Source organism: Massilia sp. S19_KUP03_FR1, assembly GCF_036688685.1.
Taxonomy (GTDB): domain Bacteria; phylum Pseudomonadota; class Gammaproteobacteria; order Burkholderiales; family Burkholderiaceae_D; genus JALYUM01.
In genome coordinates, this window is sequence record NZ_JAQQPS010000006.1 from 1 (window position 1) to 57,671 (window position 57,671).

46 protein-coding genes, 1 other RNA gene and 1 pseudogene (1 of these 48 running past the window's edge) are annotated in these 57,671 nt (G+C 63.4%); 27 read left to right on the plus strand and 21 right to left on the minus strand.

Annotated elements, in window-relative coordinates; all coding sequences use genetic code 11:
• Window positions 1–1,640, minus strand: a pseudogene (locus V6M87_RS07965) (di-heme oxidoredictase family protein); the annotation flags it as partial.
• A 189-nt stretch (window positions 1,641–1,829) separates the two neighbouring features.
• Between V6M87_RS07965 and folD the strand changes: the two are divergent.
• The 6 genes from folD to V6M87_RS07995 all read left to right on the plus strand — a co-directional run bounded on the left by folD (window position 1,830) and on the right by V6M87_RS07995 (window position 7,529).
• Complete coding sequence (folD, locus tag V6M87_RS07970) at window positions 1,830–2,675, plus strand: bifunctional methylenetetrahydrofolate dehydrogenase/methenyltetrahydrofolate cyclohydrolase FolD (protein ID WP_332876077.1); 846 nt, start codon at window positions 1,830–1,832, stop codon at window positions 2,673–2,675.
• Between the two features lie 11 nt (window positions 2,676–2,686).
• Window positions 2,687–4,759, plus strand: a complete 2,073-nt coding sequence (locus V6M87_RS07975; RefSeq protein ID WP_332876078.1) for a M3 family metallopeptidase — start codon at window positions 2,687–2,689, stop codon at window positions 4,757–4,759.
• Window positions 4,760–4,762: 3 nt separating this feature from the next.
• Window positions 4,763–5,374, plus strand: a complete 612-nt coding sequence (locus V6M87_RS07980; protein WP_332876079.1) for a glutaredoxin family protein — start codon at window positions 4,763–4,765, stop codon at window positions 5,372–5,374.
• 7 nt (window positions 5,375–5,381) lie between these two features.
• Entirely contained in the window at window positions 5,382–5,807 is a 426-nt protein-coding gene (locus V6M87_RS07985) for a DNA polymerase III subunit chi (protein ID WP_332876080.1), read from the plus strand.
• Window positions 5,804–6,232 (plus strand): hypothetical protein, encoded by a 429-nt coding sequence (locus V6M87_RS07990; RefSeq protein ID WP_332876081.1) that lies wholly within the window; start codon window positions 5,804–5,806, stop codon window positions 6,230–6,232. Before V6M87_RS07985 ends, V6M87_RS07990 begins: the two co-directional genes overlap by 4 nt.
• Window positions 6,233–6,392: 160 nt before the next feature.
• On the plus strand, window positions 6,393–7,529 hold the full coding sequence (locus tag V6M87_RS07995) for a branched-chain amino acid ABC transporter substrate-binding protein (RefSeq protein WP_332876082.1): 1,137 nt from the start codon (window positions 6,393–6,395) through the stop codon (window positions 7,527–7,529).
• Window positions 7,530–7,613: 84 nt separating this feature from the next.
• On the opposite strand, the gene V6M87_RS08000 is transcribed toward V6M87_RS07995, so the two are convergent.
• Window positions 7,614–7,922 (minus strand): c-type cytochrome, encoded by a 309-nt coding sequence (locus tag V6M87_RS08000; protein WP_332876083.1) that lies wholly within the window; start codon window positions 7,920–7,922, stop codon window positions 7,614–7,616.
• Between the two features lie 182 nt (window positions 7,923–8,104).
• On the opposite strand from V6M87_RS08000, the gene V6M87_RS08005 reads away from it, so the two are divergent.
• The 3 genes from V6M87_RS08005 to lgt all read left to right on the plus strand — a co-directional run bounded on the left by V6M87_RS08005 (window position 8,105) and on the right by lgt (window position 10,141).
• The gene (locus tag V6M87_RS08005) at window positions 8,105–8,329 is read left to right on the plus strand and encodes a TIGR04438 family Trp-rich protein (protein WP_332876084.1); all 225 of its coding nucleotides are present in this window, start codon (window positions 8,105–8,107) and stop codon (window positions 8,327–8,329) included.
• A gap of 98 nt (window positions 8,330–8,427) precedes the next feature.
• On the plus strand, window positions 8,428–9,321 hold the full coding sequence (locus V6M87_RS08010; protein ID WP_332876085.1) for a LysR family transcriptional regulator: 894 nt from the start codon (window positions 8,428–8,430) through the stop codon (window positions 9,319–9,321).
• A 1-nt stretch (window position 9,322) separates the two neighbouring features.
• On the plus strand, window positions 9,323–10,141 hold the full coding sequence (lgt, locus tag V6M87_RS08015; RefSeq protein WP_332876086.1) for a prolipoprotein diacylglyceryl transferase: 819 nt from the start codon (window positions 9,323–9,325) through the stop codon (window positions 10,139–10,141).
• Here lgt and V6M87_RS08020 read toward each other — a convergent pair.
• Window positions 10,055–10,999, minus strand: coding sequence for a LysR substrate-binding domain-containing protein (locus V6M87_RS08020; protein WP_442920564.1), 945 nt, complete (start codon window positions 10,997–10,999; stop codon window positions 10,055–10,057). The genes lgt and V6M87_RS08020 overlap by 87 nt on opposite strands.
• 97 nt (window positions 11,000–11,096) lie before the next feature.
• Here V6M87_RS08020 and V6M87_RS08025 point away from each other — a divergent pair, with 97 nt between their 5' ends.
• The gene (locus tag V6M87_RS08025) at window positions 11,097–12,191 is read left to right on the plus strand and encodes a tartrate dehydrogenase (protein ID WP_332876088.1); all 1,095 of its coding nucleotides are present in this window, start codon (window positions 11,097–11,099) and stop codon (window positions 12,189–12,191) included.
• Between the two features lie 130 nt (window positions 12,192–12,321).
• Here the strand turns inward: V6M87_RS08025 and V6M87_RS08030 are convergent, their stop codons facing one another.
• Window positions 12,322–13,209 (minus strand): SDR family oxidoreductase, encoded by an 888-nt coding sequence (locus tag V6M87_RS08030; protein ID WP_332876089.1) that lies wholly within the window; start codon window positions 13,207–13,209, stop codon window positions 12,322–12,324.
• 91 nt (window positions 13,210–13,300) lie between these two features.
• Here V6M87_RS08030 and V6M87_RS08035 point away from each other — a divergent pair, with 91 nt between their 5' ends.
• Window positions 13,301–14,113, plus strand: coding sequence for a helix-turn-helix transcriptional regulator (locus tag V6M87_RS08035; protein ID WP_332876090.1), 813 nt, complete (start codon window positions 13,301–13,303; stop codon window positions 14,111–14,113).
• Between the two features lie 3 nt (window positions 14,114–14,116).
• Here V6M87_RS08035 and V6M87_RS08040 read toward each other — a convergent pair whose 3' ends face one another.
• Together V6M87_RS08040 and V6M87_RS08045 are read right to left on the minus strand one after the other, a co-directional pair.
• Window positions 14,117–15,676, minus strand: coding sequence for a methyl-accepting chemotaxis protein (locus V6M87_RS08040; protein ID WP_332876091.1), 1,560 nt, complete (start codon window positions 15,674–15,676; stop codon window positions 14,117–14,119).
• Between the two features lie 98 nt (window positions 15,677–15,774).
• On the minus strand, window positions 15,775–17,487 hold the full coding sequence (locus tag V6M87_RS08045) for a methyl-accepting chemotaxis protein (protein WP_332876092.1): 1,713 nt from the start codon (window positions 17,485–17,487) through the stop codon (window positions 15,775–15,777).
• A gap of 257 nt (window positions 17,488–17,744) precedes the next feature.
• On the opposite strand from V6M87_RS08045, the gene V6M87_RS08050 reads away from it, so the two are divergent.
• Window positions 17,745–18,206 carry an EVE domain-containing protein gene (locus tag V6M87_RS08050; protein ID WP_332876093.1) on the plus strand — a complete coding sequence of 154 codons (462 nt, stop codon included), beginning with the start codon at window positions 17,745–17,747 and terminating at the stop codon, window positions 18,204–18,206.
• A 55-nt stretch (window positions 18,207–18,261) separates the two neighbouring features.
• Here V6M87_RS08050 and ssrS read toward each other — a convergent pair.
• From ssrS to V6M87_RS08065, 3 genes are all read right to left on the minus strand, one after another.
• A non-coding RNA gene (gene ssrS / locus V6M87_RS08055) (6S RNA) lies at window positions 18,262–18,442 on the minus strand.
• A gap of 45 nt (window positions 18,443–18,487) precedes the next feature.
• Window positions 18,488–18,796, minus strand: coding sequence for a cell division protein ZapA (locus tag V6M87_RS08060; RefSeq protein WP_332876094.1), 309 nt, complete (start codon window positions 18,794–18,796; stop codon window positions 18,488–18,490).
• Window positions 18,793–19,041 carry a hypothetical protein gene (locus tag V6M87_RS08065; protein ID WP_332876095.1) on the minus strand — a complete coding sequence of 83 codons (249 nt, stop codon included), beginning with the start codon at window positions 19,039–19,041 and terminating at the stop codon, window positions 18,793–18,795. The genes V6M87_RS08060 and V6M87_RS08065 overlap by 4 nt, the downstream gene beginning before the upstream one ends.
• Before the next feature lie 265 nt (window positions 19,042–19,306).
• On the opposite strand from V6M87_RS08065, the gene groES reads away from it, so the two are divergent.
• The 4 genes from groES to V6M87_RS08085 all read left to right on the plus strand — a co-directional run bounded on the left by groES (window position 19,307) and on the right by V6M87_RS08085 (window position 22,753).
• Window positions 19,307–19,597 carry a co-chaperone GroES gene (gene groES / locus V6M87_RS08070; RefSeq protein WP_332876096.1) on the plus strand — a complete coding sequence of 97 codons (291 nt, stop codon included), beginning with the start codon at window positions 19,307–19,309 and terminating at the stop codon, window positions 19,595–19,597.
• 40 nt (window positions 19,598–19,637) lie between these two features.
• Window positions 19,638–21,287: a chaperonin GroEL gene (gene groL / locus V6M87_RS08075; RefSeq protein ID WP_332876097.1), complete on the plus strand. Its 1,650-nt coding sequence runs from the start codon at window positions 19,638–19,640 to the stop codon at window positions 21,285–21,287.
• A 240-nt stretch (window positions 21,288–21,527) separates the two neighbouring features.
• A complete protein-coding gene (locus tag V6M87_RS08080) occupies window positions 21,528–22,217 on the plus strand; it encodes a PEP-CTERM sorting domain-containing protein (protein WP_332876098.1) in 690 nt (229 codons plus the stop codon).
• A 116-nt stretch (window positions 22,218–22,333) separates the two neighbouring features.
• Complete coding sequence (locus V6M87_RS08085; RefSeq protein WP_332876099.1) at window positions 22,334–22,753, plus strand: hypothetical protein; 420 nt, start codon at window positions 22,334–22,336, stop codon at window positions 22,751–22,753.
• 64 nt (window positions 22,754–22,817) lie between these two features.
• Here the strand turns inward: V6M87_RS08085 and V6M87_RS08090 are convergent, their stop codons facing one another.
• Window positions 22,818–24,446, minus strand: coding sequence for an alpha-amylase family glycosyl hydrolase (locus V6M87_RS08090; protein WP_332876100.1), 1,629 nt, complete (start codon window positions 24,444–24,446; stop codon window positions 22,818–22,820).
• Window positions 24,447–24,709: 263 nt separating this feature from the next.
• Here V6M87_RS08090 and V6M87_RS08095 point away from each other — a divergent pair, with 263 nt between their 5' ends.
• The 7 genes from V6M87_RS08095 (at window position 24,710) to V6M87_RS08125 (ending at window position 34,865) form a co-directional block, all read left to right on the plus strand.
• Window positions 24,710–25,705, plus strand: coding sequence for an ABC transporter substrate-binding protein (locus tag V6M87_RS08095; RefSeq protein ID WP_332876101.1), 996 nt, complete (start codon window positions 24,710–24,712; stop codon window positions 25,703–25,705).
• A gap of 11 nt (window positions 25,706–25,716) precedes the next feature.
• Window positions 25,717–26,538, plus strand: a complete 822-nt coding sequence (locus V6M87_RS08100; RefSeq protein ID WP_332876102.1) for an ABC transporter permease — start codon at window positions 25,717–25,719, stop codon at window positions 26,536–26,538.
• 1 nt (window position 26,539) lies between these two features.
• Entirely contained in the window at window positions 26,540–27,337 is a 798-nt protein-coding gene (locus V6M87_RS08105) for an ABC transporter ATP-binding protein (RefSeq protein ID WP_332876103.1), read from the plus strand.
• Window positions 27,338–27,471: 134 nt separating this feature from the next.
• Window positions 27,472–29,226 (plus strand): sensor histidine kinase, encoded by a 1,755-nt coding sequence (locus V6M87_RS08110; protein ID WP_332876104.1) that lies wholly within the window; start codon window positions 27,472–27,474, stop codon window positions 29,224–29,226.
• 2 nt (window positions 29,227–29,228) lie between these two features.
• A complete protein-coding gene (locus tag V6M87_RS08115; RefSeq protein WP_442920565.1) occupies window positions 29,229–30,545 on the plus strand; it encodes a sigma-54-dependent transcriptional regulator in 1,317 nt (438 codons plus the stop codon).
• 31 nt (window positions 30,546–30,576) lie between these two features.
• On the plus strand, window positions 30,577–32,148 hold the full coding sequence (locus V6M87_RS08120; RefSeq protein WP_332876106.1) for a POT-type proton-dependent oligopeptide transporter: 1,572 nt from the start codon (window positions 30,577–30,579) through the stop codon (window positions 32,146–32,148).
• Window positions 32,149–32,225: 77 nt separating this feature from the next.
• Window positions 32,226–34,865: an alpha-1,6-glucosidase domain-containing protein gene (locus V6M87_RS08125; protein WP_332876107.1), complete on the plus strand. Its 2,640-nt coding sequence runs from the start codon at window positions 32,226–32,228 to the stop codon at window positions 34,863–34,865.
• A 189-nt stretch (window positions 34,866–35,054) separates the two neighbouring features.
• Here the strand turns inward: V6M87_RS08125 and V6M87_RS08130 are convergent, their stop codons facing one another.
• Window positions 35,055–37,196, minus strand: a complete 2,142-nt coding sequence (locus V6M87_RS08130; RefSeq protein WP_332876108.1) for a TonB-dependent receptor plug domain-containing protein — start codon at window positions 37,194–37,196, stop codon at window positions 35,055–35,057.
• 168 nt (window positions 37,197–37,364) lie between these two features.
• Between V6M87_RS08130 and V6M87_RS08135 the strand changes: the two genes are divergently transcribed.
• Complete coding sequence (locus tag V6M87_RS08135) at window positions 37,365–38,516, plus strand: sensor histidine kinase (RefSeq protein ID WP_332876109.1); 1,152 nt, start codon at window positions 37,365–37,367, stop codon at window positions 38,514–38,516.
• Window positions 38,516–39,304, plus strand: a complete 789-nt coding sequence (locus V6M87_RS08140; RefSeq protein WP_332876110.1) for a LytR/AlgR family response regulator transcription factor — start codon at window positions 38,516–38,518, stop codon at window positions 39,302–39,304. The genes V6M87_RS08135 and V6M87_RS08140 overlap by 1 nt, the downstream gene beginning before the upstream one ends.
• Window positions 39,305–39,351: 47 nt before the next feature.
• Here V6M87_RS08140 and V6M87_RS08145 read toward each other — a convergent pair whose 3' ends face one another.
• Together V6M87_RS08145 and V6M87_RS08150 are read right to left on the minus strand one after the other, a co-directional pair.
• Window positions 39,352–39,729 (minus strand): thiol-disulfide oxidoreductase DCC family protein, encoded by a 378-nt coding sequence (locus V6M87_RS08145; protein WP_332876111.1) that lies wholly within the window; start codon window positions 39,727–39,729, stop codon window positions 39,352–39,354.
• Between the two features lie 189 nt (window positions 39,730–39,918).
• Window positions 39,919–41,217: a TonB family protein gene (locus V6M87_RS08150; RefSeq protein ID WP_332876112.1), complete on the minus strand. Its 1,299-nt coding sequence runs from the start codon at window positions 41,215–41,217 to the stop codon at window positions 39,919–39,921.
• A gap of 81 nt (window positions 41,218–41,298) precedes the next feature.
• Here V6M87_RS08150 and V6M87_RS08155 point away from each other — a divergent pair, with 81 nt between their 5' ends.
• Window positions 41,299–41,703 carry a hypothetical protein gene (locus tag V6M87_RS08155; RefSeq protein ID WP_332876113.1) on the plus strand — a complete coding sequence of 135 codons (405 nt, stop codon included), beginning with the start codon at window positions 41,299–41,301 and terminating at the stop codon, window positions 41,701–41,703.
• Here the strand turns inward: V6M87_RS08155 and V6M87_RS08160 are convergent.
• The 5 genes from V6M87_RS08160 to V6M87_RS08180 all read right to left on the minus strand — a co-directional run bounded on the left by V6M87_RS08160 (window position 41,681) and on the right by V6M87_RS08180 (window position 50,922).
• Window positions 41,681–43,531 carry a glucokinase gene (locus V6M87_RS08160; protein WP_332876114.1) on the minus strand — a complete coding sequence of 617 codons (1,851 nt, stop codon included), beginning with the start codon at window positions 43,529–43,531 and terminating at the stop codon, window positions 41,681–41,683. The two genes, V6M87_RS08155 and V6M87_RS08160, sit on opposite strands and share 23 nt — an antisense overlap.
• A gap of 164 nt (window positions 43,532–43,695) precedes the next feature.
• A complete protein-coding gene (locus V6M87_RS08165) occupies window positions 43,696–45,342 on the minus strand; it encodes an alpha-amylase family glycosyl hydrolase (protein WP_332876115.1) in 1,647 nt (548 codons plus the stop codon).
• Window positions 45,343–45,360: 18 nt separating this feature from the next.
• A complete protein-coding gene (locus V6M87_RS08170; protein WP_332876116.1) occupies window positions 45,361–46,992 on the minus strand; it encodes an alpha-D-glucose phosphate-specific phosphoglucomutase in 1,632 nt (543 codons plus the stop codon).
• A 68-nt stretch (window positions 46,993–47,060) separates the two neighbouring features.
• Window positions 47,061–48,398: an MFS transporter gene (locus V6M87_RS08175; protein WP_332876117.1), complete on the minus strand. Its 1,338-nt coding sequence runs from the start codon at window positions 48,396–48,398 to the stop codon at window positions 47,061–47,063.
• A 37-nt stretch (window positions 48,399–48,435) separates the two neighbouring features.
• A complete protein-coding gene (locus V6M87_RS08180) occupies window positions 48,436–50,922 on the minus strand; it encodes a glycoside hydrolase family 31 protein (protein ID WP_332876118.1) in 2,487 nt (828 codons plus the stop codon).
• A 150-nt stretch (window positions 50,923–51,072) separates the two neighbouring features.
• Here V6M87_RS08180 and V6M87_RS08185 point away from each other — a divergent pair, with 150 nt between their 5' ends.
• Complete coding sequence (locus V6M87_RS08185) at window positions 51,073–52,347, plus strand: MFS transporter (protein WP_332876119.1); 1,275 nt, start codon at window positions 51,073–51,075, stop codon at window positions 52,345–52,347.
• Window positions 52,348–52,510: 163 nt separating this feature from the next.
• Here the strand turns inward: V6M87_RS08185 and V6M87_RS08190 are convergent, their stop codons facing one another.
• From V6M87_RS08190 to V6M87_RS08200, 3 genes are all read right to left on the minus strand, one after another.
• A complete protein-coding gene (locus V6M87_RS08190; protein ID WP_332876120.1) occupies window positions 52,511–54,349 on the minus strand; it encodes a DEAD/DEAH box helicase in 1,839 nt (612 codons plus the stop codon).
• 154 nt (window positions 54,350–54,503) lie between these two features.
• Window positions 54,504–56,021: a tryptophan halogenase family protein gene (locus tag V6M87_RS08195; protein WP_332876121.1), complete on the minus strand. Its 1,518-nt coding sequence runs from the start codon at window positions 56,019–56,021 to the stop codon at window positions 54,504–54,506.
• A 77-nt stretch (window positions 56,022–56,098) separates the two neighbouring features.
• On the minus strand, window positions 56,099–57,671 hold the 3' portion of the coding sequence (locus V6M87_RS08200; protein ID WP_332876122.1) for a TonB-dependent receptor. Its footprint extends 1,289 nt past the window's final position; only the last 1,573 of its 2,862 coding nucleotides appear in the window; its start codon lies beyond the right edge, outside the window — the gene reads right to left on this strand; it ends in the stop codon at window positions 56,099–56,101.

Here is a 57,671-nt window from a genome sequence, read left to right on the forward strand (position 1 = left end):
CCCCCCCCCCCCCCCCCCCCCCCCCCCCCCCCCCCCCCCCCCCCCCCCCCCCCCCCCCCCCCCCCCGCCAGCGTGCTTTCCGGCACCGCTTCGAGCAAGCCCATGCCCGCCATGTGCGGCGCCGCGCGCACCGACATGCGCGCCGGCAGGTCCAGCGTTTTGCCGGCCACGTCGGTCAGGACGTATTGCGGCTTTTGCAGCGTGTAGGCGCTGTTGTCGGCATACTTGCCGGTGGTCTCGAGATAGCTGCCGATTTTCAGGATGCCCTGGCGGCCGTCATACGTCTTGCCCGCCTCGACGATCAGGCCCTGCGCCAGGTGGCCGCCGAAGCGGCCGTCGATCACCAGCTTGCCGGCGGTGTCGCTGTCGCCAGTGAGTACCACCATGGTGTTCAAAGGCTGGCCCAGCACCGGCGAACTCTTGCCGTTGTTGACGTGGCAGGCGATACAGGCGGCCTGCTGGAACTTCGGACCGGCCTTGCCGGCCTGGGTGCTGAACAGGGTCGGGTTGCCGGCCTCGGTGTGCGAGCCGGTCAGGAACGAGGTGTGGAACAGGCGCCGACCTTCCAGGAAGGACTGGATGTTGATGCCTGCGATATTCGTGCCCGCTTGCAGGAAATTATTTTCCGGCATGAAGGACGCATCTTCCTGCAGCGTCATCAGGGCGCCGCCGCTCATCGCTTCAGCCGGCAACACGCGGGCGTCCCACGGGATCAGGGTACTGTCGCAGCACGGGCCGCGATACCACGGCTTGGCGCCGCCCTGGCCGACCTGGTAGACCAGCGCTTCGGCGTAGTAATTGAAACGGCCCAGCGCGTCGCCCTGGTTGCCGGCCAGGAAGATGCCCAGTTCGAATTCGAGCAGGTCGCCGGTGCGCAGGGTTCTGCGCAGCGCAGCGGACACGGTGATTTGCTTGACCAGCACGAATTCGCCGTCTTTCGGCGGCACGTTCAGGTCGGTGTCGTAGTTGGCGCCCGGGTCACCCGGCAAGGTATCGTAATTGGCGATCGGGGTTTTCAGTTCCTGGCCGGACAGCAGTGCACCGACCGGCAAGCGCTTCATGCCGCCATTGTCGCCATACAGCGCCACCGCCGACGGTCCCAGCGGGTCGCCGTCGCGCCGGCCGATGTAGCTGTGGCGGAAATTGGTGCCGTACCACCACCACTGCGGCCGCACCACCACTGTCAGGATGCGGGCGTTGGCGTCCGTCGGCGAAACGTTCTCGTAGATCGTCAACTGGTGCGATCGGCGTTCGAAATAGTGCGAGGCGAAGGTGAGGTAATTGTCGCCCTCGCCTTTGACGTTGGGCTGCTCGCGCGCATGGCGGTCGCGCGTGCGCCCGCCCAGCTGGGTCACCAGCGTGCCGTCGGCCAGCGTGTACTGGGTCACCGGTTGCTGGTTCGGCCACGACAAATCGGTGTAGGCCGCCACCGTCGGGGCGGTGACGGGGGTGTCGCCCGCAACAGGGGTGGTAACCGGGGTGGTAACAGGCGTGGTGCCGGTCGCGGGCGTGGTGCCGGCAGCGGACTTGTCGCCGCCCCCGCCACCGCAAGCGGCCAGCAGGGTGGCGATGGCCAGTGTGGTCGCGACCAGCCGCGTACAGCGCAGCGGAGGAGTCGGCGTCAAATTAAACATGGGCATGGCACTTTTGGTAAGGGTCGATGTATTTAAATAACTTATTACAAACTTAACTTTACCCATAGTAACATTTGCATCCATATAGAAATGTTTCCAATGGTAACTGTTGCTTTGGCGCAGCAGGCTACGAAACCCCGCGCGCGCTGCACCGGCTTTATAATCGCGTTTTCATTCTTGACAGCGACAACCACCATGCCAGCCCAACTCATCGACGGAATTGCCCTCTCCCAAAAACTGCGCGTCGAAATCGCCCAACGGGCAGCCGCGCTGAGCGCAAGCGGCCGCCAGCCGGGTCTGGCCGTGATCCTGGTCGGCGAAGACCCGGCCAGCCAGGTGTATGTGCGCAACAAGGTCAAGGCTTGCGCCGACGTGGGTTTCCACTCGGTGCTGGAAAAGTACGAGGCCGAGCTGAGCGAAGCGGCCCTGCTCGAGCGCATCGCCGCACTGAACGTCGACCCGGCCATCCATGGCATCCTGGTGCAGATGCCGCTGCCGCGTCACATCAACCCGCACAAGGTCATCGAAGCCATTTCCACCGCCAAGGATGTGGATGGCTACTCGGTGCTGTCGGCCGGCGAACTGATGACGGGCCTGGAAGGCTTCCGTCCCTGCACGCCGTACGGCTGCATGAAGCTGATCGAAAGTACCGGCGTCGACCTGCGCGGCAAGCATGCCGTGGTCATCGGCCGCAGCAACACCGTCGGCAAACCAATGGGCCTGCTGCTCTTGCAAGCGAATGCCACCGTCACCATCTGTCATAGTGCGACCGCGGACCTGGCGTATCACACGCGCCAGGCCGATGTCGTCGTCGTCGCCGTCGGCCGCCGCAACACGCTCACCGCCGACATGGTGAAACCGGGTGCCATCGTCATCGACGTGGGCATGAACCGCGACGACAACGGCAAGCTGTGCGGCGATGTCGACACTGCCGGCGTACGCGAAGTCGCCTCGTTCATCACGCCCGTTCCAGGCGGCGTGGGTCCGATGACGATTACGATGCTGTTAATGAATACCGTGGAAGCCGCCGAGCGCACCTAAAAGGATATGACATGACTACGACCAACCCCCTGCTCGATTTTTCCAGCCTGACGCGCTTCGATGAAGTGCGTCCGGAACACGTTACCCCCGCCATCGATGAACTGATCGCCCATGCCGCCGCCGTGGTCAAGCAACTCGAAGCGCCAGCCGACAGCGTCACCTGGGACAATTTCGTGGTCCCGCTGGAAGAAGCCAGCGAGCGCCTCGGCCGCGCCTGGGGCGTGGTCAATCACCTCAACAGCGTGATGGACACGCCCGAACTGCGCGCCGTCTACAACGAAACCCAGCCGAAAATCACCGAGTTCTGGACCGCCCTCGGCCAGAACGAAGCGCTGTTCGACAAGTACAAGGCCATCCGCGCGGCGAGCGACTTCGCCAACCTGACGCCAGCCCGCAAAAAAATCGTCGAAGACGCCCTGCGCGACTTCCGCCTGGGCGGCGCCGAGCTGCCTGAAGCGAAAAAAGAACGCTTTGCCGACATCCAGGAACAGCACGCCGCCGTCTCCACGCGCTTTTCCGAAAACGTGCTCGACGCCACCAACGACTACAAGCTGATCGTGGCCACCGTCGAAGAACTGGCCGGCGTGCCGGAAGACGCCGTCGCCGCCGCGAAAGCCGCCGCCGAAATCGTTGGTGCGGAGGGCTACCTGTTCACGCTGCACTTCCCGTCCTACTTCCCGCTGCTGCAATTCGCCAACAACCGCACCCTGCGCGAGACGATCTACCGCGCCAGCGCCACCAAGGCGTCGGAAATGGGCGTCGTGTTCAGCGAACTGGAAAAGTGGGACAACACCAACAACATCGCCACGCTGTTGAAACTGCGCGACGAAGAAGCCAAGCTGCTCGACTACCGCAACTTCGCCGAAGTGTCGCTGGTGTCGAAAATGGCGCAAAGCCCGGAACACGTGATCGAGTTCCTGGAAGACCTGGCACGCCGCGCGCGACCGTATGCGGAGAAAGACCTTGAAGAACTGCGCGCCTTTGCCGCCACGCTCGGCATCGACGACATGCAGGCCTGGGATCAGACCTACGTCTCCGAAAAACTGCGCGAGCAGCGCTACGCTTTCTCAGCCCAGGAAGTAAAGGAATACTTTCCGGAGCCGAAAGTCGTCGGCGGCCTGTTCAAGCTGGTACAAAAGCTGTTTGGCGTCACCATCAAGCCGGACGACGCGCCAGTCTGGCACCCGGACGTGCGCTTCTTCCGCATCGAGCGCGATGGTCAATTGGTGGGCCAGTTCTACCTCGACCTGTACGCGCGCGCCGGCAAGGGCCAGGGCGCGTGGATGGACGATGCGCGCGGTCGCCGCCTGGTCACGGGCGGCATCATCCAGACCCCAATCGCTTACCTCACCTGCAATTTCACGCCACCGGCAACCGTTGACGGCAAGTTGCAGCCTTCGCTGTTCACGCACGATGAAGTCACCACGCTGTTCCACGAATTCGGCCACGGCCTGCACCACATGCTGACCGAAGTGGAAGAGCTGTCGGTCTCCGGCATTTCCGGCGTCGAGTGGGATGCGGTCGAATTGCCATCCCAGTTCATGGAAAACTTCTGCTGGGAGTGGGACGTGCTGCAGGATCTCACCGGTCACGTAAAAACCGGCGAACCTTTGCCACGCGCTTTGTACGACAAGATGCTGGCCGCGAAAAACTTCCAGTCCGGGATGCAGACGCTGCGCCAGGTGGAGTTTTCGCTGGTCGACATGCACCTGCACTACGACTTCAACCCGGACAGCGCACAAACCGTGCAGCAGCTCATCGACGACGTGCGCAAGCAGTTCTCGGTGATGATGCCGCCCGCATTCAACCGCTTCCAGCATTCGTTCGGCCATATCTTCGCCGGCGGTTACGCGGCCGGTTACTACAGCTACAAATGGGCCGAGGTGCTGTCGGCCGATGCCTATGCCGCGTTCGAAGAAGCGGTGGCCGCCGGGGGCGACGCGCTCGATGCAACCGGCAAGCGCTTCCAGCAAGAGATCCTGGCCATGGGCGGCGCCCGCCCCGCGCTGGAATCCTTTAAAGCGTTCCGTGGCCGCGAGCCGTCGATCGACGCCCTGCTGCGCCACAGCGGCATGCAGGCGTAAGCCATGACGGCCCGCGCAGCGGTACTTGTAGCGATCAGCCTGGCCCTCGCCAGTGGCGCGCTTTGCGCCCAGCAGATGTACAAATGGAAGGATAACCAGGGCGTCGTGCACTACAGCGACACCCCGCCGCCGGCGCAGGAAAAGAAGGTCGAGGTGAAGGATTTTTCCGCGCCCGCGATGACGCCTGCCGTGCCGCTGCCGTACGCACTGGCGCAGGCAGTGAAAAACAACCCGGTCACGCTGTACACCACGGGCAATTGCGTGCCCTGCGACCAGGCGCGCAAAGCCCTGTTCGACCGCGGCGTGCCGTTCTCGGAAAAAACCGTGGCCAACGACGCCGACCGGGCCAGCCTGGCTGCGGCGGGCGGCAAGGACACCGTCCCTTTCATCACGATCGGGCGCACGACGCTGGCTGGCTACGGTGTGGGCGAATTGCAGGCGGCGCTGACGGAGGCGACCTATCCGCTGACCAAACGGCTGCCGGCCGGCTACCAGAATCCGCCGGTGCAGCACGCCGCGCCGGCCGTGGTGGCCGCGCCGAAACCGGCCGCCCCGGTCGAGACGCCGACCGTGCCGGCCGCGCCGCCACCGTCGCCCACCGGCATCCGCTTCTGAGGCGGGCATGACGCGCATCGATTTCCACACCAACATCCCGGACAAGGTCAGCTACGCCTGCCGGCTGGCGCGTAAAGCGTATGCGGCCAACGCGAAACTGGTGCTGCTGGCCGAGGATGCGGACCAGGCTGCGGCGCTCAACGCCGCGCTGTGGACCCTGTCCGACACCGATTTTTTACCGCATGTCATGGCCGGCGATGCGCTGGCGGACCAGACGCCCATCATCATCACCGCCAGCGACACCGACCCGGTGCCGCACCACGACATGCTGATCAACCTGACGCGCCGCACCCCGGCCTCGTTTGCCGATTACGCGCGCGTGTTCGAGATCATCTCGACCGACGAAGAAGACGCTGCCGAAGGCCGCAAGCGCTACGTCGCCTATAAAAAGCTGGCCCACCCGCTGACCCACTTCGTCGCAGGCAAATCATGAGCCAACCGTTCGACCAGAGTATTCCGGTGCTGACCGAAGTGTTTTCGGATAGGGACCGCAAACCGCCAGCGCCGGTACCAGTGCCAGCGCCTGTGCTGGAGGAAGAGCTGATCCAGGACGAAGCGCCACCCGACGCCGATGCCATCGGCGCGCAACTGGCCACCCTTGCCACCGACAGCTGGACCGAATCGGAGTGGCGCCTGCTCGAGCAGCGCGTGGCTGGCCGCGTCCTGCAGCAACTCGACGCGCGCATCGACGCCACGCTCGACAACCAGTTGCGCGACAGCCTGGCCGACGTGCTGCAGTTCGCCATGGCCAGCCTCACGGTGGAACTGCGCGCCGGCCTGCAGCGGGCCATCCAGGACACGGTCACGCAAGCGGTCGCGTACGAGCTTGCGCAGCTGAAAAATCCGCACCGAAACTAAGCATTTCTCCCAGCAAAACGCACTGCCTGCAACCGGCCGCCGTCGATTCACGCGCGCGCGTGCACCACGCACGCGCAGGGACGTTTATTGCTTTGCGAACTAGCCAAATTGTTGTACCTTTTGGCTACGCAAAACCTGTCTCAACTATTGGAGGATGTCCATGCAGTTCACCACGAAGCTCATTCCGTTTGCCATCGCCGCCGCACTTGCCGGCAGCGCCTGCGCCCAGGACATCGTCAAGATCGGCCACGTCGGTCCGATTTCGGGCCCGAGCGCCCACCTCGGCAAGGACAATGAAAACGGCGCGCGCATGGCCATCGAAGAACTCAATGCCAAGGGCTTCATGATCAACGGCAAAAAGGTCACCTTGCAGCTGCTGACCGAAGACGACGCCGCCGATCCGAAGCAAGGCACGGCGGTCGCGCAAAAACTGGTCGACGCCAAGGTCAACGGCGTGATCGGCCACCTGAACTCGGGCACCACGGTGCCGGCCTCGCGCATCTATAACAATGCCGGCATCCCGGAAATTTCGCCGTCGACCACCACGCCGCAGTACACCAACCAGGGCTTCCCGGGCGCGTTCCGCGTGGTGGCCAGCGACAAGAAGCTGGGCAGCACGCTGGCCCTGTACGCCGCCAACACGCTCAAGGCAAAAACCATCGCCGTGATCGACGACCGCTCGGCCTACGGCCAGGGCGTGGCCGATGAATTCGTCAAGGGCGCCAAGCTGCCGGGCGTCAAAATCGTCGGCAAGGAATTCACCACGCCGGCCGCCACCGACTTCACCGCCATCCTCACCTCCATCAAGGCCAAGAAACCCGATCTGATCTTCTTCGGCGGCATGGATTCGGTGGGCGGCCCGATGCTCAAGCAAATGAAGGCGCTCGGCATCGATGCCAAATTCATGGGCGGCGACGGCGTGTGTACCGAAGCGCTGGGGCGCCTGGCGGGCGACGGCCTGGGCGAAGGCAAAGTGACCTGCGCCGAAGCAGGCGGCGTGAAAGGCGACCAGGAAAAAGCCATGGCCGACTTCTCGGCGCGCTTCAAGAAAAAATACGGCGTCGACGTGCAGCTGTATGCGCCGTACGTGTACGACGCGGTGATGACCATGGCCACCGCCATGCAAAACGCCAAGTCGGCCGATCCCAAGGTCTATCTGCCGGCACTCAAAGCCATCAAGTACCAGGGCGTAACCGGGCTGATTCAGTTCGATGCCAAGGGCGACATCAAGGATGGTGCGCTGACCCTGTTCACGTACCAGGCCGGCAAGAAGGTCAAGCTGGACGTGGTGCGCTAATCACACACGCCCATTAAAAAAACCCGCCGGCTTACGCTGGCGGGTTTTTTTTATTGGCAGCTCAGGAAATGAAGCTGCCACCATTCATTTCTGCGCCAGCACCCACTTCACCAGCGACTGCGCCTCGGCTTGCGACACCTGCGGATTGGCCGGCATCGGCACCGGGCCCCAGACGCCGGAGCCGCCCTTCATGACCTTGGCCACCAGCTTGGCTTCGGCATCTTTTTGTCCCGCATATTTGGCGGCGACATCTTTGTAGGCAGGACCGACCAGCTTGCTGCCAACGGCGTGGCAAGCCATGCAATTTTTCGATTTGGCCAAGTCGGCCTGGGCAAATGCACTCGAGGACGCGCCGGCTACGAGCGCGAACAACACCATCATGGACCGTTTCATTGACTTCTCCGTATCGTTTACTTGCGCTATTTTAACGTGTCTTTGACAAGCTTCATGCCTTCGACACAACTGGTAACGGCTTTCTGTTGGCTCAGGTTGACGCAATGCGATAAAACACTCAATTTTGCTGCACGGCACTACTTTTTATTTGTAAGATGGGACCCTTATTGAGGAGTCGTCCCATGCCGTTGATCCTGTTAATTGCCGCCTTGATCGGCCTGCGCTATTTCGAAGTGTGGAAATTTGCCGAATTGTCATGGTGGTGGATCGTGGCGCTGATGGTGGTCGCATTCATCTGGTTCGAATTCGTCGAGAAAATATTCGGGCTCGACAAGCGCAAGGCGCACAACGTCGATGAGCAACGCCGCAAGGACCGGATCGCCAAGACCTTCGAAAAGCGCAAATAAACCCCGCCGTACCCATCCCTGCCAATCAGCGTTATCATCCCTTCCGGTGAGTCGTTCGACATATCGAGCCGACCACTTTGAATGGATTTGCATATCGCATGAACCTGGAACTGCGCCAGCTCCGTTATTTTGTCACGGTCGCCGAAGAACTGCATTTCGGCCACGCCGCCACGCGCCTGCACATGACCCAGCCGCCCCTGTCGCAAGCGATCCAGGCGCTCGAAGCGCTGCTCGGCGCCGCACTGTTCCTGCGCAACCGGCGCGGGGTCGCGCTGACGCCCGCCGGCGCGGCCCTGCTACCGGAAGCGCGCCGCATGCTGGCCGAGGCGGCCGGCTTCGCCGAACTGGTCCAGCGCGCCGCCTCTGGCGCCAGCGGCCGCCTGGTGCTGTCATTCGTCACCTCGGCCGACTACAGCGTGCTGCCACCCTTCCTGCGCGCCTGGCGCGCCGCCTTTCCTGCCGTGGAAATCGTCCTGCAGGAAGCGACCTCCGACGTGCAGCTGGACGACCTGCTGCACGCGCGCATCGACTGCGGCCTGCTGATTCCGCCCTTGCCGGAGAAAGCGCGCGCTGAACTGGATTACATGAAGGTGCTCGACGAGCCCCTGATCCTGGCCGCGCCGGCCGGACTGGCAGCGCTTGCCGGCAGCGGTCCGGTGCGCCTGCAGGACCTGCCCGCCCTGCCCCTGATTATTTTTCCGCGCAAAATCTCGCCGGCCCTGCACGACGCCATCCTGTCCTGCTTCGCCGCCGCCGGCGTCACGCCCGTCATCGGCCAGGAAGCGATCCAGATGCAAACCATCGTCGGCCTGGTCTCGGCGGGCATGGGGCTGGCACTGGTGCCGCAGTCGGTATCGAACCTGATGCGTCCCGGCGTAGAATACCGCTCGCTGGCCGCCCCGACGCCCCTGGTGGAGACCGGCCTGGCCTGGCGCCGCGACAATCCCTCGCCCGTCCTGCACGGCTTTTTGGAATTACTCAGGAATCATTAATATGCCGCTGATGCACCCCCACCCCGACCCGGTCGCGTTCTCGCTCGGCCCCCTCGCGGTTCACTGGTACGGCCTGATGTACCTGCTCGCCTTTGGCCTGTTCCTGCTGCTTGGCCGCGTGCGCATCAGGCAGCCGCACATTGCCGCGATGGCGTGGAAAAAGGAAGACCTCGATGACATGCTCTTTTACGGCATGCTCGGCGTGATCGTCGGCGGACGCCTGGGCGAAGTGCTGTTCTATGAGCCGGCCAAATACTTTGCCGACCCGATTGCCATCTTCAAGATCTGGCAAGGCGGCATGTCCTTCCACGGCGGTTTTATCGGCGTCATGATCGGCATGCTGGTCTGGTCGCGCAAGGCCGGGCGGCGCCTGGGCGACGTGTACGACTTCATCGCGCCGCTGGTGCCGCTCGGCTATGCGTGCGGCCGCATCGGCAATTTCATCAACGCCGAACTGCCGGGCCGCCTGGCCGACCCCAGCCTGCCGTGGGCGATGATCTGGCCGAATGTCGCTGGCCCGCGCCACCCGTCGCCGCTGTACCAGGCGCTGGTCGACGGCGTGCTGGTGTTCCTGATCATGTGGCCGTATGCCGCGCGCCAGCGCCCGCGCTGGGCCGTGGGCGCCATGTTCACACTGCTGTACGGCTGCGCGCGTTTCTGTACCGAGTACTTCCGCGTGCCGGACTGGCAAATCACCGTGCTCGGCATGCCCATCACCTCCGGGCAGGTGCTGTCATTGCCGATGATGCTTGTTGGAGCCGGGGTGCTGGTGTGGGCTTACCGGCGCGACCGCCTTGCCGGTGTTCAGGGCCCGCAGTGATTCTTCCAGCCAGTCGACGCACACGCGCAGCTTGGCCGAGCCACTGAGTCTGGACGGATAGACGGCCCAGACGTTCGCTTCCTGCACCACGTCGGGCAGCACCTGCACCAGCGCCCCCGAGGCCAGCAGGGGCGCCACATCCCACAAGGAGCGCAGCACGATGCCGCGTCCGTCGACAGCCCACTGCACGGCAATCTCGCCGTGGTTCGACGACAGCGGCCCGGTCACCTTGATGACCTCCTCGCGCAGGCGCCAGACCCCGAATGGATGGTCGCGCTCCTTGATGACCAGGCAGTCGTGGCTGGACAGTTCACCCAGCGTGCGCGGCGTGCCGCGCCGGGCCAGGTAGGATGGCGCCGCGCACAGCACGCGGTGGTTCACGGCGAGCCGGCGCGCCAGCAGGTGCGGCGCGATCTCGTCGCCCACGCGCACATCGAGGTCGAACCCTTCGCTGGTGATGTCGATCAGGCGGTCGAACACTTCGAAGCGCACCGACAGTTGCGGATAGCGCGCGATCAGCTGCGAAATGGCCGGCCCGACGATATTCCTGCCAAAACCGAAGCTGCTGCAAATGCGCAGCGACCCGCTTGGTTCGGCCTGGCTCGCGCCCACTTCGGCCACCATGCCGTCGACCGCATCAAGGATCTGCAGCGCCCACTGGTAAATACGCTCGCCCTGCTCGGTGACCGTGACCTTGCGGGTACTGCGATGGAGCAGCTTGACACCCAGCTCGCCCTCCAGCACGCGGATGCGCTTGGTGACATAGGCGGCCGACACCTCCAGCGCCACCGCGGCGCGCACAAAGCTCGACCGTTTGGCGGTTTCGACAAACACGCGCAGGTCGCGCAGGTCCGGCATAGTATTCACGATTCGTTCATAGTGGATTCACGATGACGATGATTGTACACAACCAAACGTTGCTACCATCGCTGCATTGATCATTCGCGAGGACAGCATGGCAAACACATTCAGGATTGCGGCAATCGCCGGCGACGGCATCGGCAAGGAAGTGCTGCCCGAGGGGCTGAAAGTGCTGGAGGCGGCAGCAAAGCGCTTCGGCCTGGCGCTCGAATTCACCCACTTCGAGTGGGCCAGCTGCGACTACTACCTGAAAACCGGCGCCATGATGCCGGACGACTGGAAGGCGCAACTTTCAAGCATGGACGCCATTTATTTCGGCGCGGTGGGCTGGCCCGAGACAGTCCCGGACCACATCTCGTTGTGGGGTTCCCTGCTCAAATTCCGGCGCGAATTCGACCAGTACATCAACCTGCGCCCGGTGCGCCTGTTCGAAGGCGTGCCGTGCCCGCTGGCGAACCGCAAGCCCGGCGACATCGACTTTTTCGTCGTGCGCGAAAACACCGAAGGCGAGTACACCAACCTGGGCGGCATCATGTTCCCCGGCACCGAGCGCGAAATCGTCATCCAGGAGTCCGTATTCTCGCGCGTCGGCACCGACCGCGTGCTGAAGTACGCGTTTGAATTGGCCAATGCGCGGCAGCGCAAGCACCTCACCGTTGCCACCAAATCGAACGGCATCGCCATTTCGATGCCATGGTGGGACGGCCGCGCGCAGGCCATGGCAACCGGCTATCCGGAGGTCGCGGTCGACATGCAGCACATCGACATTTTGACCGCGCGCTTCGTGCTGCAGCCAAACCGCTTCGATGTGGTGGTGGCGTCGAACCTGTTCGGCGACATCCTGTCCGACCTGGGCCCGGCGTGCACCGGCACCATCGGCCTCGCGCCGTCGGGCAACCTGAACCCGGAACGCAACTTCCCGTCGCTGTTCGAACCGGTGCACGGCTCGGCGCCGGATATCGCGGGCAAGGGCATCGCCAACCCGATCGCGATGATCTGGTCTGGGGCGATGATGCTGGGCTTTCTGGCCGATGGACCGGACGGCGACGCCAGCCTCAAAGAGGCGCACGATGCGATTGTCGCGGCGATCGAGCAGGCGCTGCGTGCCGGGCCGCGGACAGGCGATCTGGGTGGGACGGCGACAACCGCCGAAGTGGGCGATTTGATTGCGGGGTTGGTGGCAGCTTGAGTTGACTTCAAAACGTCATACCGGCGAAAGCCGGTATCCATGCTGAGAATGCATTCACTATTTGGCGTGCGCAGTATGGGCCCCGTTTTTCAACGGGGTGACGGATCGACGGCGGAGCTGAAAGCGCGCGTTACAAATAGCCGGCCGTTGCGAGATCCTCAATCAACCCCTTCTCCTGCGGCGCCCACCCCAGCACGCGCCTGGTCTCTTCACCCGACGCCGGCATGTCCGCGCCCGCAAACCTGGCGAACCACCCGAAATGCGCCGCGGCGTCTTCTTCGGTGACGCTGCGCACCGGCAGTCCCAGCGCCGCACCAATGGCTTCCGCAATCGCGCGAAACGCCACCCCCTCCTCGGCGATAGGGTGATAGCGCGCGCCGCTGCCGCCCTGCGCCAAAGCCAGCCGGTACACGCACGCGGCATCGCGCCGGTGCGTCGCCGGCCAGCGATTGGCGCCGGCGCCGACATAGGCCGACACGCCCTTGGCCCGGGCCACGGCGGCCAGCATCGGCACAAAACCATGGTCACCGATCCCGTGCACCGACGGCGGCAGGCGCACCACCGACGCATGCACGCCCTGCTCCACCAGCGCCGCAGTGGCTGCCTCGGACGCGCGCGGAAAATCCGGCGCCACCGGCTTGAAGCCGTCCGCCTCGGTCGCCATCCGGCCCGGGGACACCAGCGCCACGCCGGACGTCACCAGCAGCGGACGCTGCGTGCCGGCCAGGGCCGCGCCCAGCGCCTCGATGGCACGCCGGTCCAGCTCACAGCTGGCCGCGAAGTTCGCAAAGTCGTGCAGGAAGCCCAGGTGGATGACGCCATCCGCTTCCGCCACGCCTTGGCGCAGGCTGTCGTGGTCTTCGAGCGACCCGCGCACAACGTTCGCTCCCGCCGCTGCCACGCTGGCTGCCGCCGCATCCGAGCGCGCCAGGCCCAGCACACTGTGTCCATGTTCCAGCAAATCCTGCACCACGGCCGCACCGACAAAGCCGCTCGCACCTGTTACGAATACCCGCATGACATTCTCCTTGAATAAGTAGGACACCACTATGCGACGCACCCGCATCCGGGTAAAGTAGGGACTTTATACTGGTATAGCGCCTACCACGATGGATATCGCCGAGAACAACGCCTTGGGCAAATACCTGCGCGACCGCCGCGCCAAACTGGACGCTGCCATCCTCGGCTTCGCGGGCGCGCGCCGGCGCACGCCGGGCTTGCGCCGCGAGGAAGTGGCCCAGCGCGCCAGCATCAGCCCTACCTGGTACACCTGGCTGGAACAGGGCCGCGGTGGCGCACCATCCGAACCGGTGCTGGAACGCATCGCGCAGGCGCTGGTATTGACGGCCGACGAGCGCGAACATGTGTTCCTGCTGGCGCTGGGGCGGCCACCCGCCGTGCGCTATCAGGGAGACAACGCGATCTCGCCGCGCCTGCAGCGGGTGCTCGACGCGCTCGGCGTGAGTCCCGCCTTCATCAAATCGCTGACCTGGGACCTGGTGGCCTGGAACCGCGCCGCGGCGGCGGTGTTCGGCTACGACGCGCTGGCGATGGGCGAACGCAATATTTTGCGGCGCATCTTTTGCAATCCCGCCAGCCGCCTGACCAACCCCGATTGGGAGAGCGTTGCGCGCTTTGCCGTGGCGGCGTTTCGCGCGGACGCCGCGCGTGCCGGTCCTTCGAGCGAGATCGAGATGGTGGTGGCCGCCCTGTGCGCCGACAGCGCCGACTTCGCCGCCATGTGGCGCGACCGCGCGGTGCGCAGCTTCGGCGACGGCGTGAAGCACTTGCGCCATGCGCAGGCCGGCATCATCGCCATGGAATTTTCATCGTTTTCGGTCGACGGCAGGCCCGACCTCGGACTGGTGGTCTACAACCCGGCCACCAGCGCCGATGCGGAGCGGATCCGCTCCATCATGTAGTACTCAGGCGAAAGCCGTGTCGCCCACTTTGAAGCGGCTGACCAGCTGCGCCAGGCCGGCGGCCTGATCCTGCAGGCTGCCGGCCGCCGCAGCCGCTTCTTCGACCAGGGCCGCATTTTGCTGTGTCACGGTGTCCATCTCGGTGATGGCGGTGTTGATCTGCTCGATGCCGGCGTCCTGCTCGCGGCTGGCACTGGCAATCTGCGCCATGATGTCGGTCACGCGCTGCACGCTGGCCACCACTTCCTGCATCGTGGTGCCGGCATCGCCCACCAGTTTCGAACCCTGTTCGACCTGCTGCACCGAGTCGTCGATCAGCGTCTTGATTTCCCTGGCCGCGCTGGCCGAACGCTGGGCCAGGTTGCGCACTTCGGATGCCACCACGGCAAAGCCGCGACCCTGCTCGCCGGCGCGCGCCGCTTCCACCGCCGCGTTCAGGGCCAGGATATTGGTTTGAAAAGCGATACCGTCGATGACCGCGATGATGTCGACGATCTTGCGCGACGAGACGTTGATGGCGCCCATCGTTTGCACCACCTGCGACACCACCATGCCGCCCTTGCGCGCGACGCCAGACGCGGTCGATGCCAGCCCATTGGCCTGGTCCGCATTCTCGGCATTCTGCCTGACCGTTGCCGTCATCTCTTCCATCGACGACGCGGTTTCCTCCAGCGAAGCGGCTTGCTGCTCGGTGCGCGAGGACAGCTCCAGGTTGCCACTGGCGATTTCCGCCCACGCAGTGGCGATCGTGTCGCTGCCGCTGCGCACCGCGCCCACCATGGTCTGGAGCGCGGCGTTCATGTCCTTCAGGGCCTGCATCAACTGGCCGGTCTCGTCGCCCGGCACCACCCGGATATCCGTCGTCAGGTCGCCGGCGGCCACCGTGCGCGCGATCTGCACTGCCTGCGCCAGCGGGCGCACGATCGAGCGCGTGATCACGATGACGGCGCCAACTGCCAGCAGCAAGGCCGCCAGCGCCGCGCCGCCCATCCGCTTCAGGCTGACCAAGAACACGGTATCGGCCTGGTCGGCGCTGGCGTCGAAATGCTTTTCCTGCAGGTTCACCTGGGCGCGCAGACTGGCGGCAAATTTGTGCATGGCGGCATACGCATCGCCGAACGCCAGCGCCAGCGCGGCGTCGCGCTGGCCGGCCTGGCTCAGCGCCAGCACGCGCGTGCTCAAGCCGACGTAGCGGTCGCGCAGGGCTTTCGCTTCCGTATTGCTGGCACGGCTCTCCTCGGTCACCAGCGTGGCGTCGAGTTCGCCGAGTGCCTTGTTGAACGCGGCCGTGTTGGCGGCCAGGCGTTCGGTCGCCGTCTTCAATTCGGCCGGATCGGTCGCCACCGCCAATTGCGCCAGCCGGCCGAAACTGCCGCGGACATTGTCCAGCGCAAGGTTGGCGGCGCGCACCCGCGGCCACGATTTCCTCGCCAGCTCGCCGGTGGACTGGTTCAGCTCCTGCATGGCGAAAAAGGACAGCGCCACAATCGCCAGCAGCATGAGGATGACGGCGCCGAATGCGAGCCGCAGCCGCGTGGCGATGTTCAGGTTGAAGCGATGCATGAGAGTATCAGGTAGAAAAATCGATAATATTGCAGTTAGAAATCAGACTGCTTGCTTCCATTTCTGTCAAAAAATGGTGTTTCTGACGGTCGCCAGGTTTAAAACGTTTCCCACTGTTCGTCGTGCGCTGTCGGCGCGCTCTTGCGCACGGTCGCGGCAGGCGCGGCGATGCGTGCGGCCGGCGGCTTGGCCTTGCCGGCGGACGCCGGTCGTGGCGCTGGCGCTGACATTGCCGCGCGCGGCGCGCTGCGCTGCACTGGCTTGGCGACGTGCACGACAAACCGGCTCACCAGCTGCGCCAGCGCCGTCGACTGCTCTTCCAGGCTGCCCGCCGCCGCTGCCGCTTCTTCGACCAGCGCCGCATTTTGCTGCGTGACCGAATCCATCTCGGTAATCGCCATATTGATCTGCTCGATGCCCGCTTCCTGCTCGCGGCTGGCGCTGGAAATTTCCGCCATGATGTCGGTCACGCGCTGCACGCTGGTGACCACTTCTTCCATCGTGCTGCCGGCATCGTGCACCAGCTTCGAACCGCGCGTCACCTGCTGTACCGAATCGTCGATCAGGGTCTTGATTTCCTTCGCCGCGCTGGCCGAACGCTGGGCCAGGTTGCGCACTTCGGACGCCACCACGGCAAAACCGCGGCCCTGCTCGCCGGCGCGCGCCGCTTCCACGGCCGCATTCAGGGCCAGAATATTCGTCTGGAAGGCGATGCTGTCGATCACGGAGATGATGTCAACGATCTTGCGCGACGAATCATTGATCGCACCCATGGTTTCCACCACCTGCGAGACCACCGCGCCGCCCTTGCGCGCCACGTCCGATGCGCTGGCGGCCAGGACATTGGCCTGGCGCGCATTGTCGGCGTTCTGTTTCACGGTCGACGTCATCTCTTCCATCGACGAGGCGGTTTCTTCCAGCGAACTGGCTTGCTGCTCGGTGCGCGACGACAGTTCCAGGTTGCCGCTGGCAATTTCCGACGATGCCGAAGCAATCGTGTCGCTGCCGGTACGCACTTCGCCGATGATCGTTTGCAGGGAGGTATTCATCTCTTTCAGCGCCTGCATCAGCTGGCCGGTTTCGTCGTTGGAGGTGACGTCGATCTCGCTGGTCAGGTCGCCGCCAGCGACAGTGCGCGCCACCTTCACGGCTTGTTCCAGCGGACGTACGATCGAGCGACTGATGACGATGGCGGCAGCGATCGACAGCAGCACGGCCAGCAAGCTCGCGCCGATCATCACGTTGCGGCTCTGGGCAAAGTCGACGTCAGCAGCGTCGTTGATCTCGCCGAAACGGGCTTCCTGAAATTTGCTCTGCTCGGTCAGGTTCAGCGACAGCTTCTGCATAGCAGCGTAGGCACTGCCGAAAGCCAGCTTGCTGGCCTCTTCCATTTTGTCTTCCTTGCCCAGCACGAGCACTTGGCCGATCGCTGCCAAGTAGGTATCGCGCAGCACTTTTGCCTCGGCGTTCAGGGCCTTGCCTTTTGCTATCACCAGCAAGCCGTCGAGCTCATTGATCGACTTGTTGAGCAAGGCCGTATGTTCGGCCAGCTTCGTGGTTGCGATCGCCCGCTCGGCAGGATCACGCAAGACCGCCAATTGCGCCAGCCGGCCATAGCTGCTGCGGGCGCTGAGCGCTGCCGCATTGCTGGCACTTGCTCGTGGCCACACCTTATCGGTCAGCTCCGTGCTGGCGTCGTTCAGCCTGTCCATGGTCGACAGCGCGGTGGCAATGGTCACCAGCATCACGACGATGACGAGGCCGAACGCGAGCTGCAGGCGACGGGCGATTTTAAGATTGGCGAATTTCATGGAATAGAAGTCTTGGAAGGGGTCAGGCAGGCGGGGCGGAGCAACCTGGAGCACATAAGGTTGCCTGATGGAAAGCAGGCTAACGTAAATGTTTCGCCATTGCAATTGACCGACCATCAATACGTGTAAATTTGTGATTATTTCTCAAAAATTCGCTTAAATAACCACAAATTGTTGCAATAATCTATCCAAAGGACCATTTGACCGCGCGCCAAGTGGACGCCACAATTGCTGCTTTTATACGATTGGGAATACGCATGCGCTATTGGCTGATGAAATCCGAACCGCACGATGTTTCGATCGACGACCTGGCCGCCCATCCCGCAACCCCGATCCCCTGGACCGGCGTGCGCAATTACCAGGCGCGCAATTTCATGCGCGACCAGATGGGCAGCGGCGACCTGGCGCTGTTTTATCACTCGGGTTGCGCGCAGATTGGCGTGGTCGGGGTGGTGGAAATCGTCAGCAATGCCTATCCCGACCCCACCCAATTTGTTCCGGACACCTATTATTTCGATCCGAAAGCGACCCTGGAAACACCGCGCTGGGTATCGGTGGATATCCGCTTTGTCAGCCGTGGCACCCTGATTCCGATGAGCGCACTGCGGGCCGAGCCGGATCTGGCGGAACTGCGCATCCTGGCAAAAGGCAGTCGCTTGTCGATCACGCCGGTGGAACGGGCCGATTTTCTGCTGCTGCAAAAATGGCTGGAGAAATAAAACAGCAGGCGTAAAAAAACGGCTGCGCATTTCCATATGCAGCCGTTTTACGAATAATTACCCCGCCAGTGCCGTTCTATGCCGGCATCCCGAACCAAACGGTTCAAGGTGGTCGCAGTTAGTGCAGTTTCGGGTTCATCGAACGAGCGACGATCACTCCCACCAGACATATCCCGCAACCGGTGCACATAAATGGTTCAAGGAATATATGGCAATCTCGAACACCGCAGGGTGAGACGGAGTTTACTCGCTTGATACGTCATGTCAAACGAATTTGGCCGTCAGAACAAATTTTCTTGCGGCGTCAGTGCGCTGTCCAACACGTGATGCATCGCGTCGATTTTCTCCTTGACTTCCAAAATCGACAGACCCGACAAGGGCCCCGTCGATTTCACCGACAGGAATTCGGCGGCCACGCTGAGCGCGGCCATGACCGCGATGCGGTCGTTGCCTTTTACTTTGCCGGAGTCGCGCAGCGCCTTCATCTTGCTGTCGAGGTAGTGCACCGCTTCGCGCAGGGTGCGTTCGCCGCCCTCCTGGCAGGACAGGCGGTAGGGCTGGTCCATGATGGTGACGTCGAGATTGATCATAGTGGCGCCTCGGCGGTGGTAGTGGGCGCTGTCGCACTGGCTTCGGGCACGGCCACGGAAGGCAGCTGCGCGAGCAGTGCTTCGACGCGGCGCTGCGCTTCGGCCAGGCGATTCTGGAAGGCCAGGTTTTCGGCGCCGAGGATGGTATTGGCCTGGCGCAGGAGATAATTCTCGGTGCGCAGGGACGTGGTCAAGGCAGCGAGCTGCGTGATCTTGTCGGAGAGGTCGTGGAATTCGGAAATCATCCGTCACTATAGGGCGGACACCGTTTCAACGTCAACCGAATCGCACCGCAATGGATGAGTTTTCCTCGCACATTTCTACTCTACCGCTTTGCGTTAGATCAAGTGCCTGTAGTTAAATAAAGCACGAAGCGCCTTGAAATACCCTATAGTCGTCCCTATAATTAGCACTCGTTGGCAGAGAGTGCTAACAACCTGATTCCCGCCCCCGCTACCAAGCGGCGGTCGTATCTGTCAGTCCAAACCATTGAATTTTAAGGAGTTTTGCATGAACCTTCGCCCACTGCACGATCGCGTCATCGTCAAGCGTCTCGACCAGGAAACCAAAACGGCCTCCGGCCTGATCATCCCGGACGCTGCTGCTGAAAAACCGGACCAGGGCGAGATCCTCGCCGTCGGTAACGGTAAAGTGCAAGACAACGGCACCGTGCGCGCACTGGAAGTGCAAGTCGGCGACCGCGTCCTGTTCGGCAAGTACTCCGGCCAAAGCGTCAAGGTCGATGGCCAGGAACTGCTGGTCATGCGCGAAGAAGACATCATGGCCGTTCTGGTCAAGTAATTCACTCCCCCAATAACTAACACCAATACGGAGCTACACAATGGCATCGAAAGAAGTAATCTTCGGCGACGCAGCGCGCGCCAAAATGGTCGAAGGCGTGAACATTCTCGCCAACGCAGTCAAAGTCACCCTGGGCCCTAAGGGTCGCAACGTTGTGCTGGAGCGCTCGTTCGGCGCCCCGACCGTGACCAAGGATGGTGTCTCGGTCGCTAAAGAAATCGAACTCAAAGACAAGCTCATGAACATGGGCGCGCAAATGGTCAAGGAAGTTGCTTCCCGCACCAGCGACAACGCCGGCGACGGCACCACCACCGCCACCGTGCTGGCACAAGCCATCGTGCGCGAAGGCATGAAGTTCGTTGCCGCCGGCATGAACCCGATGGACCTCAAGCGCGGCATCGACAAGGCAGTTGCTGCCACCGTCGAAGAGCTGGCTAAAATGGCCAAGCCATGCACCACCACCAAAGAAATCGCCCAAGTTGGCGCCATTTCGGCCAACTCGGACTACTCGATCGGCGAGCGTATCGCTGAAGCGATGGAAAAAGTCGGCAAAGAAGGCGTGATCACCGTGGAAGACGGCAAGTCGCTGAACGACGAGCTGGACATCGTGGAAGGCATGCAGTTCGACCGCGGCTACCTGTCGCCTTACTTCATCAACAACCCGGACAAGCAAGTTGCCATCCAGGACAATCCATTCGTTCTGCTGTGCGACAAAAAAATCTCGAACATCCGTGACCTGCTGCCGATCCTGGAGCAAGTGGCCAAAGCCGGCCGTCCACTGCTGATCATCGCAGAAGACATCGAAGGCGAAGCACTGGCGACCCTGGTGGTCAACAACATCCGCGGCATCCTGAAAACCTGCGCCGTCAAGGCACCAGGCTTCGGCGACCGTCGTAAAGCCATGCTGGAAGACATCGCTGTCCTGACCGGTGGTCAAGTGATCGCTGAAGAAGTTGGCCTGACGCTGGAAAAAGTCACGCTGGAAGAGCTGGGCCAGGCCAAGCGTATCGAAGTGGGCAAGGAAAACACCATCATCATCGACGGTGCTGGCCAGGCTGCTGCGATCGAAGCACGCGTCAAGCAAGTGCGCACGCAAATCGAAGAAGCGACCTCGGACTACGACCGTGAAAAACTGCAAGAGCGCGTGGCCAAGCTGGCCGGCGGCGTTGCCGTGATCAAGGTTGGCGCTGCCACCGAAGTCGAAATGAAAGAGAAAAAAGCCCGCGTTGAAGATGCTTTGCATGCAACCCGCGCTGCTGTTGAAGAAGGCATCGTGCCAGGCGGCGGCGTTGCCCTGCTGCGCGCACGCGCTAACATCAGCGTCAAAGGCGACAACCCTGATCAAGATGCTGGTATCAAAATCGTGCTGCGCGCGATGGAAGAGCCACTGCGCATGATCGTGCAAAACGCTGGCGAAGAATCGTCGGTCGTGGTCGCAGCTGTCCTGGCTGGCTCGGGTAACTACGGTTACAACGCAGCCAACGGCACCTACGGCGACATGGTCGAAATGGGCGTGCTGGACCCAGCCAAAGTCACCCGTTCGGCACTGCAAAATGCAGCGTCGATCGCTGGCCTGATGCTGACCACCGATTGCATGGTCGCGGAACTTGCCGATGACAAGCAAGGCGGCGGCATGGGTGGTGGTATGGGCGGCATGGGTGGTATGGGCGGCATGGACGGCATGATGTAATTGCTGTTCGCTTGACCCGAAAAGCCTGCAAGGTACATGCCTTGCAGGCTTTTTTCATGGGCAATCGTACAATAACGGTCGGTGCCGGCTGTCGAAAAAGTTTACACATGGAAATATAAAATTCTTTCCGGAATTTTACCGCCTTGATTTTAAACGACTAATTTTTCCGGCCTGGCATTGGCACGATTCTAGCTAATATGGGTAGTACCATCCACCCACTGAGCATAGCTCATATCAAAAATGAAATTCGCTAAAATCACCGCCGTTATTGCTGCCCTGTTCGCCACCGTGCTGAGCGGCAGCGTGCACGCCACAACGCTGGTCTATTCATCGACGGGAATGATCGACTCCGGCACCGATGACAATGGCGTCTTCGGTATCGTTGGCAGCCTTGTGGGGGCTGGGTATTCGATTTCGCTGACGATGGACAGTTCACTGTTGCCGAGCAACTCGGACATGGTTACGGAAATTTCGCGCTCCGGCATACTTTTGGGAACTGCCACGCAAACCGTGACGGTTAATGGCGTAACGAAAAGCTATTTGTTCGATCTGACGAGTTCGGCGTATGCTGGCGAATATAGCTACGTGCGCAGCGAGCAGGGGCAGGTAGACTCGTTCATCCAGGGCACCGCGACCAACGGTCAGTACACAAATATGGAGCAGAGGGTGTATTCGTACACCAATTCAATGGACAGCGTTGCACTGATGTCACCGATGCACTATCAAACCATCGCATCAGACTACGGTTTCGGCTATTTCATCACGATTGGCACGGAAGGGTACGCGACATTCTATGGCACTCCAACGTCATACTCGATCGAGCGGGTGGGCCCGGCCGTCCCGAATGACGTGCCTGAGCCAGCACCTCTGGCCCTGCTGGGACTGGGCCTGGTCGCACTGGGCGTCAGCCGCCGCACCAGCCGCGCCTGATTGCCTTGAGGGAGAGTTGAACAGCCTGCAAGGTTTGCGCCTTGCAGGCTTTTTCATGGCTTGCCGCCCGCCCGCGGCTGGATTAGCATGCACCCATTGCACCGATCGAGAACGCCATGTCCCCTGCCCGTCCCACCGCTTTTTTGCTGACCCTGCTGCTCGCCTGTGGTGCTGCCGCGTGCAAGGACGACAAGCCAGTGGAACCGGGCAAGCCGATCGCCGCCGACACCAGCCGCGATACCGAGCAGGCCAAAGCGGCGTTGATGGCGCTGCCGGAACTGAAAACCTGGTCGGTGCAGATCGAGCAGGCGTCGAAGGGCGCGACCCATCCGGCGCTGATGGAAGACGGGCCGCAGACGGTCAATGGAAAAAAATACTGGCAGTTGACGTTTGCCGAGGATGGGGCAGAGGCGCTGCAGCGGCGCGAGACATTTCTGGTGGCCGAGCGGGGCGACGAGATTCTGGTGCGGGATTTTGAGACGGATAAAAACTTGACTCTGGCGCAGTGGCGGGCGAGCAGGCCGGTGGTGCGGTGATTTTTCTGGTTCGGCACACTCAGCATGGGTCCCGGCTTTCGCCGGGACCCATAACCCGCAAGCTTTACCCGACGGTGCCAAACCACGCGCCATACGCCGGCAAGGTAATTTCGCTACCGCTGATCGACCCCGGCAAACCGTGCCCTTCCAGCAAAGTCGCCGACGCCGCGGCAGGCCAGTTGAACGTCATCGCCTGCGCCGACAAATTGAAGCACCCCAGCACCGACGGGAAGCCTGCCAGATCACGCTGCAAGGCCAGCACCGGCTCCGGCGCATCGTGGAAGGTGATCTCGCCACGCGTGAGCTGTGGCAGCGACTTGCGCCAGGCGATCGCCTTGCGCGTGTAGTGCAAGGCAGAGTCTGGATCCTGCTCTTCCACCGATACCGCGTCCGCCAGGTGTGGCGCCGCCACTGGCAACCATGGCGTGCCGGTGGTAAAACCTGCATTCGGCGCTTCGTCGGTCCACGGCATCGGCGTGCGGCAGCCGTCGCGGCCCTTGAACTCGGGCCAGAAGGTGATCCCGTACGGATCCTGCAGCAGTTCGAATGGCACATCCGCTTCCACCAGCGCCAGCTCGTCGCCCTGGTACAGGCACGGTGTGCCCTTCAGCGCCAGCTGCATCGCCAGCACCAGCTTGGCCAGCGCAGGCGTGGGATTGTCGCGACCCCAGCGCGTCATCACGCGGATGCTGTCGTGGTTCCCCACCGACCATGAGGCCCAGCCGCCCTTGACGCGCTCTTCGAATTCTTCCACCGACTTGCGGATATGCCTGGCGCTGAAATCGGGCGTCAGGAAGGTGAAGCTGTAAGCCATGTGCAGCTTGTCGCCGTCGGCCGTGTATTCGGCCATCACGGCCAGCGAATCGTCTGCACCCACTTCGCCGATGGCCACTGCATCGTACTCGTTGAGGAGCAGGCGGATGCGGCGCAGGAAGGCGATGTTTTCGGGGCGCGTCTTGTCGTACAGGTGCGCCTGCATGCCGTACGGGTTGACGTCGGTGACCGTGGTCGAATCGCGGTTGTTGGCCGGCGGGTTGTTGCGCAGTTGCTGGTCGTGGAAGTGGTAGTTGCAGGCGTCCATGCGCACGCCGTCGACGCCACGCGCCAGCCAGAAGCGCAGCGCATCGAGGTGCGCCTGCTGGACTTCCGGGTTGTGGAAATTCAGGTCCGGCTGGCTGGCCAGGAAGTTGTGCAGGTAGTACTGGCGCCGGCGCGAATCCCACTGCCACGACGAGCCACCGAACACCGACATCCAGTTGGTTGGCGGATTGCCGTCCGGGAGCGGGTCGGCCCATACAAACCAGTCGGCCTTCGGATTATCGCGGCTGGCGCGGCTTTCGACGAACCACGGGTGCGCATCGGCGCAATGCGACATGACCTGGTCGATCATGATCTTGATGCCGACGCTGTGCGCCTTGGCGATCAGCGCATCGAAATCGGCCAGATTGCCAAACAGCGGATCGACGTCGCAGTAGTCCGATACGTCGTAACCGAAATCCTTCATCGGCGACTTGAAAAACGGCGAGATCCAGACGATGTCCACGCCCAGGCCCGCAATGTAGTCGAGCTTGGCGGTAATGCCGGGCAGGTCGCCGACGCCGTCGCCATTGGTGTCGAGGAAGCTGCGCGGATAGACCTGGTAAATGATGGCTTCTTGCCACCAGGGCGTGGTATTGGTCGTGGGAGTCGTCATGGAGGCGCCTGATGTCGGGGTCAAAAAAATTTGTAGAGAATATACATCAGCGGCGCATGTTTGGCATCGAATTTGTAGTCAAACTACAGACTTGGACTTGTGCGAAAGTCCGCACACGCGCCGCCGGCTTTTGCGAACTTTCGCCGCCCTGCCTGCACCCTGCGCGATCAATTGCTTGAAGAATCAAGCACTTAACATTCAGTCACCTGCTGGCATGTTTTCTGCATTAGTCTTCCATGCAAGCAAACCATAATGGAGACACCATGAAACGCATTTCCCACCTCGTTCTGGCTTCGGCCGTCCTGTCCGCCGCCATCGTCACCCCGGCCTTCGCCGCCGACGACAACGTGATCCGCCTCGGCAACCTCAAATTTGCCCACTACGGCGCCGTCTCGTACATCAAGGAACTGAACACCAAATGCGGCATCAAGGTCGAGGAACACATGTTCGCCAAGGGCCCGGACGTGATGCAGGCGATCCTCGCCGGTGAACTCGACGTTGGCGCCACTGCCTCCGAAGCGGCCATCTCCGGCCGCGCCAATGGCGCGCCGATCTACATTGTCGCCGGCTTTGCCAAGGGTGGCGCGCGCCTGGTCGCCCGTCCCGACGGCGGCATCAAGTCGATCAAGGATTTGAAGGGCAAGAAAGTCGGCGTCACGCGCGGCGGCATTCATGAAGTGCTGCTCGCCGCCGAACTGGCGCAGGCGGGATTGTCCATGTCGGACCAGCCGGGCAAGGACGTGCAAGTGATCTACCTGGCGTTCGCGGATCTGAACCAGGCCCTGATGGGCAAGAACCTCGACGCCATCATGCAAAGCGAACCGCAGTCGTCGCAGGCCATCAACAAGGGCTTCGGCATGGAAGTCATGAAGCCGTATGACACCCCGATCGGCATGCCGGTGCGCACCCTCGTGATGAGCGAGAAGTTCTATAAAGAGAAGCGCCCGCTGGCGGCCAAGTTCATGACCTGCTTCGTGCAGGCCACCAAGCTGTTCATCGATAACAAGGCTGCCGGCGAGAAGTATGTGCGCGAGTCGATGTTCAAAAACCAGATCACGGCCGACGACTTCAACGACGCGATCGAGAATTCGCCATTCACCTACGACATCACCGCGGCCCACATCCAGACCACCACCGATGTGATGTTCAAGACCGGCACCGGCAAGATGAAAAACCCGCCAGTGGCGACTGACTGGGTCAAGACCGACCTGCTCGACCAGGCCAAGAAAACCCTGTCGATCACGCAGTCAACTAAATAATTGGCGGAACGATGAAAATCTCGCACTGGCGCGAAAGCGCCATCGGCCTGGTGGTCCCGGTCGTCATCATCCTGCTGTGGCAAATGGCCGCCATGCTGGGCTGGGTGAACCCGCAAGTGCTGCCGTCGCCGTGGGCGGTGGCAGTCAAGTGGGTGGAGTACGCGCTGCCCTTGACAGCGTTCGACCCGGCCGCCGGCTCGCGCCTGGCCTGGATGTTTTCCGGCGAACTACTGATCGACACGCTCGGCAGCATGTACCGCGTCGTGGTCGGCTTCGCCATCGGCGCCGGCCTGGCCCTGCCGATCGGCCTGTGGATGGGGTCGAGCAAGAAGGCCTACGCCTGGCTCAATCCGATGATGCAGGTGCTGCGCCCGATTCCGCCAATCGCCTACATCCCGCTGGCAATCCTGTGGTTCGGCCTGGGCAACGCGCCAGCCCTGTTCCTCATTTCGCTGGGTGCGTTCTTCCCGGTGCTGATGAATACCATCGCCGGCGTGCGCCAGGTCGACTCGATCTACATCCGCGCCGCGCGCAACCTTGGCGTGAACCGGCGCACCATGTTCATCAGGATCATGCTGCCAGCGGCCGTGCCCTACATCCTGTCGGGTGTGCGGATCGGCATCGGTACCGCCTTCATCGTGGTGATCGTCTCCGAGATGATCGCCGTGAACAACGGCCTGGGCTTCCGCATCCTCGAAGCGCGCGAGTACTTCTGGTCCGACAAGATCATCGCCGGCATGATCAGCATCGGCATGCTCGGGCTGGCCATCGATATCGGCATGAACCGTTTGAATAATTACCTGCTGCGCTGGCACCGCGGCCTGGAGAGCTGACATGACCGTATCCCACATCGATATCAAGAGCGTCAACAAGATTTTCAACCCCGGCGAGAACGCTGTCGTCGCCCTGAAAGACATCAACCTGCACATCCCGGACGGCCAGTTCGTCTGCCTGCTGGGGCCTTCCGGCTGCGGCAAGTCGACCCTGCTCAATGCGATTGCCGGCTTCGCCCTGCCCTCGTCCGGCACCATCACGGCCGCCGGCAACCTCGTGACCGGACCGGGTCCGGAGCGCGGCATGGTGTTCCAGGAGTACGCCTTGTTCCCCTGGATGACAGTCGAAAAAAACATCGCCTTTGGCCTGGAAATCAAGGGAACACCGGCGGCGCAAATCGCGTCCCGGGTAGACGAACTGCTGGCGATGCTGTCGCTGACCGACTTCCGCCAGCGCTTTCCCAAGGACCTGTCGGGCGGCATGCGCCAACGCGTGGCAATTGCGCGCGTGCTGGCGCTCGATTCGCCGATCATGCTAATGGATGAACCGTTCGGTGCGCTCGACGCCCTCACGCGGCGCAACCTGCAGGACGAACTGCTGCGCATCTGGGCCGAGCTAAAAAAGACCATCATCTTTGTTACCCACAGCATCGAGGAAGCGATTTACCTGGCCGATCGCATCGTCGTCATGACGTATCGTCCCGGCACGGTCAAGCGCGACATCCTGGTCGACCTGCCGCGTCTGCGCGATCCGGCGGCGCCGGAGTTCAACGCGCTCAAACGCGAACTGGGGGCGCTGGTGATGGAGGAGCAGCAGCGGCATCATACGGATGAACTGCGGATTGCCGCGGTGGATTGAACGTCGCACTTCATTTCACCATCACCCTAAAAACCGTCACCCTCGCGAAGGCGAGGGCCCATGGCACGTATGATTGGTGTTGCAATTAAACGAAGACGCTATGGGTCCTCGCCTCCGCGAGGATAGAATCGGACATGCATTTGAAACGACAACTCGGCTGGCTGATCGCACTGCTGGCCGGCGCCGCGCTGGTGGCAGCGGTGTACCTGGTCGCGGCGCGCCAGGGTGCGGCCGAGGTGCTGGCCGGCGGTCAGCGCCAGCTGCAGTTAATGGCGCCGGAACTCGAATCGGCCCTGGTCAAATTTGAAACCCTGCCTTACGTGGTCGGCCTGCAGGACGACGTGGCGCAGGTACTGGCCCACCCGTCGGACACGGCACGGCGCACCCGCCTGAACGTGATGCTCGAGACAATCGCGCGCCAGGCCAGGGTCGGCGCGATCTACCTGATGGACCGCAACGGCGACACCCTCGCCGCCAGCAACTGGGCCCTGCCCCTCACCTTCCTCGGCCATAATTTCGGTTTCCGCCCCTACTTCCGCGAAGCGCTGGCAGGCCACGCCGGCCGCTTCTACGGCATCGGTTCAACCACCAGCGAACCGGGTTACTTCATCGCCCAGCCAGTCAGGAATGGCAAAGAAATTGCCGGCGTCATCGCCGTCAAGATCGGCCTCGATGAATTTGAGCGCAACTGGGCTGGCAGCGACGACACCATCGTGCTGGCCGACCGCGCCGGCGTGGTGTTCCTGTCGAATCGCCCGGACTGGAAATACCGCAGCCTGGGCGCCATCACGCCCGCAGCGCAGCAGGAAATCACCGGCACGCGCCAGTATGCGCACCAGCCGATCGCGCCCATCGCCGGCCCTCTGGCGCCGCACGTCGCGCGCAGCATCGGCCAGCTGGGCTGGGAGCTGCAACTGTTCCCGGCGCGCCAGCACATCGCCAGGAACGCCGCGCTGTGGGCGCTCGGCGCCGCGCTGCTGATCGCCAGTATCGGCACGGCGGTCGTGGCCTTGCACCAGCGCCGGCGCCGGCTGGAAGAACGGCACGCGTCGCGCGCCGCGCTGCAACTGGCCGCGCGCGACCTGGATGTGAAACTGGCCGAACGCACGAGCCAGCTGCGCCAGGCCAACGACGACCTGGAAGCGCGCTACGCCACCCTGAAAAGCACCGAGCAGGTCTTGCGCCGGACCCAGGATGAACTGGTACAAGCCGGCAAACTGGCCATGCTGGGCCAGATGGCGGCCGGTGTGACGCATGAACTGAACCAGCCGCTGGCCGCGATCCGCGCCTTTGCCGACAATGCGCGTACCTACCTGGAACGGGGTCAAGCTGACCAGGCCAGCGCCAACCTGGGCCACATTGGCGACGCCAGCGCGCGCATGGGTGCCATCATCGGCCAGCTGAAAGGCTTTGCGCGGCGCAGCGACACGGTGGGATCGGTGGACCTGGCGCGCTCGATGCAGGCCTCGGCCTTCCTGCTGCAGGGCGACGTCAAGCGCCTCGATGCAGTGCTCGACATCGTCGAAGGCAGCGCGCTGTGCGTGGCCGGCGACGCCGTGCGGGTCGAGCAGGTCTTCATCAACCTGCTCAGAAATGCCCTCGACGCGGTCGAAACAGCTGCGCTGCGGCGCATCACGGTGACGATGACGCGAGAAGGCGGCCACGCCGTCGTGCGCATCGCCGACACCGGCGCCGGCATGGCCGTCGATGCGGCCGCGCACCTGTTCGAACCGTTCTACACCACCAAGCCGTCGGGCAAGGGCCTGGGACTGGGACTGGCGATCTCGTCGTCCATCATCCAGGCCATGAATGGCACGCTGGCGGGCCACAACCAGCCTGTCGGCGGCGCCGTCTTCGAAATCCGCATCCCGATTCTGGAAAACACATGACCATGCACGCCATCCTGGTGGAAGACGAAGCCGCGCTGCGCCTGGCGACCACCCAAACGCTGGAGCTGGGAGGGTTTCATGTTACCGCCTGCGCCAGTGCCGAACAAGCCGAAGCGCTGATCCAGGCCGACTTCGACGGCGTCATCGTCAGTGACGTGCGCCTGCCCGGGCGCTCCGGTCTCGACCTGCTGGCGCACGTGGCCGCGCTGGACGCCGACCTGCCCGTGATCATGGTCACCGGCCATGGCGACGTGGCGATGGCGGTGGGCGCCATGCGCAGCGGCGCCTACGACTTCATCGAAAAGCCGTTCGGCGCCGAACGGCTGTTGGACGCCGTGCGGCGCGCGCAGGACAAGCGCAGCCTGGTGCTGGAAAACCGCAGACTGAAAACCGCCTGGGCGCTGCATCCCGATACGCCGCAGCTGGTCGGACACTCCGCAGCGATCGAGCGCCTGAAGGTGTTGATCAGGAATATCGCCCCGGCCGGCGTCGACGTCCTGATCAACGGCGACACCGGCACCGGCAAAGAAGTGGTGGCGCGCCTGATCCACGCGGCCAGCGCACGTAAGGGCAATTTCGTCGCCATCAATTGCGGCGCGCTGCCCGAAGCGGTGTTCGAGAGCGAGATGTTCGGCCACGAAGCGGGCGCCTTCACGGGCGCGCAGAAGCGCCGCATCGGCAAGCTCGAATATGCGAACGGCGGCACGCTGTTTTTGGATGAAATCGAAAGCATGCCGATGGCGCTGCAAGTCAAACTCCTGCGCGTGCTGCAGGAGCGAAGGCTGGAACGCCTCGGCGGCAACGATGCGATTGCCGTCAACTTCCGCGTGATCGCCGCCAGCAAGGCCGATTTGCTGGTACTGAGCGCACAGGGCCAGTTCCGCGAAGACCTGTACTACCGCATCGGCGTGGCCACGCTCGACTTGCCGCGCCTGCAGGAGCGCAGCGACGATATCCCCCTGCTGCTGGCCCACTTCGTGCAGGATGCGGCCCAGCGCTACGGGCGCGAGGTGCCGGCCCTGCCCGCGGCGCAGATGGCGCAATGGCAGGCGGCGCGCTGGCCGGGCAATGTGCGCGAGCTGCGCAACTTCGCCGACCGGCTAGTGCTCGGCCTGGTCGCCCCGGTCGCAGAATCGTCCGAGCCGGCGCCGGCAGGCAGCCTGCCGCAACTGGTCGATGCCTACGAGCGCGAACGCATCACCCAGGCGCTCGATGCGGCGGGCGGCAACGTCGCTCAGGCAGCCGACCAGCTGGGCATCCCGCGCAAGACCATGTACGACAAGCTGAAAAAATACCAGCTCACGCCGATCCGCAAGTAAACTGACCGATTCACATCACAGAGGCCCCGCCATGTCGGAGACCAGCACCGGGCGCATGCCGCGCCAGATCCCCTACATCATCGCCAACGAGGGCTGCGAGCGTTTCAGCTTTTACGGCATGCGCAACATCCTCACGCCCTTCCTGATTTCCACGCTGCTGCTGTTCCTGCCGGAAGCGGAACGTGCCAGCGATGCCAAGCACGTATTTCACACCTTCGTCATCGGCGTCTACTTCTTCCCGCTGCTGGGCGGCTGGCTGGCCGACCGCTTCTTTGGCAAGTACAACACCGTGTTCTGGCTCAGCCTGGTTTACTGCGCCGGCCATGCCTGCCTGGCGTTCTTCGAAGATAACCTGAAGGGCTTTTACTTCGGGCTGTTCCTGATCGCGCTGGGCTCGGGCGGCATCAAGCCGCTCGTCTCCAGTTTCGTGGGTGACCAGTTCGACCAGACCAACAAGCATAAGGCCAAACTGGTGTACGACGCGTTTTACTGGATCATCAACTTCGGTTCTTTTTTTGCGTCGCTGCTGATGCCGATTTTCTTGCGCGACTACGGTCCGGCCGTCGCCTTTGGCATTCCCGGCATCCTGATGTTCATCGCCACCGTGGTGTTCTGGAGCGGGCGCCGCAAGTACGTGCACGTGCCGCCGGCGCCACCGAGCCCCGATTCGTTCACGCGCGTCGCGCGCACCGCGCTGCTGGCGCACAAGCCTGGCCATGGCCGCCCGGGCCTGGCTGTCGCCCTGTTCGGGGCCGCCGGCGCCGTCGCGTCGCTGGCGATGTCGTTCAGCTGGGGCTTCGTGATTGCCGCCTGCCTGGCGCTGGTGCTGCTGCTGGCCTTCGGCAGCATCGGCATCCACATGCAACTGGAGCGCGCACGCGGCGTGCATCCCGACGAAGCGGTCGATGGCGTGCGGGCGGTCCTGCGCATCCTGGTGGTGTTCGCGCTGGTCACGCCGTTCTGGTCGCTGTTCGACCAGAAGGCCTCGACCTGGATCGTGCAGGCCAATGCCATGACCCAGCCGACGATCTCGCTGTTCGGCAGCGACTTTACGTTCGTGCCGGCCCAGATGCAGGCGCTCAACCCCATGCTGGTGATGCTGCTGATCCCCTTTAATAACCTGGTGCTGTACCCGGCCCTGCGCAGGTTCGGCTATGAACCGACGGCGTTACGCCGCATGACCTTCGGGATCGGCTTTACGGCCCTGGCCTGGGTCGTGATCGGCGCCATCCAGGTGGCGATGGACACCGGCACCCCGACCTCGATGGCGTGGCAGATCCTGCCCTACGCCATCCTGACCCTGGGTGAAGTGCTGGTCTCGGCCACCGGCCTCGAATTCGCCTACAGCCAGTCGCCGCCGTCGATGAAGGGCGTGATCATGGCCTTCTGGAGCCTGGCCGTCACCGTCGGCAGCCTGTGGGTGTTGATCGTCAACGCCAGCGTCAAGAACGACATGGTGCTCGGTCACATCTCGGCCACGGGACTAGGGGTGATGTCGTTCCAGATGTTCTTCTTCGCCGCGTTTGCGTTCGCGGCGGCGCTGGCGTTCGGGCTGTACGCACGCAAGTACAAGATGGTCGATAACTACCGCAAGGACGTTTGAAAGGATGAGGTGGCGTAGTAAGATTACATCGAGACGGCTGTTTTCGAATAATAATCAGTAGGATAACTACGTACACCATGTTCCCATCCCGATTTGCGGCGCTGGCCGCTGCTTTGCTTCCCCTGGCTGCGCACGCAGCCATCCCCCTTTCTTCCTGTGACGACCCCGGGTTCCAGCAGGTGCTGCATGCGAATGCCAGCACCTTGCCGGCGCAGGCGGTGTGGATTGATCGCGCCACCCTGCGCTGGCCCGCCGCCAGCAGTGCGGGGACTTTTAAACTCTACTACTCAGCCGATGCCACGCTCGACGTCAAGGTCGGCGCGAAGGTGAGCGGCGCCTCGCTGGCGTTGACGAAGACAGCGGCGGGCCTGCGCGTCGCCGATGCAGCGCGCCTGCCGGACCTGCATCGCGGCCAGCTGGTGCTGGTCCAGGAAGCTGCGGACGGCACCGTCATCGCCGCCACCCGCATCCAGCTTGCCGCCGCGCTGGACGACATCTACGCCCGCGCCGCCGCTGTCAAACAACTGGGCGTGACGGTCTCGAAACAGCAGACTGCCTTCAAACTATGGGCACCCACCGCGCGCCAGGCCGCAGTGTGCACTTACGCCAGCGGCACCTCCAAAGCCAGCGCGGTACGCGACATGGACTTCGACCGCGCCACCGGCGTGTGGCGCGCGGCGCTGCCCGGCGACCAGTCCGGCCACTACTATCGCTACGCCGTCGATGTCGTGGTGAATGGCGTGGGCCTGGTGCGCAACCTCGTCACCGATCCCTATTCCGTCAGCCTGAACACGAATTCGAAGCGCAGCTACATTGCCGACCTGTCCGCGCCCACCTTGAAACCGGCCGGCTGGGACAAGTCAACCGCGCCGGCCACGGTGCGCGCGCAGACCGACATGACCGTCTACGAGCTGCATGTGCGTGACTTCTCCATCAACGACCCGACCGTCAGCGCACCTCACCGCGGCAAGTACGCGGCATTCGGTGAAGCGGGCTCGAACGGCATGCGCCACCTTTCCGCGCTGGCCAGGGCAGGCCTGACCGACATCCACCTGCTGCCGGTGTATGACATCGGCAGCGTGCCGGAACGCGGTTGCGCCGTGCCGCAACCCGGCGGCGCGGCCGACAGCGATGCCCAGCAAGCGCTGGTCGCAAAAACCGCGGAGACCGACTGCTTCAACTGGGGCTACGACCCCTACCACTACAACGCGCCGGAAGGCAGTTACGCCACCGACCCGGAGGATGGCGCGCGTCGCATCGTCGAGTTTCGCGAGATGGTGCAGAACCTGCACAAAGCCGGCCTGCGGGTCGGCATGGACGTGGTCTACAACCACACGTACCAAGCCGGCCAGCAGCAGAAATCGGTACTCGACCGCATCGTGCCCGGCTACTACCACCGCCTCGATGCGCAAGGCGCCATCGAGCAGTCGACCTGCTGCGACAACACGGCAACAGAACACCGCATGATGGGTAAATTGATGACGGAGTCGGTCGCGCTGTGGGCCACCCAGTACCACATCGATTCCTTCCGCTTCGATTTGATGGGGCACCAGCCCAAAGACGTGATGGTGCACCTGCAGCGCCAGGTGAACCAGGCGGCCGGACGCACGGTGGAATTGATCGGAGAAGGCTGGAACTTCGGTGAAGTGGCCGACGGCAAACGCTTCGTGCAGGCCTCGCAGCTGTCCCTGAACGGCACCGGCATCGGCACCTTCAGCGACCGCGCGCGCGACGCCATCCGCGGCGGCGGCTCGAGCGACAGCGGCGAAAAGTTAATCAGCGGCCAGGGCTACATCAATGGCCTGGTGTACGACCCGAACGCGCTGGCAGGGAAGCGGCCAGCGCAAGACCTGCTGCGCGCCGCCGACATGGTGCGCGTGGGGCTGGCCGGGTCGCTGCGCAGCTACCCGATGCTGACCTGGCAGGACCGCACCGTGCGGCTGGAAAAGATCGACTACAGCGGCCAGCCGGCCGGCTACGCAAGCCAACCCGGCGAAGCGGTCAACTACATCGAGAACCACGACAACCAGACCCTGTTCGACATTGACATCTTCAAGCTGCCGCTGGCCACCAGCACGCATGAGCGCGCGCGCGTTCAAGTGCTGGGCATGGCGATCAACGCCTTCAGCCAGGGTGTCGCCTACTTCCACGCCGGTGTCGATACGCTGCGCTCGAAGTCGCTCGACCGCAACAGTTTTAATTCGGGCGACTGGTTCAACCGCCTCGACTGGTCGTACCAGGACAATTATTTCGGCACCGGCCTGCCGCCGGCACAGGACAACGGCAAGGATTACGCGCTGTTGCAACCGCTGCTGGCCAATCCATCGCTGAAACCTGCACCGAGCGACATCGCCTACGCGCGCGATGCGTTCCGCGCCCTGCTGCAGATCCGCGCCAGCTCGACCTTGTTCCGCATGCGCAGCGCCGCCGACGTGCAGCAGCGCCTGCGTTTTTTCAATACGGGCTCAACGCAGGAGCCGACCGTGCTGGCGGCGCACCTCGATGGCCGTGGCTACCCCGGTGCGCGCTTCCAGGGCATCACCTACCTGATCAACGTGGACAAGGTGGCGCACACGGTGCTCGATGCCGGCGCCCGCGGCAAGAACCTGCGCCCGCATCCGGTCCAGGTGCCGGGCACCAGCGGCGCGACCTACGATGCGGCCACTGGCGCCTTCACTGTTCCCGCCCGCAGCGTCGTGGTGTATGTCGAGGATTGACAGCAAGCTTGCGCCTTGTTTGCCCCAAGTGCCCGCGCAGTCGCCCATTTTGAAGGCGTAATCGAACCAGACCTGCACCACATCAGCGTCGCTATCGCTGCGCACATTGGAAAGGTTCCCTCGTGCGTGCCGCCTGGTCGCCGTGTCTTCATGAAGTCACGCCTTGGGTGGGGCATCAAATGTGGTCAATCAAATCGGTGCTTCGAATTGCAGGCGCAGGCGGGCATGGCGTGGACTGGCTGCCAGGCGCGCGCTGTGAAAGGCGCCATCGTCATACAGCTGGCCGCTGTGGCGCACGCCCTGCAGCAGGTCCGACACGGTCAAGCGCCACTGGCCATGCGTGGCCTGCCACGCCGCATACGCCTCCAGTTCGCGCACGATGCCGGTGACCTCGACCAGCGATGGCGCCGTGCGCGCATCCCAGCCGCCCACCAGCCGGAAGTTGGCGCCCGCGCGCGCGTTGTTGGCAAGGCGTGCGTCCAGGCCGATGTTGGCCGTCAGGGGCGCCTGCTTGGCGAGCCGGTTGGCCGGCCCGGGCATGTCGTCGACGCGCGACCAGTTGCGCGCCAGGTTGGCGCGCAAGGTCGTCGATGCCAGGCCTGGCAATGGGATGCGCGTATCGAGTTCAATGCCGTGCACGCTGGCGCCGGCGCCGTTCATGGGCATGCTTACCCACACGCCGCTTTCCTGCCTCAGTGCCAGCAAGGTGACGTTATGGATCCGGCGCGCGTACGCCGACACGCTGGCCATGCCATCGCCGGCAAAGTACGACTCCAGGGCGGCATCAAGCCCCCAGGCCAGCTCCGGGCGCAGTCGCGGGTTGCCCTGGAAATCGGGCGTGGCCGGGCTGTTGTCGTTGTTGACCGTGAAGCGGCGTGACACCAGGTCGCGCGGCTGCGGCGCCTTGTAGGTGCGCGCCAGCGCCAGGCGCAATTGGTCACGCGGACGGTCGGGCAGCTTCCAGACCAGTTGTGCAATCGGGCTCCAGACGCGCGCAGCAGTCGATGCGTCGGCAAGGGCGCCGCCGCTGGTACGCGTGGTCAGACTTTCCCAGCGCAGTCCCAGGTAGGCTTGCAGGCGCGTGCTGATGGCCCACTCGTCCTGCGCATACAGGCCAAGCCGGCCCACGGTCGCGGCATAGCGCTGGTCGAGTGTGTTGACTGCACCGCTGGCAGGAGCCAATGGATCGGTGTCGCGCTGCGTCCGGCTTTCACTGCGACGGGTCAGCGTGCCATCCCAGCCGACCGCCATGTCATGTCCGGCCCCGATCGGGGTCAGATACTTGCCGCTGGTGCTGGCGCGGCGCTCGAAAGCACCGGAGAGCACGGCGCGGCGCAGCCAGGGTTTCGCGGCCGCATCGGTACCGAGAAAGACGTAGTCGCCGTCGCGGCCATTCGCTTCCACGCCGGCTTTCAATACAAGACGGCCGCCATCCGTGCGATGCGCCCAGCTCAGGTCGGACTTGAGCAGCCAGGTGTCGTACAAAGCGCGCCCGCGGGCGTCGGGCGACGCGGTCGGCGTGCCTTGCAAGGTGGTTTCCAGCTGGCGCACGGCGCTGTCGCTGGCCGCCAGGTCGACCAGCGTCTGCCAGCCGAGTTTGTCGCCGCCGGGGAAGTCGAGGTCGATGCGCGGCGCCAGGGTCAGCTTGCGCAGGCGGATGTCGTCATCCTCGTCGACATGACGCACATTGACATCGCCAGACTGCACGTCAATGGCTGAGCGTTCGCGCCGGCGCTCGTCAAGCATCGTCATGCCCAGTCCGTAGCCGGCGCTGCCATCGCGCCCGGTCCACTGCAAGGCCAGCGATGGACTGGCAGTACGCCACCCGCGCTCTGCTGCCAGCTTGATGGTTCGGCGCGCGGGACCGGTCGCCTTTCTCATCACGATGTTGATCGACCCGGCCACCGCTTGCGCGCTGGCGTCGGCCTGGGCGCTGCGCTGGATCTCGATGCGCTCCACCAGGTCGGGTGCCAGGCTGTCCACCGCAAAGCCGTTTGGCGCCGGCTCGCCATCGATCAGGATTTGCGTATAGCCCGCACCCAGGCCGCGCAGGCGAATTTCGCCGCCCGACACGCTGACCCCAGCCACGCGCTGCAGCGCACCGGCGAGGCTGGTGTCGCCAAAGCGCAGCAACTCGTCCCGACCGACGCTGATGCGGCCGACCGGATCGTCGCGGCGCATGGCAAGTGCGCTGGCGCCCTTGACTTCGACCTGCGGCACGGCGGGCGCATCGTTCGGGGTGACTTGTTGTGCCGATGCGGGGAAGCACAGTCCGGCGAGGAAGCAGGCGCCGCTTGCACGGCGAATGGAAAAACAAGAGAGAGGCTGCATGGGTCGATGAAATGGGAAGAAAAAATCCGCTGCGCTGGTTGATCGAGACGCCAATATACAAAGGCGCCATGCCTGCCAGGGGACCGAGTGACAAACGCGGATGGCCGCGTGATTAACGCAGCGGCGCCCACGTTTTGCCATGAAGATGCGCTGGTATACTTGGCCCCCATGAAGCCATCCCTTAGTTTGTTTTCGCGCCTCTCGACGCTGCTGCCGGTTACCCGCATCGTCGTGTCGAATGCGGCGTTCTGGCTGCTCGTGTGCCTCATTGGCGCGGCCGGATCGTACAGCGACGCGCTGCGGCGTCAGGACCAGACCGGATTTTCCACTTTGCTTATCCGATGGTGCTGGGACCACGTTCCCGTTTTCCTGCTGGGGGTGGCACTGCACCTGTTCAATCGGCGCCGGCCGGAGTGGTGCGTCAGTGCCGCGCGCGTCGCGGCGGGCTATCTGCTCGTGCTGGTATTGTTCCTGCCGTGCGAACTGTTGTTCATCGTCGCGCACGACGTCCTCGAGCAAGGCGTGACCCTGTCGTTCGATCTGGTCTTGCGGCGCGTGCTGGCGATGCGGCGCTTCGGCTGGTTCACTGAATTTGCCTGGACCAGCGGCACCTATCTCGGCGTGCTCGCCCTCTGTGTCTGGCAGCGGCACCGACAGCGCGAGCTGGTATGGCGCCAGGCCGAACACGACAATCTCGCGCTGCGCCTGGCACTGGAGGAGCAGAAGCTGCAAACCTTGCGCGCGCAGCTGGAGCCGCATTTCATGTTCAATGCGCTCAACGCCATCAGCGCCCTGGTACGCTCGAACAACCCGGCGCTGGCGCTGTCCGGCATCAATCGTCTCAGCAGCCTGCTGCGCTATGCCCTCGCCGCCAGCGGGCGCGAATGGGTCACCGTGGCGGAAGAGCTGCAATTCACGCGCAACTACCTCGCGCTGCAGCGCTTGCGCTACGGCGAGCGCCTGCAGGTCAGCATCGAGGGCGACAGCGGCGCTGTGCTGCGTGCCGATTGCCTGGCGCTGCTGCTGCAGCCGCTGGTAGAAAACGCGCTGCGCCATGGACTGGACGAAGCGACGAAACCCGGCGCGGTGACGATCGTGCTGACCCATGCCGCGGGCAGGCTGGCGGTGCGCATCACCAATCCCATCGTCCCTGGCGCGCAGCCGAATCCCGGCGCCGGTATCGGCCTTGCCAACGTCAGGGAGCGGCTGGGCAGCGCGTATGGCGCAGAAGCGAGCCTTGTTACTGACCACGTCGACAGCTGCTTCGTGGCGATCCTGCAGCTGCCCATGCATGCGCGCATGGCTGCCGAGGCGGCGTGATGGCGACCGTGCGCCGGCGCGTGCTGATTGTCGACGACGAGGAGCCGGGCCGCATCAATCTGCGCTTTGCGCTCGCCGCCCACCCGTCATGGTCGATTGCCGGCGAATGTGCGGATGCGGCGCAGGCGCGCGCCTTTCTCGCCATCCACCCTGTCGACCTGCTGTTCCTGGACATCCGCATGCCGCGCGAATCGGGCCTGGAACTGGCGCATGAACTGGCACACCAGCCGGCGCCGCCCCTGATCATCTTCGTGACCGCCTACGATACCCACGCCGTCGAGGCGTTCCGCGTTCATGCGCTCGACTATCTTCTGAAACCCCTCGACGACGCCGACCTGGCCCGGGCGCTGGTGCGCGCCGACGCCTTGATGGCGCAACGCCAGCTGGCCGCCCCTGCCTGCGCGCTGCGCGACTGGTCCGCACTGCGCCAGCGCGCACCCGGCCAGGTGCCGGCTTACCTGCGCCAGTTCAACGTGCGTTCGGTCGGGCGCATTGACTTCATCGAGCTGGCGGACGTGGCGTGGATCGAGGCGGCCGGGAACTACGTCGAACTGCACCTGGCGCAACGCAACGTGCTCCATCGCGTACCCATCGGCACGCTGGAGCGCCATCTCGACCCGGCGCTGTTCGTGCGCGTCCATCGCAGCGCGCTGGTGCGCCTGGGCCAGGTGGTGACGCTGCGCACCAGCCCTGATGGCGCGTCTGCCCTGACATTGCGCTGCGGCAGCGTGGTGCCAGTGAGCGAGCGGCATCTTGCCAAGGTGCGCAGATTGCTGTCGATGCACTGACAGTGCGGGCCGGGCAGCGTCGTACTACATCCAGGTTCGATTGTGCATCACGACCTGAACAGGCGCTGCAAGCGCGGCCTTACGCGCAGGAACAAGCGGTACATCACTTCCAGCACCGCCCCCATGCCGGGCAGCGCGCCAAACTTGGCCAGCCAGCGCCAGCCCGGAAACAACGACCACAAGGCGATGAAGGCGGCTGCCCCGCTAAGCATGACGCCGTCGCCGGTCTGCACGTGAAAGCGCGCCATCAGGTCCGCGCAAGGACGGCCGCCCAGCGCCGCTGTATCGCTGGCGCTGACATCGACCCACGCAACCGGCGCGAGCGGCGTCGCACGTTGGTACACGCTGATTTCCCTGCGACAAAGTGGGCAGGATCCATCGAAGAACACGGTGGTGCAGGCAGGGCTGGCGGCGGATGGGGGCATGGAATGGCAGGAAGAGTTGAATTGCCAGTGATTCCGAATTGCGAACCGAGATTGAACCGAAACCACAACAGTGGTAGCGGTTCATTATAACGAAAAAGGTGGAAGTCGTATGTTCGGCGGCCAGATCCCTATCGCGCGCCTGCGTAGCGGCTGACGCCAAGCAAGGGGATGCCGGCGCGCATGCGTGTGTTACAGATTTGGCGGCAGCGCAAGCGCGGCGCTGCAGCGCGTGGCGAGCAGCTCGATCCGGGCCTCGGACGGGTCGCCCGCCGGCCCGGCGCCCTGGCGCAGCTGCAGATATTTCAGGCTCGCGGCGCAGTTGCCCATATCGGCGCCCTGGCGCAATACCACCGCTGCCAGGGCCGTGTCGCCGCGCTGCTCGAGCACCATGCCGTAGTGGTAGTAGGCCGGCGGATAACGCCATTGCATGGCCTTCTGGTACAGCTTTGCCGCACCGGCCTGGTCCGCGTCGCCTGCACGCCCCGCTTCGAGCAGCGTTCCCAATGCGGTTTCGGCGCGGCCGGCGCTGCGTTCGACGGCTAGTCGATAGCGCGCAGCCGCCTGCGCATCGTCCTGCGGATTGCCCAGCCCCAGTTCAAAGGTGCGGCCAAGGTAGTACAGGCCGGCCGGAAAGCCATGCGCCGCAGCGCGCGCGATCCATGCTGCCGCTGCGCTGCGGTCCTCGTCAGAAACGGCGCGCTGCATCGCGAGCAAGCCAAGCCGCAGCTGTGCATCGGCCAGTCCGCCTTCGGCAGCCCTGGTCAACCAGATCATGGCCTGGTCCATGTCCAGCTCGCGGCCAGCGCCGAACTGGTAAGCCCAGGACAAATTCGCCTGCGCCCAGCTGTGGCCCTGTTCGGCCGCTTTGGCGTACCAGTCGACCGCCTGGCGCAGGTCGCGCGCGACGCCGGTGCCACGGTAATACAGCACACCCAGATTATTCTGCGCATAAGCGTTGCCGTTTTCAGCGGCGCGCGCATACCAGCTTGCTGCCTGCACCAGATCGGGCGTGCCATAGGTGCCGTGCTGGTACCAGGTGCCAAGCCGGTTCTGCGCAACGGCGTCGCCACCTTCCGCATGTTGCAGGGTGCTGGCAAACAGCGCCTGGTCCTGCGCTGCCACCTGCTTCGCCGCGCCCGGCTCCCACACATAATGCGTCTTGAGCCAGCCGGTCGGCGCCTGGCCGGTGGTGACGACCGCGTGAAAGACGCAGCGGCGCATGCTCGCCAGCGCCGCCTGGTCCAGGTCGTCCCGGCCGCTGGAGACGGCCACGCGCGCCTCGGTGGCCACGCCAGCTTCGCCGACCTGCACTTCGATGGTCGTCTTGCCACCGACGCGTTGCGCCAGCGCGGCAGGAGGATAGGCCGGCCGCGGGCAGGCTTGCAGGTCGAGGACCATGACGTCCTGCGGGTTCTGGGCGCGGGCGGCAAACGTCGGCGCGGGCAGCAAGGCAACAGCAGCAGTCAGGAGCAGGAAGGCAGTTTTCATGGCATCAGTGTGTTGACGGTTGACAGTGGCACGGACCCTGGTGCCTACTCTTGGTTTTTATTATAAATGGAGCAACAGAAAATGGATACATCTTCCTATCTGCGCGTGGTGCGCGCGAGCGCCTGGTACGACCTCGTGACGACGATCGGCTTCGTCACGCCCTGGACGTTCGCCGCCTTCCTGGCCGGGATGGATGCGCTGTCCGGCCTGCTCGGCATGCCGCAACGGGTGCCGGCATTCGAACCGGCCCATATGTTGATGGTCAACCTGCTCGGCTCCCTCGTCGTGGTCTGGGCCGTCTTGCGCCTGCGCGACACCCAGGTTCTGTACGGCCGCTATGACGCAGTGGCCCGCTTCCTGTTTGCGACCTGGCAGCTGTATGCGCTGGCCCACGGCGCCCATCCGCTGATCTGGGCGTTCGTCGTGTTCGAATTCGTATTCGGTGTCGCCGAAGCGTTACCGGTCAGGAATCAAGGTGTGAAATAAGCAGGCGGCGCCGGTCGATTTCACCATTCTCGTCCGGGCCAGCCAGCGAAATCCCCACCGACATGATGTCGATCAGGAGCAGTTGGAGGATCCGCGAAATCATCGACAAAAACGATGTGTTGTCTTCGGTGTGATCCACCGCCAGGCACACGGTTGCCTTTTTCGCCAGCGCCGATTTGCTGTTGGTGATGGCAATCACGTCGGCGCCGACGGCCCGGGCGCGGTCGACCGCCGCCAGCAATTCCGGCAACTGGCCGGCGGTCGACACGGCAATCACCACGTCACCAGGTTTCAGCAAATCGGCGGCCAGCGCAAACAGGTGCGAGTCGCCGTACGTGGCCGTGGGAATGCGGAAGCGGAAGAACTTGTGCTGGGCGTCGAGCGACACAACCCGTGCGCTGCCCATCGCGTAAAACTCGACCCGGCGGGCGGCGCGCAGCAGCGCGATGGCGCGGTCGATCGAGGTGACGTCGAGCTGGTCGCGAAATTTCAGGATCGCGGAAACAGTATTGTCGATCACCTTGGCCGACAAATCATGGGTGCTGTCGCTCATGCGCACCTGGCTGTGGCGCACGGGGATGGTGCCGGTCAGGCTGCCCGCAAACTTGAGTTTGAAGTCGGCCAGGCCCGAAAAGCCCAGCGAGCGGCAGAAGCGGATAACGGTCGGCTGGCTGACATCGGCCAGGCGCGCGATTTCGGCGATTGGCTCGCCCAGCACCTTGCGCGGATGCTCCAGCACCAGGGTGGCCACACGCTGTTCGGCTGGCGAGAGTTCGTGCTGCAGATGCTGGACGCGTTCCATCAGCGTGTTGGCGCCACTGCGTCCGCGCAGGTGCTCGGACAGGATGCTGGCCACGCCCTGGAAGGCCGGGTTCGGGGCCATGATGACAAAGGTCGGGATTTGCGCCAGGTAGTCGGTGAAGCGGCCCTTGGCCTCGAAGCGCGCGCGGAATGGCGACGTGACGAACCATTCGGCCATGCGCGGCACGATGCCGCCGCCGATATAAATCCCGCCGAAGGAACCCAGGGTGACCGCCAGGTTGGCGGCCGCCCCGCCCAGCATGCCGGAGAAGACTTCGAGCACTTCGAGGCACAGTGCATCGTGTTCTTCGAGCGCGCCGGTGATGATCTCGGCAGACGTGCGCGCAAGCGCGTCAACGCCGTTGCGATGAGCGAGTGCGCGGTGGATCAGTTCCATGCCGGGGCCGGAGATCAGGCGTTCGTTCGAGACGTGCGGCCACTCGCGCCAGGCAAATTGGAGGATCGCGCATTCGCGTTCATCGGCCGGCGCGAAGTTCATGTGCCCGCCCTCGCTGCCGAGCGTGACAAAACCGTCGATGGTCGGAATCACGCCGGACACGCCCAGGCCCGTGCCAGGTCCCAGCACGCCGACCACCGAATGGGCGGCCGCCTTGCCGGCGCCGACCTGCAGGATCTGGTCGGCCGGCAGCGCCGGAATGGCCATCGCCAGCGCCGTGAAGTCGTTAACGATCAACAGCGTCGACAGACCCAGCGTGCGGCGCACTTCATCGGTGGAGAATTGCCAGTCGCGGTTGGTCATGCGGATCAAGTCGCCGCTAATCGGGTTGGCCAGGGCGAAGGCGGCGTGCTGGATTTTTTCTGCGTTGTGGTCGGCCAGGTAGGCGTTCAGCAGCGGCACGATGCCGGGGTAGTCGTCGCAGCGCAGTACGGCCACGCCGCGCAGCACGCCGGGGGCGGCTTCGAGGGCAAAACGGGCGTGGGTGGCGCCGATGTCGGCCAGCAGGCGCGGGCCATCCGCGTAAGCGCTGCGGGGATGCTTGATCAGGTGTTCGGTCTCAGTGCTCATTGTCTTTTTTTTGGCGGGACCGCGTCCCGGATGGGGACTAGGATAACATTGAATGAATGGCATGAAACAGTCCCCGCGCAGGCGGGGATCCATGACACGCCAGAAAAGAGAGGACGTTGCGACCTCGATAGCGCGGTATGGCTGCCCGCCTTCGCGGGCACGGGCTAATCCTGCGCGATCAACACTACCGCATTGCGCGCCGCGAACTGCACCTGCCCGTTGGCGACCACCGCACTCTGGCCGCTGTAATAATCGCGCACCGTTTGCCCATCGCTGAACACACCCTGCACCGACACGCTTGTGGCCCGCTCCAGCGGCAAGCCGAGAGCGACCACCACCCGGTCACGCACGCCGTTCTTCTCGTAGGTACGCTTGAATGTATATGGCTGCGCCGCGATCATCTGATGCACGCCGGCGCCCACCGCCACGTGCGCGTGGCGGAACTGGCCAAGGCGCGCCCAGTGCTGGCGGATGTCGGCCACACCCATCGTGCCGCGTTTTGCATTCGCCGCCAGTTCGTCCCAATTCATGAACGAGCGCAGTTTGGCATCGCCCTCGGCCCCGGCGACATCTAACCTACGCGCGGTCTCGTCGCCGTAATAAATCTGCGCGGCGCCGGGCGCCAGCAACAGCTTGTTGGCGGTCTCGAACGCCTTGGTGCGGGCCGCATCGAACGGGCTGCCGTCATCGTGCGAACTCATATAGTTGAGCACCGATTTGCCCGCCAGCGGGCCATTCAGTGCGGCATAATAGGTAGTGAACAGTTTTTCGTAGCCCGCCGTGGCATCGGTCTTCATGCCGAAGTTGATCATGCTGTCGAAGCCGTTCGCGTAGTAGTCGATCTTGCTGCCGCCCACGTCGGCGCTGCGTCCCTCGGCAAGGCTGTAGTTGTAGACTTCGGCCGTCATGTAGAACGGCGTGTCACCAAGCGCCTTGGTCGGATGGGCTTTTTTCCAGTCCTCGAAGGCGGCGCTGGCGACCACTTTCAAATCCTTCCATACACCCGGCTCGGTGTGCTTGACTGTGTCGGCGCGAAAGCCATCGAAGCCGTATTTGCGCACCCAGTCGGCCTGCCACTTGACCAGGTAATAGCGCGGAGCGCGCGGATAGCCGGTGCGCTGGAAGAAGGCATCGAGCTCCTTGACTTCGCGCTCATAGTGCCCTTCCTTCTTCCACTTGACCACCAGCGCCGGCGGCAGCGCAACGGCGGCATCAAGCTCGGTGCGGATGTCCGGCAGGTTATCCACCAGCGTGCAGGTGGCCGTGCTCTTGAAATCCTTGTAAGTGCAGGTAGGCCCGGTACGCACCCAGCCGTTCGGCCACACGGGATCTTGCGGCGTCACCGGGCCGGTGTGGTTGAGCACCACGTCGAGCAGCACGCGAATGCCGGCGGCATGGGCCGCATCGACCAGGGCGTGCATATCCGCTTCGGTACCGAGATTCGCGTCGAGCGCAGTGAAATCGCTGGCCCAGTAACCGTGGAAGCCGTAGCTCTTGCCGGTGCCTTCATCCGTGCTGCCATGGATCTGCTCGACCGGCGGCGTGATCCAGAGCGCATCGACGCCCAGGTCCGTGAAGTAGCCGGCCTTGATTTTCGCCGTGATGCCGGCCAGGTCGCCGCCCATGAAGCCACGCAGGGTGGCCGCATCGTCCTTGCGGCCGTAGGCGTGGTCGTTGGCCGGGTCGGCATTGTTGAAACGGTCCGTCAGCAGAAAATAAACGGTCGCGTTATCCCAGGAAAAGGGCCGGGTTTGCGCCGTGGCGCTACCGAAAACACAAACGAGGGATAAGGCAATTGCGGACAGTTTCATGTACTTCCTTTAATAAAATCAGGTGACGACGGTAGGCTTGGTGTGCCCGCTGCGCTGGCGCAGCTGCGACAATTGTTCGGCGATGTCGGCCAGGCCTTGCAAGGCTTGCTGGACGTCCTGTTCCAGGCGTGCCGGGTCGGCTTCGTAGCGTTCGAGGTACACGCGCACCGTGGCGCCTTCGGTGCCGGTGCCGGACAGGCGCAGCACGATGCGCGAGCCGTCTTCCATGATGATGCGCACGCCCTGTTTGCTGGCGACTGCGCCGTCGACCGGGTCGGTGTAGACGAAGTCGTCGGCAAGCTTGACTGTAAAATCGCCGAACTGCTGGCCGGCCAGGGTCGGCAACTGCGCGCGCAGGTCTGCCATCATCGTGTCGGCAATGGCGCCATCGACCGCTTCGTAATCGTGGCGCGAATAGTAATTGCGGCCAAAGCGCGACCAGTGTTCGCGCACGATCTGCCCCACTGGCTTGTTGGTCGCCGCCAGCAAATTGAGCCAGAACAGCACGGCCCAGATGCCATCTTTTTCGCGGATGTGGTCGGACCCGGTGCCGTAGCTCTCTTCGCCGCACAGGTTGACCAGGCCGGCGTCCATCAGGTTGCCGAAGTACTTCCAGCCGGTCGGCGTCTCGTAGCACGGCACGCCCAGCGCCGCCGCCACGCGGTCGGTCGCCATCGAGGTGGGCATCGAGCGCGCCACGCCCTTCAAGCCGGCCGCATAGCCCGGCGCCACGGTGATGTTGGCTGCGATGATGGCCAGGCTGTCCGATGGCGCCAGGGCGATGCTGCGCCCGACGATCATGTTGCGGTCGCCGTCGCCGTCCGATGCGGCGCCGAAGTCGGGCGCGTTCGGGCCTTCCATCAGCGCGATCAGCTCGGCGGCGTTGACCGGGTTGGGGTCGGGATGGTGGCCGCCGAAGTCTTCCAGCGGGTTGCCATTGATGACGGTGCCGACCGGCGCGCCCAGCAAGCCTTCGAGGATGGCCCGTGCGTATGGGCCGGAAACCGCGTGCATGCCGTCGAAGCGCATCGTGAAGCCGCGCGTGAACAAGGCGCGGATCGCGTCGAGGTCGAACAGTGCATCCATCATTTCGGCGTAGTCGAACACCGGGTCGATGACCTCGACCTGCATCTGTTCGAGGCTGCTGCTGCCCTGCGTATCGAGATCGAGGTCGGCGGCGTCACTGCTCAGGTATTCGGTGATCACCTGGGTCTGCGCATAAATGGCATCGGTGATTTTTTCGGGCGCCGGGCCGCCATTGGCGATGTTGTACTTGATGCCGAAATCGCCGTCAGGGCCGCCCGGGTTGTGGCTGGCCGAGAGCACAATGCCGCCAAAGGCCCGGTGCTTGCGGATCACGCAGGACAGCGCCGGCGTCGACAGGATGCCGCCCTGCCCCACCAGCGCACGGGCAAAACCGTGGGCGGCCGCCATGCGCAGGATCACCTGGATTGCGCTGCGGTTGAAGAAGCGGCCATCGCCGCCGACCACCAGCGTCTGGCCGGCGCAGTCGCCCACCGAATTGAAGATCGCCTGGACGAAGTTTTCCAGGTAGCCCGTCTGCTGGAATTCGGTGACCTTCTTGCGCAGCCCGGAAGTACCGGGACGCTGGCCGGCGAAGGCTTGGGTCGGGATGGTCTGGATGGTCATGGTGTCGCTCCTGTCGTTATGCAGCATGCCGGTTATTGGCAAAACGATACGATACAACAGTAGCGACCTTATGTCGCGCGCGCAGCCTTGCTGTTGTCGGTGACGAACAGCGTCAGGATGCCCGCCAGCGCCATGCTCGCGCCACCCAGTGCCAGCGTCGGGCCGGTGTGGCCGTCGAACAGGTGTTTGGTAAAAAAGCCGAGCAGCACCCCGCTGCAAATTTGCGGGATCACGACGAAGAAGTTAAACAGGCCCATGAAATACCCCATGCGCTCGGGCGGCAGCGCGCCGGCCAGGATCGCATACGGCATCGTCAGGATACTGGCCCAGGCCACGCCGACGCCGGCCATGGGAACGAGCAGCAGCGTCTTGTCATGGATGAAGAAGATGCTGGCCAGGCTGATGCCGCCAATGAGCAGGCACACCATGTGCACCAGCTTGCGGCTGGTGGCGCGGGCGAACACCGGCAGCAGGAAGGCGGCCAGCGCCGAGACGCCGCTGTAGACGCCGAACATCAGGCCCACCCAGCTGCCGGCATCCTGGAACGCGGCCGATTTTGCGTCCGTGGTTTGCCAGACAGTGTCGGCAATCGTGGTGCCGGTGTAGATCCACATGGCGAACAGGCCAATCCACGTGAAGAACTGCACGAAGGCCAGTTGCACCATGGTTTTGGGCATGCGCGCAAAGCCGCCGATGATTTCTTTCAGGGCCACGCCGAAGCGGCGCGCGTGCTGGCGCTCCTGCTTGAACTTTTCCAGGTCGACGGGCGGCAGTTCGTCGGCCGTCATGACCGTCCACGACACGGCCAGGAAGAACACCAGGCCGCCGGCATAGAAGGCGTAGCGCACCGTGTCCGGCACCATGCCGTTCACCGACGCGTTGCTGACGCTGAACCAGGTTTCAAAGATGGTCGGCAGGAGCGAGGCGATGACCGCGCCGCAGCCAATGAAAAAGGTCTGCATCGCGTAGCCGGCGGTCTGCTGTCCCTCATCGAGCTTGTCGCCGACGAAGGCGCGGAACGGCTCCATCGACACGTTAATGGCCGCATCCATCATCCACAGCACCACCACCGCCATCCACAGCGCAGTGGAATTGGGCATCAGGAACAGGGCGATGGCGGCCAGCACGGCGCCGACGAAAAAGAACGGGCGGCGCCGGCCCCAGCGCGGGTGCCAGGTATGGTCGCTCATGTAGCCGATCACCGGCTGCACCAGCAAACCGGTAATTGGTGCGGCCAGCCAGAACAGCGCCAGGTCGTCGGCGTTGGCGCCGAGGGTAGAAAAAATCCGGCTGGTGTTGGCGTTTTGCAGCGCAAAGCCGAACTGGATGCCGAAGAAGCCGAAGCTCATGTTCCACAGCTGCCAGAACGACAGGCGCGGCTTGCGCGTTGCGGTTTGAATGTCCATGTTTGTCCCCGATGCGCGTGCCTTGGGCAGCGCTATTTTAATAAGTGATGACGATTTTGCCGCTGTCGTTGCCGATCACGGCGCTGCTGACAACTGCCCCGCTGGCGCGTCCCTTGCCAGCGACCACGCTGCCGTTTTCCGGATTGCCGCCGCCCGTGTGACCGAGCGTGACGGTGTAGCGCTCGGCGCCGGCTTTCACCGACACGGCCTTGCCGTTCACCGCCAGCTTGGGCGCATCGCCAAAGCCATGCAGCACGATCTCGAGCTTGTCGAACGTCGAGCGATAGCTGCCTTCGACCGCTCCGATCTCGATGCTGCGCGCCGCCGCATCATACGCGATGGCACGGCGGTAATAGGCGCCCTTGCGGTAGCCAAAGGTCTCGCCATCGTCTTCATAGTACGACGTGGTGTTGGTGCCAACTGCGCCTTCACCCTTGTAGATATGCAGCGCGAGCGTTGGCAGCGGTTTTTCCGCCGTCGACTGCACCAGCGACTGCACCGGCACCACGCTGCCCGCTTTCACCCACACTGGCAAGCGGTCCAGCGTCAGCTCGACGATCCTGTCGGCGTTGCCGGCCTGCGCTTGGTCCGTGTACAGGTCGTACCACGCGCCTTGCGGGAAGTGGACTTTGCCGTACTGTTTGGTGCTTTCGAACGGCGCCACCAGGAAGGCCGAACCAAACAGGTACTGGTTCTGGAACAGGTGGTTGTAGACCTCGGGATCGTGCGTGTAGTCGATTGCCAGCGTGCGCATCACCGGCGCGCCGGTGGCGGCGGCATCGGCGAATGCAGAATACAAGTACGGCATCAGGCGGTAGCGCAGATTGACCGCATCGCGCGAGATCGTCAGGATGTCTTCACCGAAGGTCCAGGGCTCGGACGATTTGCTGTCGCTGCCGGCGTGGTTGCGGAAGTAGGGGTTGAACGCGCCGATCTGCATCCATTTCGCGAACAGCGTGCGGGTGGGCACCTGCGTGAAACCGCCGACGTCCATGCCGGTGAAGGCCACGCCCGAGACGCCCAGGCTGTTCAACAGGCGCACGCCCAGCAGCATGTGGTCTTCTTCGGCGCGGTTGTCGCCGGTCCAGATGGCCGTGTAGCGCTGCAGGCCCGCGTAGCCAGCACGTGTGAGCAGGAACGGGCGCTTGGCCGTCGCATTGACCATGCCCTCGTAGCTGGCACGCGTCATTTCCAGTGCGTAGACGTTGTGCGCTTCCTTGTGGGTGGTTGGCTGGCCGTCGAAATCGAACAGCACGTTACTGGGCATTTTCTGGCCCCACGTGGAGATTTCGTTCATGTCGTTCCAGATGCCGGCCACGCCTGCTTTCGCGTAGACACCGACTTCCTTCTGCCACCACTCGCGCCCGCGCACGCTCGTAAAATCGGGGAAGTGGCACCAGCCCGGCCACACTTCGCCGGTATAGTTGGTGGCATCCGGATACTTGATGAAGACGTCGTCCTGCATGCCGCGGTCGTAGGCGCCGTAGCCCTTCTCGACCTTGATGCCCGGGTCGACGATGACGGTGGTCTTGATGCCCATGGCCGCCAGCCTGGCTGTCATCGCTTTCGGGTCCGGGAAGCGCGCCTTGTCCCACGTGAACAGTTTATAAGCGTCCATGTAGTCGATGTCGAGCGTGATGCCGTCGGCCGGGATTTTCTTTTCGCGCAGCGTGTGCGCGATGCGCATCACTTCGGCCTCGGGGTAGTAGCTGTAGCGGTTCTGCTGGTAGCCCAGGCTCCACAGCGGCGGCAGCGGCATGCGGCCGGTCAGCGCGGTGTAGGCGCCAATGATGTCGGCCACTTTCGGCTGGTGGATGAAGTAGTAGTTCATCTCGCCGCCATGCGCGCCGAAACTCGAAAAGCGGTTGTTGGAGGCGCCGAAATTGAAGTCGGTCTGGTAGCTGTTATCGAAAAAGATGCCGTAGGCGAGGCCGTGGTGGGCGCCGATGTAGAACGGGATCGATGAATACAGCGGGTCTGCGTCCGGCCGGTAGGCGAAGGTGTCGCTGTTCCAGTTGGTGTAGGCGGAACCGCGCCGATCGAGGTTGCCGGTCTTTTCACCCAGGCCGATGAAGCGCTCGCCTTCCTGCAACTTCTTGTAACTGGTGACGTCCGCGCCGATCCAGCTCACCTGCAGGCCCGCTTCGTCCTGGCTGATGACTTGCCCGCCTGGGGTCGTAAACGTGATGGCGAACGGCTGTTTGGCGATGCGGGCCGTCAGCGTGGGGGTGGCAATGACGACTTCGCGCGCATCCTGGGTGACAGTGGTGGCGGTATTCTCGAGCGGCGCCACGACGGCGTACGAAAAATCGCGCTTGAATGCGTGCTGGTCGACCCGCACGCGGATGACGGACGGGCTGTAGACCGTGATGTCGGCCTGGCCGTGGGTGAGTTTCAGGCGGACTTGCTGGCCATCGACGACGGTCGACTCGACATTGCCGGCACTGATGACAGGCTGAGCCTGGGCAAAGGAAACGGCGAGCGCCGTGGCCAACGCCGTCAGCGCCATAAACTTGTGTTTCATTGTCCCCGCCTGTTATAAAATTTGTAGCAAAATAACATGACCATATCCGGGTGTCAATCACCGATATTCCATAGTAAAATCGCCAGCCAGACAATATAGAAATCTTATTTTTGTAGTTTAAGAACATACCTAAAAAACAACGGAGACACCATGCTGGCCATGCAAAAGCGCCTCAGCAATACCTTCTATGCGATGACCAGTTTGCCGGCAACGGCAATGGGCTTCGCACTGTGCATCCAGATCTCGGCGCTGAGCTGGCTCCTGAGCACCAAATACCATTTGAAAATCGACGAGATCGGGCTGGTGTGGGCAGCTGGCCCGACGGCTGGCATCCTGGGCCAGGTGATCATCGGCTTCATCAGCGACAAGACCTGGTTCTGGGGCGGACGGCGCCGGCCCTTCATTTTGATTGGCGGCGTGCTGGCGGCGCTGTCGGTGTTCCTGCTGCCGCGCATCGAAGAAGTCGCGCAACTGCTCGGTATCGGCAACCTGGTGGTGGTCGCGGTGATGATTGCGCTGACGCTGGACCTGTCGATCAATATCGGCTTCAACCCCACCCGCGCCATCATCGCCGACGTGACGCCAGATGGCGATGCGCGCACGCGCGGCTACACCTGGATGCAGACCATCTCCGGCTTCTGGGGCGTGATGGCCTACCTGATCGGTGCGTTCATCGACAACTATGTATTGATCTCGGTGGGTGTGGTGGTGGTGCTGGTGTTTTCGATCGTGCCGATGTTCTTCATCGAAGAGCCGCGCCAACTGAAACCCGTGGGCGCGGCGCTTGCCACCGAAACCGACTGGGGCCAGCTGTGGCGCATCTTTGCGGCGCATGCCTTCACCTGGCTGGGCGTGCAGTCGATGTTCGTGTACATCATCGCTTTCATCGACCAGCATATCGTCACGCCAGGCGCGACGCATGAACAGGCTGCCAGCCAGGCCGGCCACGTGATCGCGATTTCCTTCGCGGTGATGAATGTGGTGGGCTTCATGTTGCCGGCGCTGGTGCTCGCGCCCCTGGTCGCGCGCATCGGGCGCGTGCGCACCCAAGCGCTGTGCATCGCGATCATGGCGGCCTCCTACCTGGCCATTGCCGTCATTGCGCGCTCGCCGGTGCTGCTGTATGTGCTGATGGCGTGCGTGGGCATCGGTTGGAGCGCTGTGGTGAGCTTGCCGTTTGCGATCATGAGCGAGAAGGTCGACAAGAGCCGCATGGGATTTTTCATGGGACTGTTTAATTTGTCGGTGGTGCTGCCGCAGCTGGTGTCGACGCAGGTGGGGTTTGTGCTGAAGACGGCGCAGGATCAGGCGGTGCTGTTTTATATCTGCGCAGGGTGTCTGGCAGTGTCGGCGGGGTTGTGGTGTTTGGTGCGGGATGGGAAGTTGGTTGGTGCGGTGTCGTCGAAGACGGTGGCTGCGCACTGAAACGGTGCTAAATACGTGTTATGGATCCCGGCTTTCGCCGGGATGACGGTTTTTAGTGTGTTGGCCTTAAAACCGTCATCCCGGCGCAGGCCGGGACCCATACTGAATAAAGAGAACTGCTGCGTTGAAGCGGCAGCGCCGCAAACCACGCGGCGCCACATGATTACTCCGACTTGGTCGGACCCTTGCGATGCGGCTTCTTCGCCCCATCCTTCTCCGCAAAGCGACGATCCCCACCCGCCGGCGACGGCTTCTTGAAGAACGCCTTCTTCGCCGGCACCGCTGGCGTTTCGCCATCGCGCGTGATGTTCAGCTGCTGACCCGCCACCCACACCGTTTTCAGGTGATCGAACGCTGCCGGCGGCAAATCGGCCGGCAAATCGAGCGTGCTGTAGTCGTCGTAGATCTCGATACGGCCGATGAACTTCGAATCGATGTTCGCTTCGTTGGCGATCGCGCCCACGATATTGCCCGGCTTGACGCCGTGCGCATGGCCGACTTCGATGCGGAAGGTGCCCATGCCGTCTTCCGAAGGACGCGCTACGCGCTCGCGTTGCTTGAAGCCGCTGTCGGCGCCGCCGCGCGGCTCGAAGCGCGGTGCATCCGAACGCGAATCAGGACGGGCACTGCGCGTTGGCGCCGGACGCTCTTCCCACACCGCCGGTTTCGCGGCACGGTCCTGCTTTTCCAGCAGCAGCGGAATATCGCCACGGCCCAGCTTGGCCAGCGCAGCGGCGATTTCCACCGCCGGCACGTTCTGCTCGCGCTCGTATTCCTCGATCAGGCTGCGGAACTGCTCCAGGCCACCAGCGGCGATCTGCTCAGTGATCTGGTCCTTGAATTTGGCGATGCGCACATCGTTGACGGCCTTGATGGTCGGCAGCGTGAGTGGCGACACCGGCTGGCGCGTGGCGCGCTCGATGGCTTTCAACAGGCCCTGCTCGCGCGGGGTGATGAACAAAATCGCCTGGCCGCTGCGGCCCGCGCGGCCGGTACGGCCAATGCGGTGGGTGTAGCTTTCCGGATCGGACGGCACGTCGTAGTTGATCACGTGGCTGATGCGCTCGACGTCCAGGCCGCGCGCGGCCACGTCGGTAGCCACCAGGATGTCGATCTTGCCATCCTTGAGCTGGGCGATGGTGCGCTCGCGCTGCGTTTGCTGCATGTCGCCGTTGATCGCCGTCGCTGCGAAGCCGCGCGCCTGCAGGCGGGTTGCCAGTTCTTCGGTACCGAGCTTGGTGCGGGCAAAAATGATCATGCCGTCGAACGGCTCGGCTTCCAGGATGCGCGTGAGCGCTTCGAGTTTCTGCATGCCGCTCACCATCCAGTAACGCTGGGTGATGTTGTCGGCAGTGCCGGTCTTGGCGGCGACGGTCACTTCGGTCGGCTCGCGCAGATACGTTTTGGCGATGCGCTTGATGGCCGACGGCATGGTGGCCGAGAACAGCGCGGTCTGGCGCGTGGCCGGGACTTTTTGCAGGATCTGCTCGACGTCGTCGATAAAGCCCATGCGCAGCATTTCATCGGCTTCGTCCAGCACCAGCGTTTTCAGCTTGGACAGGTCGAGCGAACCCTTGTCGAGGTGGTCGATGATACGGCCTGGGGTACCGACAATCACGTGCACGCCGCGGCGCAGGGCCGACAATTGCGGGCCGTAGCTCTGGCCGCCGTAAATTGGCAGAACGTGGAAACCGGGAATGTGGGCAGCGTAGGTCTGGAACGCTTCGGCCACCTGGATGGCCAGTTCGCGCGTTGGGGCCAGCACCAGCACTTGCGGGGTTTGCTGCTTGATGTCGATATTCGACAGCGCCGGCAGCGCGAACGCCGCGGTTTTGCCGGTGCCGGTCTGGGCCTGACCGAGGATGTCCCGACCAGCCAGCAGCAAAGGAATGGCGGCAGCCTGGATGGGCGAAGGCACTTCGTAGCCAACGTCCTTCAGCGCTTTCATGACAGGCGCGGAAAGGTTGAGGTCGGTAAACGTTACGGTCGGGGTGTCGGACATGGGAACTCGCTTATCAAATCGTACTAAAGGTGTAGTTTACTCCCTCAAGCGTTTTGAGCGGGCACAATTTGTCTTTCATCTGCACCGATGCCGCCAGAAACACGGCAAAAACCGTCGAAAACGACGGAATTCGCCGTGGGTTACCCGGTTCCATCTACTTTCGGGCGCTGCCTGCCGCTACCACGGCGCCAATGAACTCCTTATGCGTCGGCATCACCTGCACGCACTTGTTCACCACGCCGGCGATCTGTTCGAGGTAGGCGGCCACTTCGTCCTCGCCGAGCAGGTCGACCAGCGGATGGTAGCCGCCGGCGCCGATCCCCTGCCCGTGCAGCACCTGCAGCCAGCCGTCTTCGGCAAACAGCTCATTGTCGTCGCGCACCAGGCGCCCGTGCGCCTGCCACAACGCCATCTTGCGTTCGAGCGTGGCCGGAACCGGCATGGTGCGGCAGCGCTCCCAGAATGGCGAATCGGTGCGGCGCGTGGCGCGGTAGTGCAGGATCAGGAAATCGCGGATGCGCTCGACCTCGAAATCGGCCTGGCGGTTGAATTCATCGATATCGGCCTGGTTGAAACCGGCGTCCGGGAAGAAGGTGACCAGGCGCCCCACGGTCGACTGGATCAGGTGGATCGAGGTTGACTCGAGCGGCTCGAGGAAACCAGACGCAAGACCGACCGCGACCACGTTCTTGTTCCACACCTGCTTGCGCTTGCCGGCCTTGAACCTGAGCATGCGCGGTTCTGCCAGCGCCTTGCCATCCAGGCTGCCCATCAAAATGGACGCCGCTTCATCGTCGCTCATGTGCTGCGACGAATACACATGGCCGTTTCCGGTGCGGTGCTGCAGGCCGATGCGCCACTGCCATCCAGCCGGGCGCGCGGTGGCGCGCGTGTACGGCGGCAGTTCTTCGGTCGACTCGCACGGCACGGCCCAGGCACGGTCGCACGGCAGGAAATCGCTCCAGTCGTCGAAGCCGGTTTTCAGTGCACCTTCGATCAGCAGCGCGCGAAAACCCGAGCAGTCGATGAACAGGTCGCCGGCGATGCGTTCACCGTTTTCCATCAACACGGCGTCGACGTGGCCGTCCAGCGCGCGCAGCTGGACGTCGACCACCTTCCCTTCGGTGCGCTGCACGCCCAGCGCCTCACTGTATTTACGCAGGTAGCGCGCGTACAGGCCGGCATCGAGGTGAAACGCGTAGTTGATCTCGGACAGCGGCGAATTCGGCATGTCGGCGGGCGGGCGCATGAATTTGTGCGCCCTGGCCGCCATGCGGTTGATCGAATAGTGTTCCAGGTCGGGCGCTTTGCCGGCCTGGTACATCTTGAGCCAGTACTGATAAAAGTCGACGGTCCACAGGTCCTGGCCGAATTTGCCGAAGCCGTGCATGTAGCGCTCGCCGATGTGGCCCCAGTCGACAAACTCGATGCCGAGTTTGAAGGTGGCCTTGGTCTCGCGCATGAATTCGTCTTCGTTGATGCCGAGGACGGTGTTGAAGCGGCTGATCATCGGGATGGTCGATTCGCCCACGCCCACAGTCGAGATCTCGTCCGACTCGATCAGGCGGATCGTGTACTTGTTCTTCAGGATTTTGGCCAGCGATGCGGCCGCCATCCAGCCGGCGGTGCCGCCGCCCACGATGACGATGGTGGAAATTATTTTCTGGTTCATGTTCGTATGCAGTGCAAAAAACAAAAAAGCCCCTTCACTGCAAGCAGCGAAAGGGCTTCGTCCGGCTCGCGCCAATATTACATCTTGTAGTTCAAACCAAACAGCACGGTGCGGCCGTACGTCGTGTTTTCGATGTTGTTGTCGCGCGTCCTGCGATAGCGGCGGAACGGTTCGTTGCCGAGGTTGGTCATCTGCGCCATGATCGACAGACCTTTCATCGGACCGTTCTCGAATTCGTAGCCGAGTTGCAGGTCGATCTGCTTTTCCGCCTGGACGTACGTCAGCTGGCGGTCGCCTTCAACGCGGTTGACTTCACCGATGAAGTCCGAACGATAGCGCTCTGCCACGCGGGCCGAGAAGCCGGCTTTTTCGTAGTACACGGTCAGGCTGGCAACGCGTTTCGACAGGCCTGGCAAGTCGATCTTGGCGCCCGCCACCGCGCCGTCGGTGGTATCGGGAACGTTCACGTCGCTGGAAGTTTGCGATGCATTGAAGACCACGCCGAAGCCGTCGAGGTAGCGCGTGGCCAGGTTCAGCGGCACCGACACAGCAAACTCGACACCCTTGATCTTGCCGCCGGAACCGTTGACCGGATGGGTGAAGGAACCGATGTTCGATGGCAACTGGATCGTCGTTGGCAACACGTACGGCGTGAAGTCGACGCTTTCGCTGGTATTCACGATGTAGGTATCGAGCTTCTTGTAGAAGGTCGCCAGGCTGACGTATGCCTTGGTGTCCCAGTACTTTTCATACGACAGGTCGATACCCTTGGCACGGAACGGCTTCAGGGTCGGCGTGCCGCCACTGCCGGAGAACTCGCGTGGTGTCTTGGTAGCGTCGAGGCCGAAGCTGCTCGATGCACGCATGTCGTTCATGGTCGGACGCGCCATGATCTTCGAGACCGAGAAACGCAGCGATTGCTGGTTGCCCAGGTCACCGATCAGGTTCAGGCTCGGCAGCACGTCGCTGTAGCTGGTGCCGTTGGTGTACGGTGTCGTCGGCCGGCTGGTCTCGGTGCTGCCTGGCGTGGCGCTATCGACCGAGAACGCCGTCGAATCCTGGACGGTATGCACGAACTGCAGGGCCAGCGCGCCGCGCAGCGGGATCGACGAGACTTGCGAATCGATGTTCAGCTTGGCAAAGCCGGTGCTGACGCGCTCATTGACGACCCAGTCCTTGTTGTAGATATCAGGATGGTTCTTGCGGTTGGCGTTGTACACGGCGGCGTTGGCAACCGGATCGAAGGCCAGGACCGGAATGCCGGTGGTGCCGGCAACGGCGGCGGTGGCGTTCGGCACGGCTGCCGAGGCGAACGGGCTGCTGTTACCTTTGATCGACAGCAGTGCTTCGGTGTAGTCACGCTGCTTCGAGCGGGTCGTGTAGTTCGCACCAACCATCAGCTTGCTGAACCACCAGCCGTCCGGCAGATCGCGCGCCAGGTCGAACCGGGCCGCACGGATTTTGTCGGCCACGTGTGGGATCTTGGTGTAGCCAGCCTGGATGTCGGCGCCGCCCCAGCCCTGCACGTCGGTCAGCTTGACGATGTTCGGGTCGGCGTAGTTCAAGCCGGTTTTAAAAATTTCACTGCCGCCGGTGAAGCTGACGGTGTCCAGCGCGCCGGTGGTGCCGGCGTAGGCTTCGGCATTGGCG

Coding starts and splice junctions, on each gene's coding strand:
- folD (WP_332876077.1), top strand. CDS start 1,830: ATGCCAGCCCAACTCATCGACGGAATTGCCCTCTCCCAAAAACTGCGC.
- V6M87_RS07975 (WP_332876078.1), top strand. CDS start 2,687: ATGACTACGACCAACCCCCTGCTCGATTTTTCCAGCCTGACGCGCTTC.
- V6M87_RS07980 (WP_332876079.1), top strand. CDS start 4,763: ATGACGGCCCGCGCAGCGGTACTTGTAGCGATCAGCCTGGCCCTCGCC.
- V6M87_RS07985 (WP_332876080.1), top strand. CDS start 5,382: ATGACGCGCATCGATTTCCACACCAACATCCCGGACAAGGTCAGCTAC.
- V6M87_RS07990 (WP_332876081.1), top strand. CDS start 5,804: ATGAGCCAACCGTTCGACCAGAGTATTCCGGTGCTGACCGAAGTGTTT.
- V6M87_RS07995 (WP_332876082.1), top strand. CDS start 6,393: ATGCAGTTCACCACGAAGCTCATTCCGTTTGCCATCGCCGCCGCACTT.
- V6M87_RS08000 (WP_332876083.1), bottom strand. CDS start 7,922: ATGAAACGGTCCATGATGGTGTTGTTCGCGCTCGTAGCCGGCGCGTCC.
- V6M87_RS08005 (WP_332876084.1), top strand. CDS start 8,105: ATGCCGTTGATCCTGTTAATTGCCGCCTTGATCGGCCTGCGCTATTTC.
- V6M87_RS08010 (WP_332876085.1), top strand. CDS start 8,428: ATGAACCTGGAACTGCGCCAGCTCCGTTATTTTGTCACGGTCGCCGAA.
- lgt (WP_332876086.1), top strand. CDS start 9,323: ATGCCGCTGATGCACCCCCACCCCGACCCGGTCGCGTTCTCGCTCGGC.
- V6M87_RS08020 (WP_442920564.1), bottom strand. CDS start 10,999: ATGCCGGACCTGCGCGACCTGCGCGTGTTTGTCGAAACCGCCAAACGG.
- V6M87_RS08025 (WP_332876088.1), top strand. CDS start 11,097: ATGGCAAACACATTCAGGATTGCGGCAATCGCCGGCGACGGCATCGGC.
- V6M87_RS08030 (WP_332876089.1), bottom strand. CDS start 13,209: ATGCGGGTATTCGTAACAGGTGCGAGCGGCTTTGTCGGTGCGGCCGTG.
- V6M87_RS08035 (WP_332876090.1), top strand. CDS start 13,301: ATGGATATCGCCGAGAACAACGCCTTGGGCAAATACCTGCGCGACCGC.
- V6M87_RS08040 (WP_332876091.1), bottom strand. CDS start 15,676: ATGCATCGCTTCAACCTGAACATCGCCACGCGGCTGCGGCTCGCATTC.
- V6M87_RS08045 (WP_332876092.1), bottom strand. CDS start 17,487: ATGAAATTCGCCAATCTTAAAATCGCCCGTCGCCTGCAGCTCGCGTTC.
- V6M87_RS08050 (WP_332876093.1), top strand. CDS start 17,745: ATGCGCTATTGGCTGATGAAATCCGAACCGCACGATGTTTCGATCGAC.
- V6M87_RS08060 (WP_332876094.1), bottom strand. CDS start 18,796: ATGATCAATCTCGACGTCACCATCATGGACCAGCCCTACCGCCTGTCC.
- V6M87_RS08065 (WP_332876095.1), bottom strand. CDS start 19,041: ATGATTTCCGAATTCCACGACCTCTCCGACAAGATCACGCAGCTCGCT.
- groES (WP_332876096.1), top strand. CDS start 19,307: ATGAACCTTCGCCCACTGCACGATCGCGTCATCGTCAAGCGTCTCGAC.
- groL (WP_332876097.1), top strand. CDS start 19,638: ATGGCATCGAAAGAAGTAATCTTCGGCGACGCAGCGCGCGCCAAAATG.
- V6M87_RS08080 (WP_332876098.1), top strand. CDS start 21,528: ATGAAATTCGCTAAAATCACCGCCGTTATTGCTGCCCTGTTCGCCACC.
- V6M87_RS08085 (WP_332876099.1), top strand. CDS start 22,334: ATGTCCCCTGCCCGTCCCACCGCTTTTTTGCTGACCCTGCTGCTCGCC.
- V6M87_RS08090 (WP_332876100.1), bottom strand. CDS start 24,446: ATGACGACTCCCACGACCAATACCACGCCCTGGTGGCAAGAAGCCATC.
- V6M87_RS08095 (WP_332876101.1), top strand. CDS start 24,710: ATGAAACGCATTTCCCACCTCGTTCTGGCTTCGGCCGTCCTGTCCGCC.
- V6M87_RS08100 (WP_332876102.1), top strand. CDS start 25,717: ATGAAAATCTCGCACTGGCGCGAAAGCGCCATCGGCCTGGTGGTCCCG.
- V6M87_RS08105 (WP_332876103.1), top strand. CDS start 26,540: ATGACCGTATCCCACATCGATATCAAGAGCGTCAACAAGATTTTCAAC.
- V6M87_RS08110 (WP_332876104.1), top strand. CDS start 27,472: ATGCATTTGAAACGACAACTCGGCTGGCTGATCGCACTGCTGGCCGGC.
- V6M87_RS08115 (WP_442920565.1), top strand. CDS start 29,229: ATGCACGCCATCCTGGTGGAAGACGAAGCCGCGCTGCGCCTGGCGACC.
- V6M87_RS08120 (WP_332876106.1), top strand. CDS start 30,577: ATGTCGGAGACCAGCACCGGGCGCATGCCGCGCCAGATCCCCTACATC.
- V6M87_RS08125 (WP_332876107.1), top strand. CDS start 32,226: ATGTTCCCATCCCGATTTGCGGCGCTGGCCGCTGCTTTGCTTCCCCTG.
- V6M87_RS08130 (WP_332876108.1), bottom strand. CDS start 37,196: ATGCAGCCTCTCTCTTGTTTTTCCATTCGCCGTGCAAGCGGCGCCTGC.
- V6M87_RS08135 (WP_332876109.1), top strand. CDS start 37,365: ATGAAGCCATCCCTTAGTTTGTTTTCGCGCCTCTCGACGCTGCTGCCG.
- V6M87_RS08140 (WP_332876110.1), top strand. CDS start 38,516: ATGGCGACCGTGCGCCGGCGCGTGCTGATTGTCGACGACGAGGAGCCG.
- V6M87_RS08145 (WP_332876111.1), bottom strand. CDS start 39,729: ATGCCCCCATCCGCCGCCAGCCCTGCCTGCACCACCGTGTTCTTCGAT.
- V6M87_RS08150 (WP_332876112.1), bottom strand. CDS start 41,217: ATGAAAACTGCCTTCCTGCTCCTGACTGCTGCTGTTGCCTTGCTGCCC.
- V6M87_RS08155 (WP_332876113.1), top strand. CDS start 41,299: ATGGATACATCTTCCTATCTGCGCGTGGTGCGCGCGAGCGCCTGGTAC.
- V6M87_RS08160 (WP_332876114.1), bottom strand. CDS start 43,531: ATGAGCACTGAGACCGAACACCTGATCAAGCATCCCCGCAGCGCTTAC.
- V6M87_RS08165 (WP_332876115.1), bottom strand. CDS start 45,342: ATGAAACTGTCCGCAATTGCCTTATCCCTCGTTTGTGTTTTCGGTAGC.
- V6M87_RS08170 (WP_332876116.1), bottom strand. CDS start 46,992: ATGACCATCCAGACCATCCCGACCCAAGCCTTCGCCGGCCAGCGTCCC.
- V6M87_RS08175 (WP_332876117.1), bottom strand. CDS start 48,398: ATGGACATTCAAACCGCAACGCGCAAGCCGCGCCTGTCGTTCTGGCAG.
- V6M87_RS08180 (WP_332876118.1), bottom strand. CDS start 50,922: ATGAAACACAAGTTTATGGCGCTGACGGCGTTGGCCACGGCGCTCGCC.
- V6M87_RS08185 (WP_332876119.1), top strand. CDS start 51,073: ATGCTGGCCATGCAAAAGCGCCTCAGCAATACCTTCTATGCGATGACC.
- V6M87_RS08190 (WP_332876120.1), bottom strand. CDS start 54,349: ATGTCCGACACCCCGACCGTAACGTTTACCGACCTCAACCTTTCCGCG.
- V6M87_RS08195 (WP_332876121.1), bottom strand. CDS start 56,021: ATGAACCAGAAAATAATTTCCACCATCGTCATCGTGGGCGGCGGCACC.